This is a genomic window from Methanococcus voltae, from assembly GCF_024807655.1.
GTDB classification, from domain to species: domain Archaea; phylum AGJL01; class Methanococci; order Methanococcales; family Methanococcaceae; genus Methanococcus; species Methanococcus voltae_D.
The window spans coordinates 173,015-230,685 of sequence record NZ_JANUCR010000002.1; the positions used below are offsets into that span (position 1 = coordinate 173,015).

The following is a 57,671-nucleotide window of genomic DNA, read 5'->3' on the forward strand; positions in this document are numbered from 1 at the left end:
AAAAACAACTCTTAGAAGAGCCTATTGAAGAAATTACTGAATAATTTTTATATAATTAACATCTTAAATATTATATAAAATATATTACGACAATTAACTACCATATATCAATAATTTAATAATATATCAATATTTTACTATTTTTACTTTTTAATAATTAAAATCTTATAGTTATGTTTTTATTATTTATAAGTTAATTTAACAAATTTTTTATTCTTTAGGCACTAATTTAGCTTTTTTAATATGGTATGTACCACTTATGCCGTCCCATTCGATTTCTGATTCGATTACTTCGAGTTTTTCCTTAAAGAATGGTGCATCAAAAACAAAAGTTTCTGCTTCTCCCCCTTCAAAAGCCCTATTTATTTCGTATTTTTCCATTATTTTAAGTAATTCTTCGATATTACTATCATCTATTTTCTTTCCAAGCCATTCTTTACCAAGACCGTATGCATAAACGCCTACTATCCTAACATCAAATAATTTAGCCGTATCTCTTAAAATAGTCTCCTGTTCAATGTGCCAAAGGGGTGCTAATGATTCGATGCCTAATTCTCTACAAATTCTGTCCACACGTTCCTTTTGATATTCGCTTGCAAGAGCACCACATACTACTCCGTCAATATCTAATTTAGAAAGAGCTTCTTTTAAGTCTTCTACTTCTTTCTCTTTTTCGCCTTCTGTAAATACTTCTACCAGAGGAATACCTGTAGTTTCAGCTATTAAACTTGTAAGTTCTACATTAGGTATGTGAAACATATAACTTTCTTTGTTTTTTGATTTTACGTTTACTAAATATTTAACATCGTGTCCATTTTGCAATGCCCAATATAACGCATATGTTGAGTCTTTTCCACCAGAATATAAAGATGCAAGTTTCATAATTTTCAAATCCTACTTTTAAATAATATTTTAAGTTTAATACGGAATATTAAAAATATAAAATACATAGTCGTATTATATTTTAAATTTGCGAGTAATAAAATCCTTTTAATTATTTCATTTTTAGGACACATTCTATAAAAAATTAATCCCAATTTTTAAAGCAATTGATTATTAGATGTTATAATATATCACATTGTTGTATAGCTTATTAATTTATCTAATAGATATATTTATAAAATATAAATATTAATATACATATTAATTTACTAAATAATAAATCTATTTCCAATCGGAAACTTAACTCAAAATAACACTGCCATAAAATTTAACAACAAAACCTTTGGTGACAAGATGAATGAATTAAAATCCGTTGCAAAATTAAATGAAGCTTTTGCAAATAGAAAAAACCAATTATATGCAGAAAAAGACGAAGGAAAAAAGGTATTTGGTTTATTCTGTACTTTCGTACCTGTAGAATTAATCCACGCATCAGGTAGTATACCTGTAGGTTTATGTGGTGGAAAAGACTCAACAATTCCCTCCGCTGAAGAAGATTTACCAAGAAATTTATGTCCTTTAATCAAATCCTCATATGGTTTTAAAAAAGATAAAGCTTGTCCATACTTTGAAGCAGCAGATATCGTAATAGGTGAAACAACCTGTGATGGTAAAAAGAAAATGTTCGAAAAAATGGAAGAAATGGTAAAAATGCACGTTATGCACTTACCACACTTTAGAGATGAATCTTCCAGAAAATTATGGGTTGAGGAAGTTATTAAATTTAAGGAATTAATTGAAGAATTTACTGGAAATAAAATCACTGAAGAAAAATTAACTGAAGCTATTGCTTTAGAAAATAAAGAAAGAGAATTATTCTATAAAATTTATGAATTAAGGGCAAACGACCCAACACCTATAACTGGTAAAGATGCTTTATCTTGCTTCCAAAAATCATTTTTATTAAATATACACGATAGAATAGAAATTTTAACCGAATTAGTAGCAGAATTAGAAGAAAGAGTCGCAAAAGGCGAAGGATACACTGGAAAAAGAATTTTAATCGCTGGATGTCCAATGACTGCAGGAAACACTAAAATGGTGGATATCGTTGAAGAACTCGGTGCTGTAGTAGTTGGTGAAGAAACTTGTACGGGTACAAGAAAATTCGAAAATTTCGTGGAAGGAAATACAATCGAAGACATCGCAAACAGATACTTCAATATAACATGTGCTGTAGCTTATAAAAATGATAGAAGAATCGAAAGAATCAAAGAATTAGTAGAAGAGCAAAAAGTAGATGGTGTAGTATACTATACATTACAATTCTGCCACGACTTTAACGTTGAAGGTGTTTTAATTGAAGATGCACTTAAAGAAGCAGGAATCCCAATTATTAGGGTAGAAACTGATTACTCTGAAAGTGATAAGGAACAAATAAAAACCAGATTAGAAGCATTTATCGAAATGATTTAAATTATTTCCAAACAATTTCATTACTATCTTTTTTATATTTTTTATTTGACTTTCTTTTTTTAACGTTATTTTTGGTATTTTTTTTATCAATTCTTTTTTTAACCATCTTTCTAACGAGCTCCGCCCCACATATTTCGCAGGTTTCACTACTATAATTTACATTATAAAGCTTTTTACAGCCCTTACACATCTTACGCCAAATGAATTCTTTTTTAATTCCTTCCATATTAATATTTTTAACAATTATTTCGAATTTTTTTGCAACGTTCTGAATTCCATAGTCGTCAGTATATAATATGCCGAAAAGCTGTATTGAAAGAGCTAAAATTTCCATATCATTGTCGGAAACAGCATCACCTGTTTTTAAAGCAGTTTCTTTAACCATATTTAATATTTCAGCGCTTGGTTCCATAATTTTAACACGATTTGATTCAATTGACAAAAAAACAATGTCTTCTTTTGTTTTTACTTCTTCAACTATATTATTGGTTGTAAAGTGTTCCCCTTCTTCTAACATTGGGTTGTATCCGTGTATAAACGCTGAAGCATCAAGAATTTTTAAATTTTCATTAAAATTTTCCTTGTAATTGTTAATAATTTCTCTCATCTTTAAAGAATAATTGTCCATAATATCCCTAATAAATATCTATAAAATAAATCACTAAATTTTTTGATAATTCGTTCAATATATTTTAATATTAAATAATACTATATCTCATTTAAAACTTAGTATGATATGGTTAAATACTCTATCGAAATTAGCTATTAAAATTAAATTACATATTAAATTACATATTAAATTACATAATAAATATGGGTTAAAATAAGGGTTATTATGGCAAAAAATAATAAAAATAGTAAAAAAGGAAAAGAAAAACTTAATAATAAAGTTGTTGATAAAGAAATCAGTAATAATAAGGATAAACACGGTTTAATACAGAATATGCCTCACATTTTAGATTTTTCAGAATATAAGATGATTACGAATATTGAAGATATCAATAATACTGAAAATTTGGGTACAAATACTACAAAAAATCAAAAAAATAGTAAATTTGAAACCTTAAAAATTGAAATAAACAAGTATTATGAAGTTGAAATACCAAAAAATACCAAAAAATATGGTAATATAATATTACCAAAAAATACAGATAAAAATACAGATAATGAGAAATATAAAAACAAAAAAATAATTTTGGAAGATTTTAAGGACGAAACAAGCAAATACGCTTTAAAGAATATAAACAATATAAAAAGTGATATATTAACAAATATCTCTATGAATTTAGCAACGGGGCTTAAAAATAAAATCACTGGTCGTAAAACAATATATATAACTGATAATGTACCATTAATGGGTCATACGGCTTTTGGCGTAATTGACAGGGGTACAAATATAATACAAGTTCGAGGTCATAGTGGTTGTAATATAAGATGCCCATTCTGTTCCGTAGATGAGGGAACACCTTCTAAATCAAGAATAAATGATTATTATGTGGATATAGACCATTTAATGAATACATTTGAGCAAGTAGTTAATTATAAAGGAAATAATAGGCTCGAAGCACATTTGGACGGTCAGGGTGAACCTACCTTATACCATCCATTACCGGAGTTAGTAGAACGTTTGAATAACGTTGTAGAAAAAGGAAACGGCATCGTTTCTATTCAAACTAATGGGGTAAATCTTTCTTACAAATTAATAGATGAATTAGAGGAAGCTGGTTTGCACAGAATAAATATGTCTATAAACGCAATGGATGAAAAATTTGCAAAGGGAATGTCTGGAAAGAAAACATACGATATTGAAAGAATAAAAGAAATGGCTGAATACGTTAAAAATTCTAAAATCCACTTATTAATTGCACCATTATTATTACCCAATTATAACGACGAAGAATTTAGAAAAGTAATTGATTACGCTGTTGAATTACAAAGTAGGGTGCCTCAAAATACCATAAATCCAATTACCGATAAATTAAACCCAATTTTAGGTGTCCAGTTGTGTTTAACTTATCAATTCGGTAGAAAAGTACCAAATATGAAACTTTGGGATTTTAAAAAGTTTTATGAATTTTTAAATAATCTTGAAAATGAATATACTAAGCAAGGATTAAACGTTCATTTGAAAACGCCTTTAAAATACTATGGTTCAAGACCTGTGAAAAGAATTCCTTGCCCATTTTCATTAAATGAAACTGTTGAGGGTGTAAAAGTAATCGCTGAAGGTAGAATATATGGTGAAGTTATTGGTATGGCTCGAGACAGAGTAATACAAATAATAAACTGCAAAAACACGGAAAAATTGCTCGGAAACACTGTAAACGTAAAAATTCATAGAGTAAAGGATAATATAATTGTTGCTACATTATGTTAATTATATTATTATTATTATTATTATTATTTTTAATTTTTTAGTTTTATTTTTAGTTTTATTTTTAATTTTTTTAGTAATTTTATTCGTTTTTAATCTTAAATTCTCAAATATACACATAATAATATATACAAAAACATAATTTATTATGTATTAAGATTACCAAATTTAAAATTATATTTAACACATAGTACTGCAAAGGTTAAAGGTGTAAAAATGGTCGATACGAACGATTTAAAGTTTATTGAAGAACAATTGGGTAGAAAACCGAATGACGTAGAAATAGCAATGTTTGAAAATTTATGGAGTGAACACTGCGCATATAGAAGCTCCAAAAACCTCTTAAAAATGTTTGGAAGAACCGTAAAAGAAAATCCAGATATGATTGTAGGTCCAGGCGATGATGCAGCAATTATAAGACTTGACAAAGATATTTGCGTATCAATGGCAATGGAAAGCCATAACCACCCTTCATATATAGACCCTTACAATGGTTCAGCAACTGGAGTCGGTGGAATAGTTAGAGACATTATTTCAATGAATTCTAAACCAATAGCTTTGTTAGACGCACTTAGATTTGGGGATATCCAAGGTAAAGAAAAGGATAAAGTAAAATGGCTCGTAGATGGAGTTATGAGCGGTATTGGGGATTATGGAAACAGAATCGGTGTTCCAACCGTTGGCGGCGAATGTGAATTCGATTCATCATACGACTACAATAACCTCGTAAACGTTGTTGCTATTGGTTTAGTAAACGAAAACGAGATTGTTCAAGGTAAGGCAAAAGAAGAAGGTTTATCTATTATTTTAGTAGGGGACACGGGTAAAGATGGTATTGGGGGAGCTTCATTTGCGTCAAAAGATTTGACAAGTGAAAGTGAAGGCGACAGACCGAGCGTACAGATTGGTGATGCCTTTAAGGAAAAAAAATTAATCGATGCAACCTTAGAAGCTTGCAAAACAGGCAATGTAATGGCAATGAAAGATTTAGGGGCAGCAGGTATTACATCATCTTGCTCAGAAATGTGTTTCAGTGGCGGAGTAGGTGCAGAATTACATCTCGAAAACGTATTTTTGAGAGAAGCAGGAATGACACCTTACGAAATAATGATTTCTGAAAGCCAAGAAAGGAATTTATTTGCAGTTAAAGCAGGCTCTGAAGAAGAATTGCTCGCAATTTTTGAAAAATATGAATTACCTTGTGCAGTAATCGGTAAAACAACAGATACTAAGAGATTAATCGCTTACCACAATGAAAAATTAGTGGTTGATTTACCACTTGAGTTATTATGTGAAGCTCCATTATATGATATGCCTGAAAAAGAAGATATCAAGGAAAAGCCAGAAAATAAGGAAAAAATAGAATCCGATGCAAAAACTCCAAATAATAAGGAAGAGCACAACGAAACACTTAAAAAAATGCTTGAAAGTCCGAATATTTGTTCAAAATCAAACATTTACGAAAGATACGACCACGAAGTGCAAGTAAGAACTGTGGTAAAGCCAGGAAAAGACGCAGCAGTTTTAAAAGTACAAGATATTTACCCAATGGGTGTAGCTTTAACAGCTGATTGTAATTCAACATACTCAAAGTTAAACGCATATGAAGCAGCTAAGACTTTAGTATGTGAAAGCGTGAGAAATTTGGCAACTGTAGGGGCAAGACCTATCGGTATGTTAGATAATTTAAACTTTGGAAATCCAGAAAAGCCTGAAAGATACTGGCAACTCAAAAAATCAATTGAAGGATTAACAGACTCCGCAGAGTTTTTAAATATTCCCGTAGTTGGTGGAAACGTAAGTTTGTACAATGAAACTATCATCGAAGGTAAGGATTACCCAATAAACCCAACACCTACAATAAGCATAATCGGAAAAGTTAAAGACGTTGAATTAATACCTAACGTAATGATAAAACCAAAAGAAAACGATGTTTTATTATTAATCGGTGAAACCAAGGAAGAAATGGGCGGTAGTGAGTATTACAAAGTAATTCACAATACTGAAGACGGATTTATCCCAAAAGTAGATTTGAAAAAAGAAATGAACACTTACAACATATTAGTCGATTTAATAGAAAATGGTTTAATTAACGAAGCTATCGATTTGTCAAGAGGCGGTTTAGCTATAGCATTGAGTAAAATGACAATGAACACTAATTTAGGTGTAGACATCGCATTAAATAGTAATTTGTCAGATTGTGTAAGTTTATACTCAGAATCATCTGGAAGAATTTTAATAGCAGTAAATCCTGAAATTATGGAGTATGTAATTTCAAAATTCAGCAGTAATGAGATATTTGCAACAAAATTAGGTGTTTTAACAGCTGAAAAACAATTGAAAGTTGAATTAAACTCAAAAGAAATTATAAATATTTCATCAGAAGACATAAAAGAGAGTTATTATAATGGATTTCCTAAATTAATGGGAGAATTATAATAATACTAATAATAAAAATAATACTAATAATAAGAATAATAAATAAAAAAATACTAAACTAAAATAAAAATAAAATATATATAAATAATTTTTTTTACCACTTATTTTTGTTTTTTAATTAAAAGTCAATTTCAACGTTATAACATTTTTCAACATTATATTTATGAATATTATAACACATATCTTCATTCATTAGCTCATTTTCTAAAAGCTTTCTTGTACGTCTTGGAACAGATTTAATTCCTAATGCAACACCGGGACGTTTTAAATCGTCTATATAGTCTGTTTCCATTAAAAACCGGTCAGATATTTTAATAGCTTCATTGCAAGGTGAAGAAGCCACTATCGAAGGCATAATTCCATATTTAATACCTTCTTTAACTCGATTATCACAATGATGTTTAATAACTTTTTCAGGTTTCAAACCCACGGATTTTGCCATTTCTGAAAATTCCTTAAACTGTGCATCTGAGGCACTTTCAGCATGTACTTGAATGGCACAATCTGCATCTTTTGCAAGTTCCATACCATATACAAATAGTTGATTTGATATATCCCATAGTATTTCTGCATCATCGCCAGTTAATTCAAAATGTGGTCTACCAATTTCCCCAATCCCTACAATATTATCATTTTCCATTACAATCTTTTGACAATATTTTAGGGCTTCAGCTACTCTATTTTTAGCTTTTTCAATATTCATTCCGTTTCTAACGAAATTTATAATCTCTACAGGATGTACACCAACCATACCAAAAGCTTGTATATTAGTTTCTTCTTTAATCTTTTGTAATGATTTATGTAATTCATCGATGGGTTTTTCTAATTCTAAACTAAAAGCAGGTTTATTTGGTATAATCATGGTTTTACCGCCTGCTTTTTCAAATACTTTGGCAACTTTTACAGCACCCATTCCATTTTTTTCGTCAATATGAATATGGTTGTCCGTAATTGGGAGGTTTTTCAAAATTTCCATGTTTTCACAAATTAATAAGGGTAATCATATTAATAATAATTTTATAAGATATTATTTATTCTTTATTAGTTTCATTTTTTTCATATTTCTTAAAATCTACACAATTTTTGCTTATTTTAATGTCAATCAATGGCGTTTCGTTAAAAGCGTCAATTTCTTCTTTTAAATAAATTATACCTTTTTCAAAATCGATATTTGCTATATCAATGTCGTATAATGCTATAGGATTAGGTCTCATAGGTGAACGAGTTGCAAATACTCCTCTTTCAGGTATATTAACATTTCCTCGAGGGTGTACTCTCATAACGCTTCTTTTTTCTTCATTGTCGGATTTATCAAACCAGAAAAGGAGTGTAATTTTATCATCAACTTTTAAACCTTCCATACACGTTAAATAATCTTTATTTATTTCAACATAATCTTTATCGTTGTTATTTTCATTTCCTTTTAAAAATGTCCCAATTTGGTAGATATTATATTTTTTTAAATTAGTATTACTCATAGTTTATACCCCGTTAATTTCTAAATTAATAATTTTTTAAGCAATAGTTGTTTTTAATTTATTTATTCAAAATATGTTATGTAAAAAGTAGATATATGTAATGTAAAATTTAATATTTTGATTTATTCATATTGTTAATTAATTCATATATTTTGAAAGTATTAAAGCACCAAATACGATAACAAATGCACCAAACATTAAAAGCTGGCTTCTTAACATCTTTTTTCTTCTTTTGGCAAACTCTTCCTTACATTTTGTTGAACAAAAGTCTTCTTCTGGAGGTATTGATATCCCGCAATTTATACAATGTTTATGTTGTTCCATTATTACACCCTTGATATATCATATATTACCTATTTCATATATTATAATATTTAATGGTATACTGATATCCTAATAATTTAAATTATTTTTATAATTTATATTGATTTGTATCTATTTTTGTTTTTACAAAGTATGATATTACAATCTACGGTATTATAGATTTATAGATTTATAGATTTGATATTAACTTTTAATAAAATTGTTATTTTTAATCTTTTATAAAATATATATTTAATATAAATTTTTGATAAAATAATATGTGAAAGTAATTGATTATTAATTTATTGTTAACATTTAAAATTATATTATAATTTATATTATAATTTATATTATGGTAATATAATAGTACCATCGTGATTGCCGTTGATTGAACCAATAATCTCAGAAGGTGTTCCTTTGACCACAATTGTTTTTAATTTTGCCCTATCAATTATTTTAGATGCAAGTGGGTCAACAACACTTGAAGAACCTGCAGAAATTGAACAATTACCTGTAATTTCCAATAGTTCTGAAATTGTCATTTCTTTTAATTTTTTAGCATCTGAATCAACACGTGGGTCGTTTGTATATACGCCATCCACGTTTGTAGCTATTACTAATAAATCAGCATCTAAAAACTCAGCCAACGATGCAGAAACCGCATCTGTGGTGTGTGCCGGGTGCGTACCGCCCATTACAACAATTTTATTTAAATTTAAAATAGTTTCAGCTTCTTTAAAGCTTGTAGGAACGTTTTTAACAGCGTAATTACCTAACGCAGATATTAAAAGCATACTATTTAATCGAGTTGACATAATCCCTATTTCATCACAAAAAGCATCGTTTGTAAACTCTCTTGCGATGGAAATGTACTGTCTTGCCGTGTTTCCTCCGCCGATAATAACGGAAATTTCATGACCTTCATCTTTTAGCTTTTTGAAGGTTTCGGCATAAGATGCAATATTTTCTTTTGTAGCCCCTTCTTTGGGCATTAATACAGAACCGCCTAATGCAAATACAACTCTCATTTCAAAACCTCTTTTAACGTTATTTATGTATTTTTTAGCATATTATTTTTTTAGCATATTATTAATTCATTAGTTTAGCATTTTGTAAAATTTAACTTAAATATTATCTTTAAAATATAAAGTTCGTATTTTGTGAAGAACTTGGTATTAACTTTATGAATAAAAATTCCTAAATATTATATTCATTCACTATATAAAAGTATAGCCCGAAATTTTACAAATTAAAAAATAGACTAATATAATTATATTAATTAGGAAACTAATTGTTATATAACCTATAAAACAAAACTTCTAAAAAAATCTTTTATCAAAAAATGGGCTCATATCTACCCGTAATTAAAAATGTAAAAATATTATAAATTAGAAATATATTGTAAATCAATATAGTATTTTATAATATTTTTAAAAGTAATTAACAATATTTAAAACGAAAATAAAGAATAACCGTTAAATTATCTTTTTAAAACCATTTTGATGTCTTCTACTTTAACGGTTTTTCTTCCAGCGTGTCTTGATAATTCTGCTGCTTCTTTTGCAATATCCATTGCGATTGATTCTAATTCTTCTACGAATAATTTTGCTGCACCTTCACTTACTCTTTCAGCGCCTGCTTTTTTTAATATTCTCACTACTGGAGCTACTGGAATTTCTGCCATGAAATCACCTCTGTCTTTTACATTTTTAACTTTGCAATTCAAACTATATAAATCTTTCGGAAATATCGCCGTATATGTATGCTATGGGCCATATAAATTATAGATAATTTTAAAATAATGATTAGAAATATATATGAACTATGAATATAATATTAAAATGTAAGAAGCAATTATATTAAATATTAGTGGAGATGGTATTATTACTAAAAAATCTACTCCCAATAAAACCAACAATAAAGGTAATAATACATTTGAGATATCCGATTCGAATAATAAAGATGATAATAGTACGAAAGCTAATAAAAAAAATAAAGACCTTCGTAAAACCTTATTAGAATTTGGAATTTTTATAGTATTATTTATTTTAATTTGGACGCACGTTAACGTAGTAGTTTCAAATAGTATGTATCCCGAAATGGAACGAGGAGATTTCGTTTTAGTTGAAAATGCAGGTTTGGAATTCCATTTAAACGATTTAAAAACCGGAGACGTCGTTATTTACGATGCACACTGGATACCAGAATTGGGTAATTACCCCAGCCAAGTAATAACTTATGAAAATTATAAATACGGTATTTATTCAGATAGCGAAAACATTAAACCTGTAATACACAGGATTATAGGGAATTATACGAGTAATAAGGGAGACATATACTATATTATTAAAGGAGATAATAACCAAGATAAAGACCCCGAACTCGTTAAACCTGAACAAATTAAAAAGAGAGTTTTAACTATAAGTGGTAATTTGTTGGTTCTTCCTAAAGTGGGTTATTTATCCATTTATGTAAAAGAAAACGTGTTATTAGTAGCTTTATTCATAGGGTTAATGTTCCTTTACGAATATAGAAAAAGTATAATTGGCATATTTAGAAGTTAATAAATATTTTACCATTATTCATTTAGTTATCCATTCTATTTTTTTTATTTATTATTTAAAATTTATATAAATCCCATATAAAATTTGTTGATAATATATTATATGGCAATTAACAAAATAAAAAATAAATAAATAAAATAAATAAATAAATAAATAAAATAAATAAATAAATAAAAAATAGGATAATATTGTAATGTATTATAATAATTCTTTTAAATACTTCAATAATGAAGGGGACTTTTTAACTGCTTTTAATGCTATTTTAGGAACATCTACATCTTCTAAATCGCCATCTATTGAATCACCAATAGCATCTAATTCTTTATCAGTTAATTGTTGAAGAATATTTTTATATTTTAAATCATTTTTAAGCAAATGTAAATATTTTTCATGCCAATTAGTTTCGTATTCACTAATAGCTTCTTCAGAACAATCATTATGCATTATACATTTTCCCGCAACTTCTCCCGCAATTAAACCGCAATCCATAGAAAGAGCTATCCCTCCACCGGTTAAAGGACTAATCTGACCAGCAGCATCTCCTACAATCATAAAACCTTCTTTAAATGTTTTTTCAATAGGTCCGCCTACTGGAGCACCACCACATTTAAATTCAACTGGGGTAGCATTGTCTAACCTACCATTAATCACAGGATTAGATATAAAATCATCTAAATATTCTAAAGCACTCTTTTTAGCACCAATTACGCCCAAACCTACGTTTACAGTATCGCCTTTTGGGAATATCCACGCATAACCTTTTGGTGCAACACTTCCGAAGTATAATTCAAGCATATTATCATCGATACATTTACCGTTGGTCATTTCGTATTCTGCACAAGAGCACACTTCATTAACATTCTTTTTAGATTTTAAACCAACCATTTCCGCCATAGAGCTTTCTACACCATCAGCTGCAATAACTATTTTGGTTTTTATTTTATATTCTTCGCCCATGTGATTAATACTTACTAAGTATCCGCTTCCATCTTGTTCAATGTTTACAACCCTGCTTTTTACGGCAATTTTTGTACCTTGTTTTGCACTTCGAATTGCAAGATATTTATCGAATATTTTTCTTTCAACGACATATCCGTCGGTTTTTCCGCCTTTTACTGCGATTGTTTTTCCGTTTGGTGCTACGATATATCCACCATCTAATTTAGTACGTACAAAACTTGGGTCTGCTGGTATTCCATATATTTCATCTATTTTGGGAACTGCTTCCGCACATCTAACTGGTTCCCCAATTTCTTGTGATTTTTCAACCAATAAAGTTTTTGCCCCCATCTTTGAAGCGTTATATGAAGCCATACTCCCTGCCGGTCCTGCGCCGATAACTACAACGTCATAACTGTTAATTAGTGCCCTCATTATTATTCCTCCAAAGCATTTACTGGACATATTTCTTTACAAAGTTTACAGCCTTTACATTTTTCTGTATCTATTTCAATTTTATTCTCGATAAGTTCAATTGCATTCCTCGGACATATGCCAACGCATGCCCCACAGTAGCCACATTTTAAAGTATTTACTTTCACAATATCCTCTCCCAATGTGAAAACAAAAATAACACATTATATATTAAATTAGATTATTATCGATATTTAAGCTTATTCATATGATTTTAGTTTATTTTTATTATAGAGTAATGTATTTTACTATATCTTCCTATTTATTGCCATTATTTCAAATTTCAATTTTTTTTTGAACTAATGTGATATTATATTAAATGCGCCATTTAACTATAATTTAATAAAATTTGAAGATTTGAATAATTGCATTATGCAAAATAATTATAATAACTATAAGTGATACTATTTTGCTTAAATATAAAATTGTTAAATAATAATCTATTATTTACGATGCTATATAATGTTTTATTTTTAATTTAGGTATTATTAATTTATGTACTTGCAATGTTCTTTAAATACTTTTAACTATTTATCCAACCTATGTTTTTATGCTTTTCTATTTTATTTGATGATTTATTTTATAAACTGTTATAATTTAAAGTTATCACCTTATTTAATTAAGTTAAATATCCAAAATAGTTTATTTAATCTAAGCAATATTTAAAATAACGAAGTAAAAATAAAATAAGAATAAAATAAAATAATAATTTTAATTTCAATATTTAAAAATAGATTATAAGTTATAATTATAATTATAATTATATACCTATATTTTAGAATTTAGTAGTCATATTTTGAGCTAATCGGGGAATTAACGCCATAGTAATTGCTTGCTTGCATAAATCTTTTCTAACAATATTTTCATCAGTTAATTGCCCTATTAACCCCACATTTTTGCCTATTTCAGGATTTCCATATAATTTTCCAGCGATTTCACCACATTCAACGCCTTGCTCAATTCCTGAAAGTATTTCCAAAGGTATTTGAAAGCCTGAAGACGTTCCAACCGTATGCCTGAAGCTATCGTATATCACACAAATATGAATGTCTAACCGTTTCTCTCCAATTTTTACAATACCTGCTTCTAAACCAATACCATACATCGAAGAAGCTTTATCATAAGCTTCTTTTGCCCTATTGTATGCACCTTGAAATGTTTCATCAAATCCAATGGGTTGGTCAGATACTTTACTATCTGCATCTATTGAATTTATTAAAACACTACCTACCGCACGCTCTAAAGCTTCCTGAGCTGCACTAATTTTAACGGGATTAAGTGTTCCAATAGAAGCGACTCTTAACTTATGTCCGGCAGGACCGCCACGTTGATTCATAGCTTTACTAAGACATTCTTCACTTTCGCATAGGATGGTTCCAAATCGATAGGTTTTTGCAGGTTTTCCACATATTTCGCAAATTTTATTTTCAAATGGACTTTTAAAATTATTTTTATTATTTTCATTTTTATTATTTTCAATTTTTTTACTACTCATACAGTATTCCCCTATTTTATTTTATAATTTATTCGATAATTTGATTTACGATACTTATCATTATATAATATTAATTAAAAAGGATATCGATATGAATATATCATAATTTTATTGCCACATACATATTTAATTAAAAGAATCCTTAATATAGTATTAAATAAATTAATAAATAAATTAACTATTTATACTATTAAACAATGTAAAAATACATATAATAAATATATCTTAACATATGATATTAACATAAAATCATAAAACAACAATAAAACAACAATATCCTCGAGGGATTTGATGAAATTGAATACCGAAAAGTTATTAATGATACCTGGACCTACAATGGTTCCAAATGAAGTTTTAAACACAATGGCTTTACCCATCATTGGGCACAGAACCGCAGATTATGGTGCACTTTTGGAAGACACAGTGGACAAAATGAAAAAAGTTTTCCAAACAAAATACGATGCACACTTAATAACAGGTTCAGGAACTGCAGCAATGGATATGGCAATTTCAAACACCGTGGACAAAGGGGATAAAGTACTAAATATAGTAAATGGAAACTTTGGAGACAGGTTTTACAAAATTGCAAATACCTACAAAGCAAACACAATGTTGCTCGACAATGAATGGGGCGATATGGCAGACGTTGAGAAAGTTAAAGAAACACTCGAAGAAAACCCTGATACAAAAGTAGTTACAATCGTTCACAACGAGACATCAACCGGTGTAAAGAACCCTATTGAAGAAATCGGTAAAGTTGTAAAAGACCACGATGCAATTTACATCGTAGATACAGTTTCATCATTAGGTGGCGACTATGTGGACGTTGATAAATTTAACATTGACATTTGTGTGACTGGTTCCCAAAAATGTATCGCTGCACCCCCAGGAATGGCGGCTATTTCAGTAAATGATAAAGCTTGGGAAGTTATAAACAAAACGGAAACTAAATCATTCTATTTAGACATTAAAGCTTACCAGAAAAAATGGGAAAGTAGTAAAGAAACACCTTACACTCCATCTGTATCAATGACCTATGCAATGAACAAGGCATTAGAAATCGTACTCGATGAAGGTTTAGAAACCAGATTCAAAAGACACGATAAATTTGCAGAAGCTACAAGAGCAGGTTTAGAAGCAATGGGTATTGAATTGTTCGCAAAAGAAAGAGCAAGGTCAGTAACAGTTACATCTGCTTTATACCCTGAAGGAATAAGTGATAAAGATTTCAGAGGAACTTTAAACAACGATTACGATGTTTTAGTTGCAGGAGGTCAAGCTCACTTAAAAGGTAAAATCTTCAGAGTAGGGCATATGGGTAGCGTAAAAGAGCACCATATATTAGGTACTTTAGCATTAATAGAAGCAGGTCTTAAAAAACTTGGATATGACGCAGGTTGTGGCGTTGATGTAGCTAAGGATTACTTATTATAATTTTTAAATATGCTGTAATAAAATATAATATAAAAAATAATATTTAATTAAATTAATTAAATTTAGTTATTTTAATTATTTATTTTAATTATTTATTTTTAATCCTTTTTTAATCCTTAAATTAATTCCACAAAGTTTTCAATCATTTTTAAACCAGATTTACCACTTTTTTCAGGGTGGAACTGTGTAGCATAAATATCGTCTTTATTAACGGCACAGGTAAATTCTGTACCATAATCGCAAGTTCCTGCGATTATTTTTTCATCAAAAGTTTTTACATAATAGGAGTGGACAAAATAGAAGTAATCATTATCTTTTATCCCTTCAAATAATGGTATATCCAAAACCTGTTTAACGTTATTCCAACCCATATGTGGTATTTTAGGAGCATTTACAAATTTAACAACTTCTCCGTTGAATACACCTAAACCTTCGCCTTTACTTTCCTCACTTTTTTCAAAAAGTAATTGCATACCCACGCAAACACCTAAAAATGGTACTTTACCAATATTTTGGACAATTAATTCTTTTAAATTTGTACAATCCGTGTTTAATTTATCGCAGACTTTTTCATCAAATTTTACGGCTTCTATATTTTTTACGGAGTCTCCAAAGTTTCCAACGCCCGGTAAAACAAGTTTATCCGCTGATAAAATTACTTCGGGGTTATTTGTAAGTTTAACGTCTTTTTCGTAAATTGAAAACGCTTTTTCGATACTTCTTAAGTTTCCGGCATTGTAATCAATAATTGCAATCATAATTTCACACGCTCTATGTATAATGTTTGATAATGTTTAATTTAATGGTAATTCCAATAAAATGACATATATTCTAATTTACATAAAAATACGTAATTATACTATATATACATATTTTAATATTAATTTGCCAAATTAAAATATCAAGAACTATGTATATTTTTGTAAAAATTATATATGACTAAAAGAGTATATCTCAATGGATTATAACAATACATAACAATAAAATAAAAAATTAATAAAAAATTATGTTAAATAAGTTAATAAAATTCTTCTTCAAGTTCTTTTAACGTTGTTAATATTTTATTAAATGCTGTGTAAGCATCATCAATTTTCTTTAAACCGGTTATTACAACCTTACCGCTACCAAATATTAACACTACAACTTTAGGGTCGCTTAATATGTAAACTAAACCAGGGAACTGCTCTGGTTCATATTCTGTACATTCCAATGTGGAAATATCGTCTAAGTTAGGTTCCATACCTAATTCGGTTGTGGCAACCATATTTTGAATGCTAACTTCAGGATTATCAATTATTTCCATACCAGCTTCTTTAAGTTCTGCAATTATCTTTTTAATTGCTATTTCAGCGTCTGATTTACTTTTAGCACCAGTACAGTTTAATTTACCACTTCTAAATATCAACAATGCAACTTTAGGGTCGCTTAATCTACACACTAAACCAGGAAACTGCTCTGGTTCATATTCTGCGTTGTCTAAAACATCTGCAGCATATTCTAAGTCTATATCTGTTCCTATTTGTGTAGAAACTACCACGTTAACAATCTTTATTTCAGGCTCCATATCTCTCACCTATATTACGTATAATATAAGTTTTATTTATATAGTATATAAATGTATTTATATACTTTTATAAAAATGTTATAATTAAATGTTTCAAAATTCTAACAATTTAAAAATTAATGATAAAAATAATAGTACCAATATTGATAAGGATAATAATACCTAAATATATTTAGATATATCAATTATATGGGTTATAAAAAATAATTCTTATGATTAGTATCATTTCTAATTAATTTGTCAAAATATAACTTGTAAAAAAGCGTTGATTAAATAATTTCTAATTAAATTTTAATAATATATATTGTTAAAAGAAATAAAAATATTCGGATATAATTTAATTATCCGAATAAAGCACCTAAACCAGCTGCTGCTGCAGCACCGGTGTCTTCTTTTTTCTCTTCTTTTTTCTCTTCTGCTGGAGCTTCAGCTGCTGGAGCTGCTGCTGCAACTGCTACTGGAGCTGCTGCTGCTTTTGCGATAGCTTCTGCAATGTCTACTCCTTCTAAAGCAGCAACTAATGCTTTAACTCTTGCATCGTCTGCTTCGATACCAGCTGCGGTTAAAACTGCTTTAACTGCATCTTCTGTAATTTCTTTATCTGCTGAGTTTAATAATAAAGCTGCGTATATGTATTCCATAAAGTACACCTCAAATACTAATAATTTACTTCTTTTTGTGTTTTTATAATTATTAGTTTTCAGATAATCTATTAAAGTATATATAATTTTTCAATACATACTTAGATTTTTTAAATCGTTATTGTTTCCTTTATTAAATTCTATAATTAATTATATTAAATTATATGCTTAGTACAATTTTAATACATTAATTTATTTACTTAATTAAATTAAGTAAGTTAAATAAAAGCTAAGGATTTAGAATAATAAACCCATACCTACTGATGCAGGAGCTTCTTCTTTTTTCTCTTCTTCCGCAGGAGCTTCTTCAGCTGCTGGAGCTTCAGATACTGCTTCTGAACCACTTACCATTGATTGTAATTCCTCATCTAAAGCATCATCACCAGCTAATTTAGCAACTGCTAACATTTGAGCGTTAGCTTTTCCTATAATAGCGTCTGAGGTTTCTGATGTTAAGAATGCACTTTCAACTGATACAGCCTTAGCATTGGAGAATGCTTTTTGAACGATTGTTTCAATTGTTTCTGCAGTAGGAATTGCTGCATTAACTGATAAGTTAAATGCACCTGTGTAAGCATTTTGTAATTTAGCGAGGAATTCATCCTCATCAATTTTTAACACACTGGAGTCGTAAATGATTCCATCTTCATAAACGCCCAATACGTTTAAACCTACTTCCATAGGTTTAATATCTAATTTTGATAATACCACAGCTAATTTAGCGGATACTACATCTCCTTCTTTAGCAACAATTGTATCTTCTTTGATTCCAATTTTACCTTTCTCGATTGCAGCAGGTAAACCTACAGCTTTCAATTCACTTAAAAATGGTCCAGGTGGCATACCTGTTGAACCAGCTTTAATTTCAATATCACAAGGTGCAGTAGCGCCAGCTTTAATTGGTGCAGGGCTTTTGCTCTCGTTAAGAGTCTTGTAAAGTTTGAATGGGTTCATTTCGGTTGCAATGATTGCAGCACCTTTTTCCAAACAATCTACTAATTTTGTAAATGAAGGATTATTTGTTTCCTCAGCGACTTCTTCAATCGCTCTTTTCATCAATGTATTTCTTGACATTCTCAAAGTCATTAAGTCTCTGATGTTGTCTCTAATTTCTTGAAGTTGAACTGAAGGAACTTCCATCATGTCAATAATTGCAACTACGTTACCACTTTTAAGTAAGTCTTTCAATGCGTTAACTTCATCTACTTTCCAAGAGGCAATCTTATGTTCTGATTTTACTTCGCTCATAATCTCAACCCCTCTACTTTTCTATCGGTGCTGAAGCACCCATGGTAAGTTTTGTAAATGCACTTTTAACGTGGTAAAGTCCTTTTTCATACTTCCTAGCAACAGTATTTAATACTGTTTCGATGTTTGCTGCAAGTTCTTCATCACTCATTGATTCTTTACCTACGTAAACCTGGAAAAATGCTTTATCTCTTGTGTTGATGCTAATAGTTTTACCAAATCTTTCAACTAATGGTTTAAGATTTGCATTAGCAGGAACAGGTTGAGGCATTTTACCTCTTGGACCTAAAACGGCACCCAAGGATTTACCTACAATAGGCATCATATCTGCTTGTGCAATAAAGAACTGGTTTGCGTTAGCTAATTTCTTAGCTTGTTTTTTATTTTTTCCTAATTCTTCTAATTCTTCCTGTCTAATTACAGTGAGGCCCATGCTTTCAGCTTGAGCTGCTAAATCTCCCTTAGCAATCACAGCGATGTTGATTTCTTTTCCTAAACCACTTGGGAGTACGATTTGTTGTTTCATCCTGTTTTCAGGTCTTGACAAATCAAGCTCTTTGAGGTTTATGATAAGGTCAACAGACTGTGTGAAGTTTCGCGGCTTTGCTGAATTTCGAGCCTCCTTCACTGCGTTTAATATGTTTACACTATCCATTGTGTAGCCTCCTGTAATTGTCATATGACTTTTCAGTCTTAACATGGAGCAAACATAATATTGATTAACTATTATATAAATATTACTACCTTAAATATATATTTTAAAAATTTAAAAAATAATGATATTATTAAAAATGTTAAGATTATTAAAAATATGTTATCTAAAAAATAAAAATTTAATGTATTATTATGTATTTTTAGGGAATTATTTGAGTTATGGGACAATATAACCTCTATTAATTTTATTTGCGGTGTTATAAGCTTCACAGACTGCATATAACCAAACAATTGGTAACATAATAAACCCAATTAATATGGCTATGGCAAAGAATGATATAACGAATAATACTATAATAATAATTCCTTTTATTATTTCACCATTGTATATTTGACCTAAACCCGGTATAAAAAAGGATAATATTGCAGCAAGCGCTGGACTTTTAATATATCTGTTAAAACCTGCAGGATAGCCCATATTAGTATTTTTATTAATATTTGAACTAATATTTGTATTTTTGGCTTCTGATTCACTATCGCTCTCACTCTCACTCTGGGAATCAGACGCACTTGTAACATTCGTATCATTATTATTTTCATTGTTAATAGTTATTGAAGGAACATTATATGAATTTTTTAAGTCCTGGAGTGTGTCAGAACAAAATTTATTGCATTGAGGACACACATCTTCGTCGTTTTCTAATTTGAAACCACAATGTTGACAATACTTTATTTCTGCCATTATTTCACCGTAAAACAATATAATCTACCACATAATAATATAAGTTAAATTTTTAGGTATGTGGCGTTATTTAATATTTTTTATTATTATAATATTTATAAAGATATATCTAATTTATTTATATCCTAAATTATACTACTTTATTCAATAAATATATTACTATTTATTTTAACGTTTAAATCTAAAAAATAAAAATATTTATTTAAAATATTTAATCTTATAAATGTATTAAAAATTGAAAAAAATAAATATGGAGTATTTAATTTAAATAATGCCTTATTCAATTTCATCCCATGAGATATATTCGTATTTAATATTCAATTTATCCCACGAAATTGGGTCGTATTCGAGTTCGTAGCTGTCGGAACCTTTTGGAATTTCGTATATTAATAAACCGCTGGTTTTACCGCCGTTTCTTAAATCTACACTTTCCAAATGGTTTTCTAAGCTGTATGTATCTGAAGCATATGAATATCCTACGCCATCAACAATTGCATCAAAGTACAATGGGCTTGTTGATATCTCATCATATCCATTATTTTCAATGGAAATATATGTGATAAGGTATGTTTTACCAGATGGGGCTTCTCTTGTGTATTCATAACTTCCAATATTGTAGTTAAATGATTCAGTCACTGTAGCTGCAGTTATGATGTTTACAGAGTCTGAATCTGTATCATCATTTGAAGTAGTAGGTGTTGACTTTTCAGCACCGGTATTTGAACTTGAAGCAGCAGCTTTTTGAGCTTCTTCAATATCTACATCTTCAGGATTGTATATTATATTCAATTTATCCCACGTAATTGGGTTATATTCAATGCTATATGTTGAACTACTATCTTCTGGAATTTCAAATGCTAATGAACCGCTGGTTTTACCACCGTTTCTTAAATTTACACTGTCTAAATCATTTTCTAAGCTATAACTATCAATACTGTAGTCATATTCTACGCCATCAACAATTGCATCAAAGTACAATGGATTTACGCTAATTTCATCATATCCATTGTTATATACTGTAATATCAACAATTAAGTATTTTTTACCATCTGCAGCTTCTTCTTTACCATAACTTCCATCAAAGCTTTTAGTGGAGTATGCTTCATAAAATACTGCGACGTATTCGTCAGGTAGCCCTTCTTCTACGGGTTCCTCAGTTTTAGGTTTTTCATCATCTTTAGTTTCTTCGTTTTCTTTAGGTTCGGTATTATCGTTTGTGCTGGTTTTTTCCACTACTACATCATCAGCACTATCTGATGACGAAGAAGAGACGCAACCGCTACACATTACAACGAGGGATACCATAACACAAAGAAAAATTTTTAATATATTATTATTTTTCATAATATGCCTCCAATTTATACATAATTAGATAATAAAATATTTTATAAATAGGTAGTTATTTAGGATACGAAGGTGCTATTTTATATATGAGTACATTGGTTTGTACGATTTTAAACGTTATTTAGTAATTTTAACAAAAAATTACCCGTATATTTATAAAATAGTTGATTTAATATGTTATTTTTTAAAATAAATAAATTTTTGAATAATTATTTTAAAAATAAAAAAGTAATAATAATAATAATAATAATATTTGATTAATAAAAAATAGATATTTGTAAATTGTATTTTTAGTATTATATATTATATTATTTTTAATTATAAGTCATTTAGTCCTTCATCACATAAAGCTATTAAATCGCTTAAACTTTCTTTTAAAATTTCAACTGCATTGGTTCCCTCTACAGTTTCTAAAACTAAAAGAGGATTTGAAATATATTTACCGCTTTCAGGGTCTAAAACAGGGTGTTCAACATTGTAAGAAGCCATTATAACGTTTTCTTTTGACAATAAAATATCTTTTAGTATATTTGGTAATGAGTGGTCTTCGTTTGTTAATTCAAATTCCAAATAGTTTTCCGCTTGTTTTGTAATTTTAATCATATTTTCACCGATACAGTCAAGTTTTAATTAATTCTAAACTTTTAACTTTTTAAATTTAATAATTTTTAGATATTAGTAATTATATAGTCTATATTTTATTTATATAATTTATTATAATTTATCATACATTACCATAGGTATATTCTTATATTTATATATTTAAATTGACTTCTTTGAATTGCATAGTATATTTTTTACCTTAGTAATATCCATATTAAGCACTATTCTATCATCTTCTTCCCTAAAACATCCTTCTTCGAGACCTAATTCTAATATTTCATCCATTTCCAAGCCTGATATATAAACACCAATTACTATGGCATTTTTAACCGGTTTAGAACCTATTGGGTAATATGACAAATCGACATAGATTTCTTGTAAATCTTTAAGTAAATCATCTAACTCTTGCGCAGTTATTTTTGCAAGCAACTCATTATCTTCTTTAATGTATTCGTGCTTTATTTTGGAATATTTTAATGCATCTATTATTAAATCTTTATTAACTGGTGTTTTTAAATCATTTAATTTATATGTGAACATTCCTTTTTTATTTGCATTGTATTTATTTTTTACATCGGTTATTATTGCTAAAATATCTTTATGGTCTTCTTTTAATTTATTACGGTCATTACCATAAAGCTTTATCATAATACTTGAAATTGAGCCGTCAGTACTTTTTACTTTTGAATCGAAAGAACACTCTAAACTTAATTTAGCAACCTTTTCACATATTTCCACTGTTTCTTCTTCAGAACCACTAACTGATATAACTCTTTTCATAATTCACCTTATATTTGAAAATTTATAAATTCCTAACTTTATAAATTTATAAATTCATAAGTTCGTAATTTCATAATTTTATAACTACATAATAAACTTTACTTATCTTATTACATAACTATTACATACTATATATAAATTATACAAAATTATACAAAATTATAAAAAATTATAAAAAATTACTATAGATTTATATATAGAAGTGGTTAATATATTAAATTCGTAGTATTTAAAATTTTAAGCAATGTTTAAACTTAAATTTTTAGACTTTAAAGTTTTGAGGATTATTTTTTAATAATTAATAGGTAGATATAATGAACGCTGATGAAAAATTTGAACTTATTAAACGAAATACTGTTGAAATAATCGGAGAAGATGACTTAAAAGAAATGTTATCCGACGAAACAAACAAAAGGGAAAAAATAGCATACATAGGTTTTGAACCAAGTGGTAAAATACATATGGGGCACTATTTACAAATTAGAAAAATGATGGATTTGCATAAAGCAGGTTTTAAAGTTGTAATTTTATTAGCAGACTTCCACGCTTACTTAAATCAAAAAGGTACGCTCGAAGACATCGGTAAATTAGGCGAATACAATAAATCAGTATTTGAAGCTATGGGACTTGAAGCAGAATATATTTACGGTTCCGAGTACCAATTAGGTGCAAAATATACCGAAGACGTGTATAAATTAGCTTTAAGAACTACCTTAAAGAGAGCAAGAAGAAGTATGGAAGTTATTGCAAGAGAGGACGATAACCCGAAAGTAGCTGAGGTAGTTTACCCATTGATGCAAGCAAATGATATAAAACACTTAAATGTGGCTGTTGCAGTTGGTGGAATGGAACAAAGAAAAATACACGTTTTAGCAAGAGAATTATTGCCAAATATGGATTTTGAATCGCCAATATGCTTACACAACCCTGTTTTATCCGGTTTAGACGGTGTTGGTAAAATGTCATCTTCTAAAGGCAATTTAATTGCAGCAGATGACGAAGACAAAGATATTAAGAAAAAAATAAAAGAAGCATACTGTCCAATGAAGGAAGTCGATGGAAACCCAATTTTAGAGATTGCACATTATTATTTAGAGTACCCTGCAGAATTAAAAAGACCTGAAAAATACGGTGGCAATGTCGTATTTGAATCTTACGAAGACTTAGAAAAAGCATACGTAGAAGGTTTACACCCAATGGATTTAAAAAATATGGTTGCAGAATCAATGATTAAAATAATAACCCCGATTAGGGAAAAAATGAAAGGAATGAATATTTAAAACCCATATTTTTATTATTTTATTTATTTTTATTATTTTATAGTTATAGTTATATTTTTATTTTTATTTTTATTTTTAGATTTATTTTTAGATTTATTACTTAATTTATTACTTAATTTATTACTTAATTTATTTTTAATTTCAAATAGTATATAATATATAGTAATATTCATTTAAGTTAATATATACTTTAAATAAGGGATAAATATTATCTTATTAAAAATGTTAATTTTAAATATAATTCGAGGGCAATTATGGAATTATTATATGATGTATTTTTTGGAAATCCTCTTTATAAATATTTTGACTGTATAATCTACGTAATTTTGGGGGTAGTAGTTGCAAAATTAATAAAATTGCTTTTAGAATATCACTTAAAAAGGAAATATGCTCGTGGAAAGCGTGGGATAGATGCAATATTTATCGAATCTTTAAGTACTCCTATTGTGATATTTTTATTTACCAGTGCAATCCGTTATGCAGCTCTTTCTTTAGTATTGGAGCCTCATTTTAGGATATTATTGGATGACGCCATAGATATATCTTATATTACTGCAATGCTAATATTTTCATTATCTTTTATAGATAAGATATTCTTAGAATATATTGTGCCACGGATTGAAACGTCCGATAATCGATTACATGGACATATATTACCGCCCGTTAGAAAACTATTAAAAATAATTGTTATATTGGGCGCTATAATATTAGCTCTTGAAAATATGGGTTTTAATATTGCAACAGTTGTAGCAGGTTTAGGTATTGGAGGTTTGGCCGTAGCTTTAGCTTCAAAACCTACTTTAGAAAATTTTATCGCAGGAATTTTAATATATACGGATAATACATTTATAACACATGATTGGATAAAATGGGGTAATGGTCAAGGTTTAGTGGAGGAAATAGGTCTTAGAAGCACGAAAGTACGTTCTTTTGATGACAGTTTGCTAATAATACCAAATACTGATATAATAAGCTCAGAAATTGAAAATAAAAGTGCAAGGCGAAAAAGAAGGACAATTACTACATTAGGTCTTACTTATGACACTACAAAAGAAGAAATTATCAAGGCAACAGATATCGTAAAGAAAATATTAAATGATGAAGATGGTGTCGTGCATCCAATACGTGTAAATTTTACTAATTACGGGGCTTATTCATTAGATATCCGTGTAGAATACTATGTTAATAATTTAAGTTATGAATATTACTTAAATACTTGTGAAAATGTAAATTTAAAAATAAGGGAAAGATTTGAAAAAGAAAATTTAAAATTCGCATTCCCATCACAAACGTTGTATTTATCTAAAGAAGAAGATGAAAATACTTCAGAATCTAATGAAAAAGATAAGAAATAGCATATGGAAAATAAATAAAAAAGAATAAAAAAGAATAAAAAAGAATAAAAAAGAATAAAAAAGAATAAAAAAGAATAAAAAAGAATAAAAAGAATAAATATTAGAAGAATTTGTCCAATGTAATTTGATTTTTAGGTATACCTCCTAAATCCTCATTTTTTTCAAGATTAGCGTCTTTAGTTGTATTATCTTCGAAATTTTGATTTTGGGCATCATTTTCTTCGTTAGTTTCCTTTTTGGGGTTTTTTAAGAATTCTTCTAATGGGTTATCCACTTTAGGGGAGTTTTTAACTTTAGTACTTGTATTAGTTAATTTATTCGATTTATTAAGTTTTTCCAATTCTTTAAGTTCTTTTTTCCGTTCTTTTAATTTTTCTTTCTCATTTTTTTGAATTGTTTTAAATATTTTACTTGCAATCGGTTTTTTACTTAAAAATTCCACTTCGTCTTTTGTTAACTCGAAATATTCAATTAATCCAATTGAAGCGTCCATATCGTTCTCAAAAATAACTGGTAATAATCGCATATATTCCATAGCACGTTTAGATGACAAATGTACTTTTTGACCTATTTTAAGGGCTAATGCTTTGGTTTTTTGACGTTGAACTTTAGACCTACTTAATTTCGTGAATATCGTAGGTGGCGAATATCGTATAAAACCTCTATATTTTTCGTCCTTAGAAAGTGCAACCCCTGCGGTCATTAATGCTGAAGCATATTTCCAAAATCCGAAATGCTGTCTCCTATATACCCTACCTAAGTAAATATCAGATTTAGAAATATAATCATAAGCTTTAGCTATTTCGTGAGGTTTTTGGTATTCTCGAGGTATGTTTTCCGCCAACCATTCTTGAATCGTTCCAATATCTTCGTTTAAATCCCTGGTTGTTGAAACTGCAATGTCGTAATGGGTAGTTTTTAAGGCAATTCTAACTGCATCGAAAATATTTCCTTTGCTATCCCGGTCAGCCAAGTTTCTTACATCTTCTGTTTCCATAGGGGATGTTCTACCAATTAGTAAAGATTCTAAATCGTTGATAGCAGCCCTTAAATCACCGCTAGCGTGTGAAGCAATCATTTTAATAGCTTTAGGGTCAACTTCATACCCTTCTTGTAATGCTATTTTCCTAAGTACGGGAGGTATCGAATTTGTATGTACGGAACTCACATTTACAAGATGAACAGAATTTCGGAGTGTAGAAAGATTTAATTTATACGGGTCGTTTGCAGTAAGTATTATTGGATTTTTGGCGGTTTTTGCAACCTTAATGATTTCAGAAACCCCTCCTCTATCGTCATTACCTGACAAACCGTCTACTTCATCTAATATTATCAAAGAACGTCTACCGCTCAAAGATTTTGAGACTGCAGCAGTACCTACAACTTGCTGTATTACGTTTTTATTCCTTTTATCACTCGCATTTAGCTCAATTACTTCAAAATTGTAATCATTAGCTAAAGCATACGCTAAAGTGGTTTTTCCACAACCTGGAGGTCCTGCAAGTAATAATGGTTTATGATATCCTCCATTTTGAATATACTCTTCAATCCAGGTTATTAATTGTTCTTTGGTTTTATTTTGCCCTGCTACATCATTCATCGATTTAGGTCTATATTTTTCAACCCATTCCATTAAAACACCTTGTAATTAGACATTTGACAATTATTTTTGGTTATAATATTATCATACCTTATGTACTTTTTATACTTTTTATTAAAATAATATCACTTATGTTTATTATATCTTTTGTTAAAATTTAATTGAGCATATACTTAATGATAAAATATATTTGTGAAGAAACTGTAATAATCTAAATTAATCGATATTTATATAAATAAACTTTAATTATATACTTGTACTTATAATTATACAATAATTATACTTGCGTTATGTATAGTTTAATGGATATAATTTTACTCATTAGTTATAACATATAAATAACATATAATAATCATTCGTAATTTTATGAGGGATTTTTTTGGAAAAAACACCTATATCATCTGAAAAACATAATTTAAATACAAATTTAAATACAAAAAAAGAAAAGAAATTTTTAATGGGAAACGAAGCAATAGCTTTAGGGGCTATTCATTCAAAACTCGCTTTAGCGACAGGTTATGCAGGAACACCCTCTACAGAAGTTATGGAAACAATAATAAGGGAAGTTAATCGATTAGATAATATTAATAATAATAACAATAATAATAATAATAATAATAATAACAATAATAATAATAACAATAATAATATCTACGTTGAATGGTCTACCAATGAAAAAGTAGCACTTGAAAATGCAATCGGAGCATCTTATTCAGGCGCCAATACGATTATAACAATGAAACAGGTGGGTTTAAATGTAGCCTCCGACCCTTTAATGAGCTTAACTTATTTGGGGACAAAAGGAGCACTCGTAATTGTTGTAAGTGATGACCCCACTCCCCATTCTTCACAAACAGAGCAAGATACAAGACATTATGGTAGCTTTGCAAATGTTCCGGTATTTGACCCTTGCGATGCACAAGAAGCATACGATTTAACAAAATATGCTTATGAAATCAGTAAAAAATATGAAACACCCGTTATTTTAAGGACTACAACCCGTTTATCTCACGGTTATAACGATGTATTAATTGATAACCTCGCCGATGAGGAAATTGCAAAACGTCTTGAAGATGAAAAGAACAACATAAAATTTGAAAAAAATCCAAAATGGGCAATAATGCCAAAATTGGTAAGTAAAAATCACCCTATACTCGAAGAAAAACAATTAAAAATTTCAGAAGAGTTTTCAAATTCTAATTTTAACAATGTAAAAATTTTTAACAATAACGCTAATAATAATACAAATAATAACAATAATAACAATAATAATCTAAATAAACAAAATATAGGAATTATTACGTCGGGTGTTTCTTATTATTACACATTAGAAGCCTTAGAAATTTTAAAGAAAGATGAAAAGAACGAAGAATTTAAAAATATATTGAATGATTATAATATTGAAATTTTGAAAATAAGTACGCCTTATCCATTCCCTGAATCTAAAGTATTAGATTTTATAACTAATAAAGATTCAAAAAAAGACGTAATAATTACCATCGAAGAACTTGACCCATTTTTAGAGGATAATATCTTAAAATTAATCGGAAAATATAATTTAGATATAAAAATTAATATTAATACAAATAATACAAATAATAATAATAATAATAATAATAATAATTTAAGAAATCTTAAATTTTATGGAAAATGCAATGTATTTCCTAAATGCGGAGAGTACAATGTAGATATTATTAAAAATTTATTAAATGATATATTAAATGGAGAAAAATCCAATGATAATATTGTACTTAAACATAATGAACTGGAAAATAACGAACAAATAACCCTGCCCGTTAGATTACCTACATTATGCGCCGGTTGTATGCACAGAATTGCATTTTATGCTTTTAAAAAAGTTGCAAAAGAGTTTAAAAAGCAGAATATTGAAACAATATTTTCCGGAGACATCGGATGTTATACGCTTGGAGCAACGCCTCCTTTAAGTGCAACAGACACCTGTTTATGTATGGGGGCAGGTATTAGTTTAGCAACTGGTTTAAGCCGAGTAAATCCCAATACTAAGAATGTAGCGTTTATAGGGGATTCAACGTTTTTCCATTCTGGAATACCTGCCGTTATAAACGCAGTTTATAACGAAGCCGATATAACCCTTGTAGTTTTAGATAACGAAACAACCGCAATGACTGGACATCAACCACATCCTGGAACCGGGCAAAAAGCAAGAGGTAATGCTAAAATAATTGATATTGAGAACGTTTTAAGAAGTTGCAACGTAGAAAATGTTCAAACAATTGATATAAGCAAATTTGCAAACGTCGAAGATGAAGAGGTTTTTAAATCCATTCTTCAAAAATGTAAGGATTCTATGGACTATGGTGGAGTTTCCGCAATTATCTTTAAAGGCGATTGCATCACCAAAAAAATCCCTAAACTCGAGAAACCCAAAAATCAAGAAACCCAAAAATCAATGTTAAAAAAATTAGTTATTGACCAAAATTTATGTAATGCTTGTAGGTTATGTATCAATGAAATAGGTTGCCCTGCATTGAGGTATGATTCTTTAAATGATAACGTAGAACTTTTAGATTCTTGCACAAATTGTGGTTTATGCGTAAATATTTGTCCAAAAGATGCATTAACTATAAAAAAATGTTATAAATAGTATTATATGTCGACAATATTTGATATATTCGGGTTTTCGGAATAACTATCAAATATGCGGAGAAAACTAATAAAACTACATATGCAGATTTTAAATATAAATGGAATACTTCAGGTGTAATTATGGAAAACATAGAAAAATGTGATATAATCATATCGGGCGTAGGGGGTCAGGGTATAGTTTTAGCATCACGTTTAATAGCTACTATGGCATTAAAAAAAGATTATAAAATAAGTACTGCTGAAACTATCGGAATGTCGCAACGTGGGGGTAGTGTGGTAAGTAATTTAAGATTAGATTCTCATAGAAAAGGTTCTTTAATCCCAAAAGGGCAGGCAAATGTTATAATAGGTTTTGAGCCAGCTGAAGCTTATCGATACAATGATTATTTAAATAGCAATGCCAATGTATTATTAAATAGTAATCCCATATATTCAAGTTCTAAAACTTTAGAAAATGAGATTTATTCGCAAAACGAAGTCAATAAAATAATTAAAATTTTTAAAATCAATAGTAAATTAACAGTTTGTAATTTTAATAAAATGGCATCTGATTTCGGAAATTTGAAAACAATGAATATAATGATGATAGCAGTCGCATGTTTATGTAATTATTTGCCTTTTTCAATAGATGACTTAAAAAATACTATAAACACTGAAATGCCAAATAAAATTAAAGATATAAATTTAAAAGCCGTAGATTTTGCAATTGAAAATTTTAAACGATATTAATAATATTTAAAGGGATATTATGGATAGAAAAAATAATAATAATAATAATAATAATAAGAATAATAATAATAATAAGAATAATAATAAGAATAATAAAAACGATGATACGAATAATAAAGTTAATTCATTGATAAATTTAATAAATAGGGCTAAAAAGGGAACTTTTTATGGTGAAAAATTAAAAAATGTGAATATTTCGGAAATTAATAAAATTGAAGATATCCAAAAATTGCCATTTACTACCAAAGCTGAATTAAGAAATGCTTATCCGTTGGGTTTGTGTGCAGTAGATGATGAAGAAATCGTTAGAATCCATTCTACCTCTGGAACAACCGGGGAACCTGTAATAATACCATATACGAAAGAGGACGTCGAAGTATTCACAGAAATGATGTCAAGATGTTATAAAGTAGCGGGAGTTAATAACAAGGATAGGGTTCATATAACGCCAGGATATGGATTGTGGACAGCAGGAATCGGTTTTCAATTAGGTGCTGAAAAAATGGGGGCTATGACTATTCCAATGGGTCCCGGAAATACCGAAAAACAATTAAAAATGATGATGGACTTAAAATCAACTGTTTTAACATCTACTTCATCTTATGCTTTACTTTTAGCTGAAGAAATTCATAAAAGAGGGATTTCTAATAAAATACATCTTAGAAAAGGTATAATTGGCTCTGAAAGATGGAGCGAGAAGATGAGAAATAGGATAGAAAAAGAGTTGGGTATAGAAACCTATGATATTTACGGTTTAACGGAAGTTTATGGTCCTGGAATAGCTATAGACTGTGATGAACACGATGGATTACACTATTGGGATGATTATTTATTATTTGAGATAATAGACCCGATAACCGGCGATGTTTTACCTGATGGGACAATCGGGGAGCTTGTAATAACTACACTCGTTAAAGAAGGTGCACCCCTTATAAGATATCGAACTGGTGATTTAACTCAAATAATGACGGGAAAATGTAAATGTGGTGTTGAATATCCAAAAATTGCAAGAATATTAGGACGTTCAGATGATAGGATTAAAATTAAAGGTGTAAACATATTCCCTCAACAAATTGAGAAGGTAATCGAGGGTTTAGATGAATTATGTAGTGAGTATCAGGTAGTCCTTACAAAATGTGATGGTAGGGACAATATGCTTTTAAGGGCTGAATTGAAAAAGAACGTATCACTTGATTCAGAATCTTTATTAAATTTAGAAAATGAAGTCCAAAAGAAATTTAAAAACTTTATTGGTATTAAAATAGATGTAGAATGTGTGAATTCTGGTGAATTACCACGAAGTGAGAAAAAAAGTAAAAGAATTATGGATAATAGATTATAAATAAAATAAATAAAATAATGAATAATTAAAAAATTATTTTTTATCCTTTGATTTATCTTTTGGTTTAGTTTCATTCGCAATTTTTGCGAAAGTATCTATAGAAACCTTTTCAGACTTAGTAATAGCGTTTTCGTACTCTTCCATTACTTTTTTCTTTAATTCTTGAACATTTTCGTAGGTAGATTTTTCAGTTTCATATTCCTCTAATCCTTTAGATATGGTTTTTAAAGCCCGATGTTCAGCTTCAAGCTGGTGAAAACCTTCTCTCGGTCCACCTTTCCTAAATGCTCGGCATCTTCTTTTATCCCATATCGGAAAGCCCCTATCTTTGCAAAATATTTTATTTTTTTCAAATTCTCTAACTTTTTCAGCTATTTTGTCGACCAATTCATCTTCCCCTTCTATAAAAGCACCAAAACAAGTTTCTTTTACGTTGATATCTTCATTTAATGAGTTTAAATATCTAAAAAGTTTAGATGGAGACGTTTCTGCATCATCTGCAAGCATTATAACTTTAGATTTCATATATTCACCAAATAATGTTGTATTATGAAATTTATAATCATATGTGAATAATCATATACGAGATATAATATGTACTTCAATTTTTAAAAATATTTCTTTTTAAAATATTTACAATATTTCGTTATACCATTCGTAATAATATTTTTCAATATATTCTCGTATATCTTCTGGTTTTAAGCCATTTAAATATGCGTAAGTAGCCATAGCTCCAGCACCGACCCCTTCTTTAACAGAACCCGAACAATAAGCTTTTAAACCATCAACAGATGATTTTTCATAATCAAATTTGGATATATACGTAGGTATCTTGCCAATTTGATTTAATATACCTTGTAAGTCAGCATTTGGGTCATTATATACAAATTCGGTTGTACTTATACCGATTAATTCTTTGGTAAGTGTTTCAGGGCTTATTTCTTTTATTATGGAAAGTACACCTGCCATTTGTCCTCCGCCGGCTAACAAAACAGGGATATTCCTTTCAGCTAATGAGATACAAATACCTGCATTAATTGCTATCATATTGTCGCCTACAGCATTCATAATATCATAACTCGAAGCCTTTTCTGTCATAGTTTTTAATTCGCTTAATCCATTTTGAATAACGCTTAATTTTAAATCTTTTGGGTTTGCAACAGAGCCAGAACTTATTTTATCCCTTACATCATACCCTAAACCTATTAAAACGCCCATTGCTGTAGTAGTTCCACCAGGTACACTTTCTCCAAGAATCAATTTATCACAGATTAAATGTTTACCGAGTATTTTTCCAGTTTCTACCAAAAGCTTTGAATTTTTGATACCTTTACCCACATTTATATCCCCCGTAGGCTCTTTTTCGGCAAGTATGTGGGGTATTTTAGGTTTTACATTACAGCCTGCATCAATTGTAATACACGAGGTTTTTAATAAATCTACAACTGCACGTGTAATTGTAGCTGGACTCGGGCAATTTGTAGCATCTATCGGTGGATGAGCCAAAGATACACTTTTTCCAAGAACTACAAGCTCCATATCTGCGGCAGGCGTGTAATCAATCACTTTTGCATTCACTCCGGAGATGGGGATTGTTTTTGTAGTTTCTATTGACGATATGGTGCACGCAAAAAGTGTATTTTTGGTATTTCTAAAGTTTTTAATGAATTTTTCACTATTATTTACTTTTATAATGTATTTGTCCGAATTATCGAAGTCTTCTAATTTTAAATCTTTTTCAATTTCCATAATATCCCATAATTTTAAATTTTATCATACTATTGTAATGATTACAATGTTTATTATAATAATGAATAAATGATTTAATTTAATTCTATATAAAATAGTTGATTTTAAATTATCACTTGTTAAAATACATTAACGCATTAATATAATCTAAAAAGAAAATAATAAAATAAAAGATATGATAATACCAATAAAAATAATACTAATAAAAATAATACTAATAAAAATAATAAAAATAATAAATGGGTTAAATTTTTATTTTAAAACTGCTCCTTCATCTGCAGATGAAACCAACTTTGAATATCTCTTAATGTATCCTTTAACCTTTAATTCCGGCTTTTTCCAGTTTTCCAATCTTCTGTTTAATTCATCTTCAGATACAAGCAAATCGATAGATTTTTCAATCATATCTATTTTTATAAGGTCTCCATTTTCTATTAAAGCAATGGGTCCACCAGCTTGTGCTTCAGGTGAAATATGGCCAATACAAGGTCCTCTACTACCACCACTAAATCTACCGTCGGTAATTAGTGCTACGCTATCATCTAAACCCATTCCACAAATTGCAGAAGTGGGTGAAAGCATTTCTCTCATACCCGGTCCACCAGCAGGACCTTCATATCTTATAACTACAACGTCGCCTTTTACAATCTCCTTATTAAATATTGCATTGATTGCTTCTTCTTCAGAGTTGTAAACTTTTGCCGGACCTTCGTGTTTTTGCATTTTAGGGTCTACCGCACCAATTTTAACAACACAGCCGTTTGGAGCAAGGTTTCCTTTTAGAACTCTTAAACCCGCAGTTTTATGTACTGGAGCTTCTACAGTTCTAATAATTGTATTGTCTACATATTTTACTTTTTCAGCTATTTCGAGAGTTGTAGCTCCACAAACTGTTTTAACATCTCTAATTGAGTCTTTTAACACCTTTAAAACTGCAGGTATACCTCCAGCCTTATGTAAATCTACAATATAGTGGCATCCACCCGGACTAATGGATGTAATATGGGGTACAGCATCTGAAAGTCTGTCAAAATCATTTAATGTAATAAATTTCTCGCTTATTTCGTTCGCAATTGCAGGTATGTGCAAAGTTGTATTTGTTGAACCACCTAATGCAAGGTCGACAAGTATTGCGTTTTCAAAAGCTTCTTTAGTAAGAATATCTGTAGGTTTTACATTTTCTTTTACTAAATCTACAACTTTTATACCACTTTTTTTAGCTAACCTAACTTTTAAAGCATCTATTGCAGGAGTTGTAGCACACATCGGTAAAGAAAGTCCCAAAGCTTCAGTTAAACAAGCCATACTGTTTGCAGTAAATAATCCTGCACAGCTACCTGCACCGGGGCAAGCACAATCTTCAATTTCTAAAAGTTCTTTTTCACTTATTTTTCCAACGTTATACTCTCCTACGCCTTCAAAAACATCGATTAAATCGTAATGTTTACCTTTAAGTTCTCCGGGCATCATTGGACCGCCTGTGACAACGATAAATGGTATATTTAGTCTTAAAGCCCCCATAATCATACCAGGTACTATTTTATCGCAAGTAGGGATTAATACTAAGCCATCAAAACCGTGAGCTTTTGCCATACTCTCAACAGTATCTGCAATTAGTTCTCTTGAAGGTAATGAGTATTTCATACCTTCATGACCCATTGCAATACCATCACAGATTGCCATTGTGTTAAATTCAAATGGTGTACCCCCATTTGCATAAATACCCTTTTTTACAGCTTCCGAAATCTTGTTTAAATCAATATGTCCAGGTACAACTTCAGTAAAACTATTTACAACACCAATGAATGGTTTTTCTATTTCTTCGTCGGTATATCCGCAAGCCTTTAATAAACTTCTATTTGGAGCTCTTGAAACACCTTTTTTAACATTATCGCTTATCATATCCATTATTACACCAATTATTTAGAATATTTTATTTTAGGTATATTTTCTAAACATTATTATATAATTATTAAATATTAATTAATTTACTTAGATATTTATATCTATTGTTTTTGATTTAATATATGACCATAAAATATTATTCTTTTATTCTTTAATTTTTTTAATAATTGCTAACGAAAGGTATTCTTTAACCAAATTAAAGTCTATTTCATCGATTTTTCCACAATCCATTTTTTGATTATCACAGCTTACACGATTAACGATTCCAATGATGTATTTTTCCTTATTATTCATTAATTCATTGCAATTTTTTAGTTTTTCCTCTAAATCATTAGTTTTCATAATGACGACAGTATCAAAATGCTCCAATGTATTTTCTAAATCTTTTCCCTGGGGCAGTATTGCTAATTTTTCATCTCCTTCCACAAGAGGGATATTTAAAGCACTCGCAGCAGCAAAAGGGGAAGATATGCCGTTTAAAATTTCCACGTTAATTTTATTGTCTTTTAATCTGTGCCATACATATGAGAGAGTACTATATAAGGTTACATCGCCAATGGTGATTATGGATACATCTCCTTCTGAATTGATAATCTGTTCTGTTGCTTCGTCCCAATGTTTTTTTAATAGTATTTCGTCCTTACACATGGGGAATAGTAATTCAATAACTTCTGTTTCAGGGTTTAAAAATTCTTTAACTATTTCATAAGCTACTGAGGTTTTACCGTGTTTTGAAATTGGTACAAATAATTTTTTAGTATTTTTTAAGACGTTCTGAGCTTTCAAGGTAATCATATCTTTAGAGCCAGGGCCTACGCCGATTCCATATACTTTGTTAACTACCATAATTATCACATATTTGTTTTATTGAGTTATTGTTGCATTATTTTTAAGTAAGGGATTTAATAAATTTAATAAATTTATTTTGAAGCTATTAAATTCTATTTTAATAATATAACTGTAGTAATCTTTATTTTACATTTAACGTATGAATATACATAGTTTTCTATTTGACTTAAATTTTTGAAGTATACTAATTTAATTAATATTAATATCTTTAAATAGATATATAAATAAAGAATCTAAGATAAATAAAATAATGAATAAATAAACAATAATAAATAAACAATAATAAATAAACAATAATAAATAAACAATAATAAATAAACAATAATATTTAAAAATAAAATATAGCTTAAATAGAAATAACTTTATATCTTTATTAAAATTTTGTGTGATATGATGGATTATTTAAACTATGTATTTTTTGGTAATACGGTATTTGAATACATAATATTGTTAGTATACATTATTTTGGGCGTAATTGCGGGAAAAATATTAAAAAAAGTAGTTGAAAAGTATGTTAAAAAGTTAGCTGGAAAAACAAAAACAATATGGGATGATGTATTAGTTGATGCTTTAGAATTGCCCCTAATGATTGTAGTTTTTGCAGTATTTTTTAGATATGGGATGTTAAACCTTAATTTGTCCCCTTATTTGATAACTTTAGTAAATGAAGGCGTAAATGTAGTTTATATATTAGCGTTGCTGATTTTTACAATAAAATTTGTTGATGATTTATTTGTATATTGGATTATTCCAAGGGCTGAAAAATCAGAAAGCAAGTTGGATGACCAAATCATACCTCCTGTACGAAAATTAGTAAAATTGGTGCTTATTATCGGCGGTTTATTATTAATGCTCGCCAATTTAGAAGTTGATATTTCAGCATTACTTGCAGGGGTAGGTATCGGTGGTTTAGCGGTCGCATTAGCATCTCAGGATACACTTGAAAACTTTTTGGGCGGATTAATTATAATTTCTGACAAGACCTTTTTAATACACGATTGGATAAAATGGAATGGCGGAGAAGGTGTCGTCGAAGAAGTGGGTATTAGGAGTACTAAAGTTAGAACTTTTGGAGATACAATAATTACAGTTCCTAACGGAGATTTAGTTAAAACTGAAGTAGAAAATTACTCTGCAAGACGAAAAAGACAAGTAAAATCTACCGTTGGAGTTACTTATGGTACCTCACCTGAAAAAATGGTCGAAGCAAAAGAGATAATCAAAGACATATTAGATGAACACCACGGTGTAGTTGACCCGATTAGGGTTTCATTCACTGAATTTGGTAATTTTTCACTAAATATCAGAGTTGAATATTTCGTTAGAGAATTTGGTTTCGATTATTTCCTTACCACCGTAGATGAGGTAAATACCAAAATAATGACTAAATTCGGAGAAGCAGGAATCGACTTTGCATTCCCTACGCAAACACTACACTTAAGAAATGATGAAGAAGTGTTAAATATTAACATTCAAGATAAAAATTAATAAATATAATCAATAATTATAATCAATAAATAATTAATTTACTATTTTTTAAATATTTTTAAATATTTTTTAATATATTATCAACTTTACTAATATTCTAATTTATAATAAAATGTAAACATCAAATACTCTAATTTTTTATAATTTTAATACTTATATGATTATATTAACTTTAAAGGGGATAAGGTAAGATGGCATATAATAAATATCGAAAAGGTTCAACATTTGAAAGAGAATTGAAAAAAAATTTAGAAAATAACGGTTTTGCAGTTATTAGGAGTGCAGGCAGTCACGGTGTAGATTTGGTTGCAGGTAAATCTGGTAAACATTTTGTATTCGAGTGTAAATCAACATCTAAAGAAAAGATGTACATACCAAATGAAGATGTTGAGAAATTAGTTGAATTTTCGGAAATTTTTGGGGGGGAGCCTTATCTTGCCGTAAAAATTATGAATAAATGTTTATTTGTCCGTCCAAACGATATAGAATCCGCAGGTAAAAATTACGCTTTAGATTATAATAAATTATGCCCCCTTTCTATCGATATCGATGAATTAATGGGCAACGGTATTCAAAAAAGATTAATTTAAGTTATTTTATTTACATTATTTTTTTATTAATTTATAAATTATTCGAGGTCCGTTTTTGCATTATCTAATAACATTCTTAAAACTGTGAAACTAATAAATGACGCTCTTTTAGGTTTAACAATTAACGCATTGTGCGTATTTTCTTTATGAATTCCAATCAATATTGAAGCAGTTCTTTTTTCGTCCGCAGGTAATATTGCAATCGAAACCCTACAATCATCAGCAAAACAAGTGCCTACATCTTGTATTTTATGCAATCTAATACCATCTTTTTTATATTTTCTATTTATTTCTTCAGATAATACGACACCTTGATTTAGAAGAGTTATGAATAATGTAGCAGTTTCATCGTCCATAATGGCATTATCTAATAATTCACCCTCTTCATTTATCAATTTTAATATGGTATTTTCCCCATATATAATGTCAATTTTTTTACCTTGTGCACCCATTACTACCATATTTTCACCTTTCAGGCTTCTTTCATCTCTCTATCATTATTATATACGATTATGCCCTTATTATATTACATATATTATGAACGTTATTGCAATTAATAACTTTAATTTAGCACTTTTTTAGAGTTTTTTTTAATTAAGTCTCCTTAAATTTACTATAATAAATATATTAGTATCTTATTTAAAAAACTTGTTATTTAATTATAAAAATCTATGACCTATTAAATTTTTAATAATGTTATTAATTAACTTTATAATTCCCTATATTTTTAGGTATTAAAATATAATTATGCTAAATAAAATATAAATTATATATTATTAAAACTGTTTATTATACAAGTTATGAAATTCCCTAAAATATTTAAAAATAGTAAATAGTTAATTTAGGTAGGTAGTTATAATTATTATTTATTTATTATTTAAAGCATTGATATCACAATTCTTTTTCCTTCATTTTCGGGAATGTGGACAAATTCCAACAAATCATCTTCTACGTCTTTTAATTCTAATTCTAATAATCCCATACTGTCGTGATGCGTATCTATTCGATAATGAGTACCACTAATAGATTCTATAGTTCCCTCAACGTGTGCACGTCCAAAGTAGACTTCTATATAATCTCCTTCATCAACATACTCTTCAACGTATTCTGATAAATCATCATAATCCATAGTTCTTTCTATACAATCCATTCCGGTGCAATCCATTCCATAAGTCATAATATCCCCTTATAAGCTGTGATTTTAGTGATTAAACACCCATAATTGTCCTGAATAAATTTCTAAGACCTGGGGCTAATCCCAATGATAATACTGCTATTTTTAAAATATTTCTAAGATTTTTATTTTCAACTTCTCTATTAAATAATTCTAATACAAGCACCACGACGATTAATTTTAATGGTATCATAACATAAGGTCCCATTAAATCCATAAAGAACCGTGGTACGGGGTGCTGTTCCCAATAGCCATAAATTGCAATACCTACTGATGTAGCGGAAGCATCTACAAGCTGTGAGAATATCGTATACTTATCTAATTTTTCAATTTTTGACTTCTTAATTTTTGTCAATATGAATATTGCCAATATGTATGAAATTGCAAGTATTAACGCTACAAGAGTTAAAGCTTCTATGTGCACGATTCTTTGAACAAATTCATATAAAAAATACAATATCGGGATTACTGCCATTACGATTGAGCCAATATAATATTTTTTCTTTAATAAAGCGCCTGAAATAATCAACGAAAGTAAATAATAAGCTCCAATTAATATTACGATTCCGGGCGTTACCGTGAAGAATAATCTTTCGATTACGCCAGCATCTACCAAAGCACGCATAAGTGTAATTAATATAATGTATACGATTGTTACCTTTGCGAATTTCTCATCGATTTCTATCTGAAACTTCTGAGCTATCTTATAGAATAGGTAAACCATTACAAATAATAATATCCCATACGTAAATTCTTGAACTAAATTATATCCAGTACCTGCTTCTATCGGATAGATGTAGTGTTCATATATAAAATTGTCGATAATTTGAATTATATCCATTTTTACACCGAATTAAATTATTATGACACATTATGTATATACCTTATAAAATACTTTTGAAATATTTAAAATTACATAGTTGCAAATGTTTTATATATTATATTTTAAAAAAAGTACTATTTATTTATTGTATTATTTTTAAGTTATTAAATGACTATATATAATTAAAAATAATTAAAAATAATTAAAAAAATAAAATTAATTAAAATTTACTTACTTTTTTGATAATCATACCTTCTACATTAACGGGATAAATACGTCTTGCCAATTTAATCGCATTGTTAAGCATTTCTTCAGAGTTTGAGTATATGGTATACAGTACGTCGCCTTTTTTTACATTGTTTCCAATTTTAACGTTTAACATAATCCCTGCTTTTTTGTCAAAAGGAGCGCCAGCTTCTTTTACAACGTCAATTAATCCTTTGTTTGATACTTTAGTAATGTATCCACGTGTAGGTGAAACTATATCGTAGCTATATTGACCTGTTTTTATGTCTTCAGATTTTAAATTATTTAATTTTTCCAAATATATTTTTTCAATATCTTTTTTCAATATCTTTTTATTATTACCTTTATCTTTACTTTTGGACTTACTTTTTTTATCTTTATTATTTTTATTATCTTTATCCTTTTCTTTTCCGTCTGTAATGTTAGATTCATTATTTTCTAAATTTTCATCCGAATTGATTTCAGAATCAATTTCAGAATTTAAATTTAAGTTTAAATTATCGAATAAATTTTCACTTACGTTATAGTTTTCATCATAACTTAAATTTACACCTCCCTTATTTTTTGCAGATATTATTTTTAATTTATTTTCATACTGTTTATAGACTATTTCTCTAAATTTATCAAGAGCTTTGCCAGAATACAATATTTCTTTTGCTACATCCATACCTTCCCCTTTCATGGAAGCCCCGCTTATTTCTAAAAGTATGCCTGCAATAGATAATGATTTTTCGATTAAACTTTCTGGTGCATCATTAGGATTTTCAAGAGCTTCTAACGCTTCTTTCATTTCTAACGCTGGACCAATTGCTCTACCCAATGGCTGACCACCGTAAGTAATAATACATTCGACTTTTATTTTTAACAATTCTCCAAGTTCTATAAAGCTACTTGCTAATTTCCTTGCTTCAGCTTCTGTTTTAACTTTAGCACTTTCTCCTATGGGTATATCGATTACTAAACATTTAATACCCATAGCTACCTTTTTGGACATTACGCTCGATAACATTAAACATTTGGGGTTTATTGATAGCCTACTTTCCACATTTATAAACATATCGTCAACAGGTGCTAAGCTCATACCACCAGCCCAAATTAAGCAACCGTTAGTATCTCTAATTAAGTCCATTATCTCATTTTTAGTTAACGTGACGTTTGTAATCACTTCAAGAACATCTGCAGTACCTGCACCGCTTGTAATGGCACGAGATGAAGTTTTAGGTATTTTTACACCGGCAGCGGCTACAATGGGGACAACAAGCAAAGCGTATTTATTACCTGCAATACCTCCGATACTGTGAACGTCTACAATTGTATCCCTACCCCAATCAAGTAAATCACCGGTTGAAGCCATACTTTTAGTCATATCCACAATTTCGTTCATATTCATATCATTGATATAGCTACCAGCTACAAAAGAGGATACTTCCGTATTTGAGAGCCTACTGATTTTTAATTCTGAAATAAGTGTATTTATTTCAGCAGTAGTAAGAATTTCCCCGTTAAGCTTCTTTTTAATAATTTTTATTGATTTTGGTATAATGGCCTGTTTTAATTCTATATCGTGCCCTTCATCTAATTTTAAAGAAATGTGTTTCGTTATTCCAACTTCTCCGGGTTTTATGATGGAATTTGTAGAATGTATTATAACAACTAAAGAAATACCTTGTACTTCCAAAAATAGCCTATCTCCTACTTTATAGCCACTTTTCTTTAAATCTTCTTCATTTATTACAACAGAGTTTTTTTCGATGTCTAAATCAATATATTTTACTTTTAGAATCATTAAATCGCCTTTTAATTAGATAATGATATTACATAATATGTTAGTTATGAATATTTTATAATGAAAATATTTATTAAAAATTATAGAAATTATAGAAATTATAGAAATTATTATATATATTTATGAATATCGTATTATATTCAGTTTTCTATTGAGTTTTAACTAATAATAGCAATATGTGTAAAATATAATCTAAAAATAAAGAAAATAAAGAAAATAAACTAAAATAAAATATAAAAGTTAAATAATTAATAATTAATAATCAATAATTAAAAAATAATAAAATAGGTTTAATTAACAAAATTAATGAATTTTTGAACCTATTTCAATGTCTCTGTCCAAGGTTAATAAACTTACAATACTGTCATCTTCAGCAGCTAATAACATACCTTGTGATTCAACACCGCACAATTTTGCAGGTTGTAAGTTGCAGATTACAATAATCTTTTTACCAACTAATTCGTCGATTTCGTAGTCTCCTTTTAAGCCGGAAACGATTTGTCTTGTTTCTGTTCCAATATCAACCATAATTTTGTATAATTTTTTTGACCTTTTAACTTCTTCAACTTCAACGATTTTACCAACTCTAAGGTCGATTTTTGCAAAGTCGTCAATACTAACGAGGGTATTCTCTTCGCACATGTTTTCACCATTTTTATTTTTATTATCTTTTCCTTGACTACTTTTATTTTCATCTTTTTTATTATTATTGTTTTTACCAATTTTTTTATTTTTCTTTTCTTCCGCTTTTATCAATTTTTCAAGTTTTTTCTTCATCATTTCAATTGATTCATCGCTAATTTTTGGGAATAAAATTTTTGGTTTTTTAAGTTCATTTCCTCGAAGTTTTAAATCATTTTCTTCATTCATTAATCCCAAAAGTGCAGAAGTTTTCTCAGGCATAAATGGCGATAACAAGTAAGTAAGACTTTTTACAACTTTACAGCACGTGTAAATAACTTGTTTAAGCCTTTCTTCATCTTCAATTGCCCATGGTTCATTTGATTGGAAATATCCGTTTCCTTCTTTTCCCAAAAGGATTATTTCCATAAGTGCATCTTTAAAGTTAAATTCTCTTATTAATTCATCTACTTTTAAAACTGTTTCTTCACTTTTTGAGAGTAATGCCTTATCAACGTCAAGCAACTGATTTTCATCAACTAATGGCACTTTTTCAAATTTTCTATTTGCAAAGACTAATGAACGGTGTGTGAAATTACCGATATTGTCAATTAATTCTGTATTAACTCTTTTTTGGAATTCGTCCCAGGAAAAGTCTGTATCCCTATAAAGTGGAGCATTTGCAAGTAAGAAGTATCTTAAATAGTCCGTATTGAAGTTTTTAACAAAGTCGGCAACCCAAACAACCCAATTTTTACTGGTGCTCATTTTTTTACCTTCTAAGGTAAGGTATCCCCCACTTACAACCGCAGTAGGCATTTTATAACCATTTACTTTGTTGACACCTTCTAACATTCCAGGCCAAAATACAGCGTGATGTACTGTAATATCTTTCCCAATAAAATGAATTATTTCATTATTGTTTTCATTATTGTTGTTAGTTTTTTTATTTTCTTTATTTTCTTTATTTTCTTTCCAAAGGATTTCCCATTTATCGCCCAAAGCTTTAGAAAATGAGATATATCCGATAGGGGCTTCTAACCATACGTACATTACCTGGTCATCACAGTCAGGGATAGGTACACCCCATTTTAAATTTCTTGAAACATCCCAGTCGTGTAATTCATTAACCCAATTTAAAGCAAGGTTTTTAACGTGTTCAGGCATTTTTTCAGCTGAATTAAGGTATTCAATTAATTCGCCTTTTAAAGCACTTAATTTAAAGAAATAATGTGTCGATTTTTTTAATTCTGGCGTAGTATTGCAATGTACGCAATAAGGTTCTTTTAATTCTGTAGGTTCAAGGTGTCTACCACAAACTTCACAATGGTCTCCTCTTGCTTCACCGCCACAAAACGGACATAAACCTTCTACATACCTGTCTGCAAGATATTTATCACATTTAGGACAGTAAAATTGTTCGATTTCTTTTTCATATATATAGCCAGCTTTTCTTAATTCTCTGTAAAATTCTTGAGAAGTTTCAATATGTACATCGCTGTGCGTTTGTCCAAAATTATCAAATTCCACGTTTAAAGTATCTAAGTCAGCTTTAATTGCATTGTGGTATCTTTCAACAATATCTATCGGTTTAACACCTTCTTTTTCAGCCGTAAGTGTAATAGGCACACCGTGGTTATCCGTACCGCCCACGTGGTAAACTTCTTCACCTTTTAATTTTAAAAATCGTCTATATACGTCCGCAGGAATATAAGTGCTTCTTGCATGACCCAAATGTAAAGGTCCATTCGTATATGCTAACGCAGTAGTCAATAAATTAGCTTTTTTTTGCATATTTTCCATAATATCACCATATAAGCCTTAATAATAATTACTATACAATCTATTACTATTTTTAATATATATAATTATTATCTTATAAAATTTAAAAAATTAACTTTGAAATATATATTATTAAGAAGTACCGGATATAACAATAAAAAAATTACGAATAAACATAATAACCTAATAAAAATAATAAAATAATAAAGATGAAATAAAAATAAAAAATAACATATTAAATGGAATTATATCACATTTGCACTATTTTTATATCCGTGTTCCGTAATGACACTTATTTTATCTGTAGATATGGCTTTAATATCATAAATAGTTATTAACTCAGTTTCTTGTGGGGCAATATATCCGCTACCCATACTTACAATATAATGCTCACCATTTTTTAAAACAGATAGTTTACTAATATCTATTATTGTATTACCCGTATTTGTGATATTAAGTATGGTATTATTGATATTTCCAGTATCTACTGTTGCAATATTAATTAATATCTTTTCGTTATTTTTTGTAATTATGTTTTCATAATGCTCGTCTTGTGAAGTGAGAACTTTTTCAAAATTATGGTCTGTTGCTATATAAACCATAGATAAAGATGCTAACAATATAATAACAAGGCTGGAAATGCCTACGACTTGTGAAAATCCCATATTATCCTCTTTTATAGTAATATATGATACTTATATATGGTATTTATATGCAATATCATATTACGCATATGCTAACAATATATAAACAATATTATATAATTATAAAGTAGCTTTTAAAATATAAAAATTTTTTTAAAAAATTCTATTAAATATAAAAATATTAAATATAGACTAAAATAAAAGTGAGATAAAGTGAGTCTGGAGAGATTTGAACTCCCGATCCTCGCCGAGTCAAGGCGATGTCATAGCCAACTAGACCACAGACTCTATATACAAATAATTTTTAAAAATAACAATTTTACTCTTAATATAATATATATAAAATTTGACCTGATATATAAACTTTTCTATATTATAAAATGAAACCAAAGATACTATAAAAAATAAAAATAAATTTTAGTTAGTTTTAGTTAGTTTTAATTAATTTTATTTTTTAATCATTTTTAATCATTTTCTTTAGGGCAGTATTGTTTTTTATCTTTATTCTTAAGATTTGTAATATATGCATTTAAACCGCCTACAATAGCCACAGTCTTTTTATCGTCCCTGAACACTTTTTCAATGAATCTTTTTTCTTCATATGCAATTTCAACAGCATAATCCAAAGTTTTTTGATGAAGTACTTGTTCATGTTCTGCGATATAGTGGGTAGACAATTCCCCACTTAAAAAATCCTGTTCTTCCAAAACTGATTTATGGAATGGTATATTTGAGATAATTCCAAATATCATATATTCAGAGAGTGCTCTTTTCATTCTAACGATTGCTTCGTCCCTATTTTTACCAAAAGTTATTAATTTGGCAATCATTGAATCATAATATGGGGGTATTTCGGCCCCTCCGTAAACACCACTATCTATTCTAATACCTGGCCCTCCAGGAGACCTGTAATGTTTAATTTTACCAGGAGATGGAATGAAGTCGTTTACTGAGTCCTCAGCATTAATTCTGCATTCTATAGCGTGCCCTTTAAATGTAATGTCCTTTTGTTCATATGGCAGTTTGTTTCCATATGCTATTTTAATCTGTTCTTTGACAATGTCCACACCAGTAATAATTTCAGTGATAGGGTGCTCAACTTGTACACGTGTATTCATCTCTAAGAAATAGAATTCTCCACCATTGTACAAAAATTCGACTGTACCTGCACTATAGTAATCAATACATTTAGCAGCAATTTTTGCAGCTTCCCCCATTTTTTCCCTTAATTCTGGGGTCATAATTGGAGATGGGGCTTCTTCGATAACTTTTTGATGTCTTCTTTGTATGGAACATTCCCTATCCCCTAAATGGATAACATTGCCGTGTTTATCTGCTAAAATCTGTATTTCAATGTGTCTTGGTTTTTCAAGGTATTTCTCAATGAATATCGTTGAATCACCAAAAGCACTTTGAGCAATAGATTTTGTAGATTGAATTGTGTCAATTAATTCGCTTTCGTCATTAGCGACACTCATTCCAATACCACCACCACCAGCAGAGGCTTTTATGATTACTGGGTATCCAATTTCTTTAGCAATTTTAGCTGCTTCCCCCTCATCTTCGATAGGTTCTTCCCTACCTGGCAATACGGGAACACCCGCCTTTTTCATGGTTTTTTTAGCATTAATTTTGCTACCCATAAGTTCAATAGCTCGTATAGGTGGGCCTATAAATTCAATATTTCTTTTATTACATTCATCTGCAAATTTTGAGTTTTCAGATAAAAATCCATATCCTGGATGTATACCATCAGCACCAGTTTTTTCAGCAATTTTAAGGATTTTTTCGTAATTTAAATAACTTTTGGAAGCTGGAGCTTCACCTATACTATAACATTCGTCAGCAAGGGCAGTATATAACGAATGTTCATCGGCTTCAGAATAAACTGCAACAGTTTTAATACCCAATTCTTTACAAGCACGGATAATTCTAACTGCTATTTCTCCCCTATTTGCAATAAGAATTTTTTTAAACATGATTTCACACAATTATAATATTATAAAATTATACAATTATCGGATTATATTATCGGATTACATAATTATAGACTTATATTATTTCAAAAATAAAATAGATTTAAATCAGACGATTATGGTTTATTATAATTATTTTATATTTTTTAGTCATATTTATCTAATTTAAATCTATTAATTTTTATTTTTTAATATATACTTTTTAATTTTAATTAGTTTTAATTAGTTTTAATTAATTTTAATTATTTTACAATCATTAAAATATCGCCAACGCTAACAGATTGACCTTCGTGAACGATAATTTTTTCAACTTTTCCATCGACAGGGCATTCCACAGGGTTTTCCATTTTCATAGCTTCTAAAGTTATGATAGTATCGCCTGCTTTTACTTCAGCCCCTTCTTTAACATTAACCTTCGTGACCATTCCTCTAAATGGTGAATTTACAGCCCCTTCGGTTTCCGAATCTATTTTTTCCGTTTTAGGTTTCTTATATTCACTGCCGTAAACAGGTTCAACTTTAACCTCGTAAGCTTCACCGTCTACTTCAACAACGTATTTTGTAGGTATTTCTGAGAATTTTGAAACTTCTTTTTCTTCAGGGATAGGCTCTTCTTCAGCTTCCCCTCTTAAGAATTTAACCGCAACTTGTGGATATAACGTGTAAGTTAATATGTCTTCCACTTCGTACTTTTCGTTTCTAATGAGACCTTTTTCTTTTGCTTCTTTTGCTCTTTTTTCGTATTCTGGTTCGAGTAAATCTGCAGGTCTACATTCAATTCGTTTTTCGCCAGTTTTTAATACTCTTTTAATAAGGTCTCTGTCTATACTTGCAGGAGCTTTTCCGTAGTATCCTCTTACGTAGTTAGAAACTTCATTCGTGATAATTCTGTACCTTTCGCCAGTTAAAACGTTCATTACAGCTTGAGTACCCACAATCTGAGATGTAGGTGTTACCAATGGCGGGTATCCTAAATCTTTTCTTACATTTGGAATTTCGTTTAAAACTTCTTCAAACTTGTCTATAGCACCCTGTTCTTTTAACTGGGATACTAAATTAGACAACATTCCTCCTGGAACTTGGTATCTTAAAATTCTTGCGTCAACTCTTTCAGATATCGGGTTTATCAAATATTTATACTTGTTTCTAATCTCGTCAAAATAGTCTCTAATTTCTGTTAAAGCAACTAAATTTAAACCGGTATCGTATTCTGTGTCTTTTAACGATGCCACCATACTTTCAATAGGGGGCTGTGAAGTACCCATTGATAAAGGTGAAATTGCACAGTTTAATATGTCGATTCCTGCTTCAACTGATGTAATGTAAGTCATTGGTGCAATACCTGCCGTACAATGGCTGTGTAAATCAATAGGTATTGAAACTTCTTCTTTAAGTCTTTTGATTAATTCTTTTGCATCAAATGGAGTTAATAATCCCGCCATATCTTTAATACATATCGAATCACATTTATGTTCCTCAAAATTCCTTGCAAGTTCGATATATTGGTCTATTGTATGAACTGGGCTTGTAGTATATGATATAGCACCTTGAACGTGAGCACCGCATTCAACTGCAACTTTTATAGGGTACTCTAAGTTTCTTACGTCATTAAGTGCATCGAATATACGTATAATGTCGATACCATTTTCTACAGATTTTTTTACAAATTTTTCAACAACGTCATCTGAATAATGTCTATATCCGACTAAATTCTGACCTCTCAATAACATTTGTAATGGTGTTTCAGTTATTTTCTTTTTTAATTCCCTTAATCTTTCCCACGGGTCTTCATTTAAAAACCGGATACAGGAGTCAAATGTAGCCCCTCCCCAAACTTCCATCGAGTAAAAGCCTACTTCGTCCATTTTTTCAGCTATTGGCAACATATCTGAAAGCCTTAATCGGGTAGCCATTAAAGATTGGTGGGCATCTCTAAAAGTAGTGTCTGTTATTTTTACGGATTTAACCATTTTATCCCTCTAATCATAATATCTCTATTAGTAATAGGATTTAGTCGTCATTAATACAGATAATTAAGTACAAATCTAATTGAAATATGATATAATATGATATAATAAAAATATAATAATTAATAATGATATACTTATTTTTGATATTAATAATATTTTTACTATTTATTTTATTATTTCATAATTTCTTATCATTTGATTTATAATTATCTATGATATAAAATTTACATAAAATTTAAAGATTAAAATTAGTAGACTGTCGATTTACAATATCATATTTATGAGTAATGATAATAACATTATCAAAGTATTATCTAAATATTTAGATTTAATATGTTTCTCAATGGAATATGTTAAATTTTATATTTATACATTATTGTAAAATCATAAAAATTTTTTAGAAAAATGTCTTAATCTTGCTAATTTTTGATTTATTGCCAAAATACACATTACTCATCAAATGAAAATTAGTTCAAATATTGTGTATAATGTCCTGTGTAATATTACAAATTACTGTATGTAATATACCGTATGCAATATACAATAGTAAATATATTCAAATATACGAATTTAAAAATCGTGTATAAAAAAAGTGCTCCAGCCGGGATTTGAACCCGAGTCGCGGGCTCGAAAGGCCCGCATGATTGGCCGGACTACACCACTGGAGCAACGCCATAGCATTAGCTAAAAGTCCTTATGCGGTAATTTACAATCATTATAATAGAATAATAATTATCATATGTTTAAAGAGCGGACCCGGAGGGATTCGAACCCCCGATCCCCGGCTTAGAAGGCCGGTGCCGTATCCAGACTAGGCCACGGGCCCATTTTAAAAAATCGAACTAACATTATATTTAATTCGTTTGTATGTCTTGTTTTCTGTTTTACTTCACTAACTCACAAGAGCATACTATAGGATAGTACACATAATATATAAATGTTTCGTTGATTTATTTTACTAAATATTTGAATTATTTAATATTTTTATTTTTTAAACCTAAGTATGTAAACTTTGATAAATTTTACATACATATTACATTTTTTTACATTTTTTTGATAGATTTATTTGAATGAGAATATCTTTTTAATCATATTTTTAGGTATGGTATTTATATATTATAAAATTAGTATATAGTTATGATATTACTAATATAGTGTTATCGATACTGTTTTATATTTAATTAATTAAATTAATTAAAGTTTATTGAATAATTTTATTAACTATTAATGTTTAATCTTACATCTTATTATAAAATTATATGAATCTTAAAAAAATATATGCTCTTTATTTTATGCCCCGGCTTTTAAAAGAGAGAGGTGTTTACATGTACAAAATATTAACTATTGAAGATACAATAAGAATTCCTCCAAAAATGTTTGGAAATCCTTTAAAAGACAATGTTCAAAAGGTTTTGATGGAAAAATACGAAGGAATATTGGACAAAGACCTTGGTTTCATCTTAGCAATTGAAGATATCGACCAAATATCTGAAGGGGACATAATCTATGGTGATGGTGCAGCATACCACGATACCACATTTAATATCCTTACTTATGAACCGGAAGTTCATGAAATGATTGAGGGTGAAATTGTTGATATTGTTGAGTTTGGTGCTTTTATAAGACTTGGACCTTTAGATGGTTTAATACACATTTCGCAAGTAATGGATGATTATGTTGCATTTGACCCTCAGAGAGAAGCTATTATCGGAAAAGAGACTGGAAAAGTTCTTGAGAAAGGAGACAAAGTAAGAGCAAGAATTGTTGCAGTTAGTTTGAAAGAAGATAGAAAAAGAGGAAGTAAAATAGCTTTAACTATGAGGCAACCAGCACTCGGTAAATTAGAATGGCTAGAAGATGAAAAATTAGAAACAATGGAAAATGCAGAATTTTAATTAATTTGGTTAATTTATCATATTTTATCACATATTTAAATAATTTAAATAATTAATTTAAATTTAAGATATTGGATAAAAATGAAAATAATAGGGACAAAAATAATAAAAATATCACTAATACGAATATGTATCGTAATAAAGGAAATATGATGCAAATGACATATTATAAAATAAATTTTTAAGTTGAATATTAATTTTATGTTATTATCATTATATTATTATAATATTTTAAAAATTATTTAATTTTTTATTATTTTCGTTTTTAATGCTAAGACTATTATACTTATACTAATACTTTAAAAAATAAACAGAGGATGATTATGGCAAGAAAAGGATTAAAAGCCTGCACAAAATGTAATTATATTACGCATGATGATTTTTGCCCAATATGTCAACACGAAACATCTGAAAACATTAGAGGTTTATTAATTATATTAGACCCCGTAAATTCAGAAGTTGCAAAAATAGCTCAAAAGGATATTAAGGGTAAATACGCATTATCTGTAAAATAATTTGTAAATTCGTGATTATATGAACAATTACATTATGACGAAGGAATTACAATCAATTTTAAAAACACCTTTAGGAAAAATTTACAAAGATATTCCCGAAGTTTTTAAAATTGTTAAGGACATATCTATATCAAATAATTTAATTATTTCTATAGGAGATATTACTACTAAAAATTTAATTGAATATGGCATAATTCCAAAAATATCAATTTTAGATTTTAAAACTAAAAGAGATATTCCCGTGGATATTTCATATAACTTTAAAAAAGTATATACTGTAGATAACCCTGCAGGTACTATATCACAAACATCAATGGAAATAATTAAATACTTATCTGACATAGATGATAGAGAAGTAGCTTTAATAGTTGCAGGAGAAGAGGATTTATTAACAATTCCTGTAATAATATACTTTCCAATAGGTTGCTATATTTTTTATGGTCAACCTGACGAAGGAGTAGTAGTTGTTAAGATAACGGAAGAATTAAAACACTATGCTAATGAAATTATTGATAAATTTGAAAAAAAGAATATTTAATAAAAAGAATATTTAATATTATCAATATTATCAATATTATCAATATTATCATTATGTATGACAATTATGTAAATATATGATATTCCAATAAATAACTATAAATAATCGTATATTGTTATGGAATATGGATTACAATAAATTATAATTATAATAATTATTATGTTTATTATATTTATTCAACTATTCATCTATTCGACTATTACGACTTAATATTTAAATATCTTAACGTAGTATGTAGTATGTATCGTATGATATTGTTTATATTATAATGCTATTTGATTGAGATATTTTAAAATTTTAGTATGTTAAAATAATAAGAAATATCGTATATCATTAAAATTTCGAAAAAAAATAATATATGAAAATAATATGGTGAAATCATGGACATAAAAGTAGTTTCAGAAAAAAACAACCCTTTATTAGGTAGAAAAGAAGTAAAATTCGCATTAAAATACGAAGGTGCTACACCTGCAGTAAAAGATGTTAAAATGAAATTAGTAGCTATTTTAAATGCTAACAAAGAATTATTAGTAATCGATGAATTAGCACAAGAATTCGGTAAAATGGAAGCAAACGGATATGCAAAAATTTACGAAAGCGAAGAAGCTATGAATTCAATTGAAAAAAAATCAATCATCGAAAAAAATAAAATTGTTGAAGAAGCAGAAGAAGCTCAAGAATAATTACATTAGTAATAATTAAATTAATAAAAATAAAAATAGTAAAGATACTAAAAATACTAAAGATAATAACTACACCTAATTATAAGGAGGAATAAATTATGGCACAAAAAACAAAAAAGTCAGATTACTACAAAATTGATGGCGATAAAGTAGAAAGATTAAAAAAATCATGCCCTAAATGTGGAGAAGGCGTATTTATGGCAGAACACTTAAACAGATTCGCATGCGGTAAATGTGGATACATGGAATACAAGAAAAACGAAAAAGCAGAAAAAGAAGAATAATTAATTAAATAATTATTCAATTATAATTTCTAAATTATAATTTATACTATTCTATTTTAGTTTTATTTAAAATTTAAATTAACGTTTAATTAACGTTTAATTAGCTTTTTTATACTTATTTGATAATTTACTAATTTTATTTATTGGATACGCAATGTACTTTTTTAATCCTTTTTATCCTCGGATTTTACATAGATTATTATTTTATTAAGAATTTCAAGAGCATTCTCCATATCTTCGTTATTTATGTAAATATCGAGTTCTAAGAAAAGGCTTTCAACATAAGAACCATAACGTTCTTGCATTATAAGTAATTCTTTATATTCATATATCATTTTTCTAAACTTTTCAATTTTTATCTCATTCATACAATCTTTAATATTTTCCCAAACCGTAGTTTTTTTCATATCCATTATTTCGGCAGTTTTACGCACACTTTTACCATCGACAAGAAGCTCTTTTATCTTGTCTTTATCATATTTTGTAATTTTTTTAGGTCGACCAACATTATCGGTAGTCTTTACAATGATTCCACATAGTCTTAGCTTTTCCATTGAACTTTTATTTTTTTCATTAAGTAATTTATAAATTGATTGAGGCATAATTATTTCATCATAATCCTTTTCAATAATATTATTAATATCTTTCTTTGTAAGGTATTTTGAAGTTTTATAAACTTTATATTTTGATTTTAAAGTTTTAATATCTTCTAATACACATAAATCGCTTAAATTGTCCTGTGTTTCATTATCGGCTTTTATAATCTCGGTTATACTATTTTCTGTATTACTATCTTTATTATTATTATTATTATTATTTTTTGTATTATTATTTTTACCATCTATTTTGTCCGGATTTTTTAATTCGTTTAATTCGTTCATATTATCCTTTATATTATTTTAAATCTTTTATTTATGTTTTATACCATTTATTATTTGGGGTATAATTTATTATAATTCGTACCAATCATCAATTTTGTCTAATTCTTGTTTCAAATCTACGACAGTAATTCTAATATAACTCATAGTAGTCCCGATAGATTTATGCCGTAAATATTTACTAACTTTTTCAAGTGGTACGCCATCATTTAAAAGATGTAAAGCTCTACTTCTCCTAAATGTGTGAGTTGATATATCTTTATCTAATTCTGCCATTTTAGAGTATTTTTTAGCAAGTTCCCATACATATTTACGATTGTTAAATTTGAATAATTCCTGAGAACTATCAAGACTTTTAAGTGCAATGTATTCCTTGATATCATTAATAAGCCAGTCGGGTATTAAACAGACTTGAAAGTAATCGGTTTTAGTATCCCATAGCTTACAAACTCCTTCTTTAAGTTGTAAATCTTGTACTTTTATTTTTAACAACTCTGAAACCCGTAAGGCCATACCATATAACATTTTAAAGAATAATTTATGTTCGCTGTACTCTATAGTTTCTATGAACACTTTAAGTTCTTCTTTGGTTAACCATTCCTTGCAATAATGCTTTTTTACACGATATTGCTTATTTTTTGAATTGATATTTTGATTTCTTTGAGTATTAATTACATCTGTCCGCATAGTTTCCCATTTACTTTTTTGGTTATTGTTTATTCTTTTATTTTTCATTTAATTTATAATTAATCGTTTATTTTTTCAACCTTGTAAATATTTATATATAATTATATAAAAATATATATTTATTTAAATATTTTTATATTGAAATATATGTATAATTGAATACTCAAATAATTAAATAATTAAATAAATACATACTCAAATATTTGGATACATAATTTAGATAATATCAATAATACAATATCCAAATATTTAAATCTTTAAATTACATAATGGTGCTTTTTTGTCCGGAAATTTTTAACTGACAATTTATACATTTTGTCTGCTTTATATACTAACGTCAAATAACTGTAAAATGTGCTTTTTTTAAAATTAATGGTTAAAATAGCGAGTTCAAAGTTTTGTATGGTTTTGGTTAAACACAACTCTCAAACGGTGATACTATGAACACACAAAACGCTATTAAAAAGACATTAAAAACATCAAAAGTAAATAAAAACATTTCTAATGTTATTATTGGATATTCTGCTATTTTATTAGATACTTACAGCAATAATAAAAATTTGTTGCTTGTGAAATATGATAAGCTCTTTAAAGGTTTTTTAAATTCGTCATCAATCACAGAAAAACAATACAATAAATTGTACGATACTGTGCTAAACTCATTATTTTAGATTTTTTGAGTATTACTCTCACATATGTGAATTATTACTCATTTTTTCATATTTTTAAATTGGTTGTAAAATTGGTTAAAATCTCAAATGGTGGTTATGTGTCGAGCTTAGAGCTTAAACGGATTAATGATATTATATTATCACAATTAACAAATGAATTCACTATAAAAGACATAGTTAATATGTACTCTAATAAATACGACGATTGCAATAATAATGCAATTGCACAGAAGACAAGAAGATTATTAAATAATCATATTGAAAGTGGCGTATTTACTGTAAGGAACGCCCTAAAGAATAAAAAAATCTACAAATTTAAGGATGTTTTTGTACCTGCTTCTGCGGGTGATACTAATACCAGTCTATTATTTTATTCTACGTCAATGAAAAACTCAAACCACATTGAAAAACAGAAAAAAAATAATAACAAATACAATACAAATGTTAATAAACCCACAATAACGCCCGACCAGATAAGGGTAATGGCGGGTATTGTTAATAATCCACAAATTAAATCATTAAAAAAGGAAAGATTTAAGAGTATACTACATTTAAATTGTAAACATATGCTAAATGAAGAGGATAGGACTGAACTATTAGAAAATTTTAAAGAATATATTATAAAAGCCTCATCTCAAAATTTAGTTTTAGAACGTACAAGATATCATAAAAATAAACCTAAATATATCACTTTTCCATATCTTACACGTTTTACGAACTCAAAACAGTTAAAAAGACAATTGGCACAATATAATTGTATATTCGAACAAAAAGCAATAAAATATAATCGAGGTGTACATTTAACACTTACCACAGACCCGAAATTATTTAGAAATATTTACGAAGCAAATAAACATTTTAGTAAAGCATTCAATAGGTTTATGTCATTTTTATCAAAAAGAAATAAAGATGTAAATGGTAAATCCAGAAGACCTGTATATTTGGCAGCTTATGAATATACTAAAAGTGGATTGTGCCACGCCCACATTTTAATCTTTGGAAAAAAATATTTATTAGACCAAAGAGTTATAACTCAAGAATGGTCAAGATGTGGACAGGGACAAATAGCCCACATTTACAGTATTAGGCGAGATGGTATAAATTGGATATATGGAAGAGCAAGACCTGAGGAAATCCAAACAGGCGAATACAAAAACGCTAATGAATATTTAAAAAAATATTTGGTTAAATCGTTGTATTCAGAACTTGACGGTTCTATGTATTGGGCAATGAATAAAAGATTTTTTACATTTTCAAAATCTTTAAAACCTGCAATGATGAAGAGACCTAAACCTGAAAAATATTATAAATTTGTTGGAATATGGACTGATGAGGAATTTACTGACGAAATAAATCAAGCGTTTAAAACGGGCATCCCTTATGATGAAATTAAAAAAATCCATTGGAAAAACCTAAATAATGGACTATCCTGTGGATAGTCTAATAAACAGGTGATAAAATGGTAAGAGGAAGATACCCAGTATTTTCAGGGTTTAAAAAATTTAATAAAATTAATTTAGGTAAAGAAAAACGGAACGAAGGAGTTTAT

Annotated in this window: 55 protein-coding genes and 2 tRNA genes (2 of these 57 running past the window's edge); 21 read left to right on the forward strand and 36 right to left on the reverse strand. The window is 28.7% G+C overall.

Features of this window, described 5'->3' with window-relative positions:
* Positions 1 to 44, forward strand: partial view of a hypothetical protein gene (locus tag J3E06_RS03375; protein WP_013181060.1) — the 3' end only. It extends 220 nt beyond the left edge of the window; 44 of the gene's 264 nt are visible here — the last part of the coding sequence; its start codon lies beyond the left edge, outside the window; its stop codon occupies positions 42 to 44.
* A 166-nt stretch (positions 45 to 210) separates the two neighbouring features.
* Here J3E06_RS03375 and J3E06_RS03380 read toward each other — a convergent pair whose 3' ends face one another.
* Positions 211 to 882 (reverse strand): TIGR00289 family protein, encoded by a 672-nt coding sequence (locus J3E06_RS03380; RefSeq protein ID WP_013181061.1) that lies wholly within the window; start codon positions 880 to 882, stop codon positions 211 to 213.
* A gap of 354 nt (positions 883 to 1,236) precedes the next feature.
* Between J3E06_RS03380 and J3E06_RS03385 the strand changes: the two genes are divergently transcribed.
* The gene (locus J3E06_RS03385; protein WP_013181062.1) at positions 1,237 to 2,358 is read left to right on the forward strand and encodes a double-cubane-cluster-containing anaerobic reductase; all 1,122 of its coding nucleotides are present in this window, start codon (positions 1,237 to 1,239) and stop codon (positions 2,356 to 2,358) included.
* A gap of 1 nt (position 2,359) precedes the next feature.
* Here the strand turns inward: J3E06_RS03385 and J3E06_RS03390 are convergent, their stop codons facing one another.
* Positions 2,360 to 2,986 (reverse strand): ribonuclease VapC5, encoded by a 627-nt coding sequence (locus J3E06_RS03390; protein WP_013181063.1) that lies wholly within the window; start codon positions 2,984 to 2,986, stop codon positions 2,360 to 2,362.
* A 207-nt stretch (positions 2,987 to 3,193) separates the two neighbouring features.
* Here J3E06_RS03390 and J3E06_RS03395 point away from each other — a divergent pair, with 207 nt between their 5' ends.
* Both J3E06_RS03395 and purL read left to right on the forward strand, forming a co-directional pair.
* Positions 3,194 to 4,735, forward strand: a complete 1,542-nt coding sequence (locus tag J3E06_RS03395) for a radical SAM protein (RefSeq protein WP_013181064.1) — start codon at positions 3,194 to 3,196, stop codon at positions 4,733 to 4,735.
* 213 nt (positions 4,736 to 4,948) lie between these two features.
* Positions 4,949 to 7,171, forward strand: coding sequence for a phosphoribosylformylglycinamidine synthase subunit PurL (gene purL, locus J3E06_RS03400; protein WP_013181065.1), 2,223 nt, complete (start codon positions 4,949 to 4,951; stop codon positions 7,169 to 7,171).
* Positions 7,172 to 7,289: 118 nt separating this feature from the next.
* On the opposite strand, the gene J3E06_RS03405 is transcribed toward purL, so the two are convergent.
* From J3E06_RS03405 to J3E06_RS03425, 5 genes are all read right to left on the reverse strand, one after another.
* Complete coding sequence (locus J3E06_RS03405; protein WP_013181066.1) at positions 7,290 to 8,147, reverse strand: TatD family hydrolase; 858 nt, start codon at positions 8,145 to 8,147, stop codon at positions 7,290 to 7,292.
* A 55-nt stretch (positions 8,148 to 8,202) separates the two neighbouring features.
* Positions 8,203 to 8,649 (reverse strand): tRNA (N6-threonylcarbamoyladenosine(37)-N6)-methyltransferase TrmO, encoded by a 447-nt coding sequence (gene tsaA / locus J3E06_RS03410; RefSeq protein ID WP_013181067.1) that lies wholly within the window; start codon positions 8,647 to 8,649, stop codon positions 8,203 to 8,205.
* Positions 8,650 to 8,787: 138 nt separating this feature from the next.
* The gene (locus J3E06_RS03415; RefSeq protein ID WP_013181068.1) at positions 8,788 to 8,973 is read right to left on the reverse strand and encodes a DUF2116 family Zn-ribbon domain-containing protein; all 186 of its coding nucleotides are present in this window, start codon (positions 8,971 to 8,973) and stop codon (positions 8,788 to 8,790) included.
* A gap of 329 nt (positions 8,974 to 9,302) precedes the next feature.
* Entirely contained in the window at positions 9,303 to 9,980 is a 678-nt protein-coding gene (gene pyrH, locus J3E06_RS03420; RefSeq protein ID WP_013181069.1) for a UMP kinase, read from the reverse strand.
* A gap of 452 nt (positions 9,981 to 10,432) precedes the next feature.
* Positions 10,433 to 10,636 carry a histone family protein gene (locus J3E06_RS03425; RefSeq protein ID WP_013181070.1) on the reverse strand — a complete coding sequence of 68 codons (204 nt, stop codon included), beginning with the start codon at positions 10,634 to 10,636 and terminating at the stop codon, positions 10,433 to 10,435.
* 415 nt (positions 10,637 to 11,051) lie between these two features.
* On the opposite strand from J3E06_RS03425, the gene J3E06_RS03430 reads away from it, so the two are divergent.
* Complete coding sequence (locus tag J3E06_RS03430; protein WP_259164027.1) at positions 11,052 to 11,516, forward strand: S26 family signal peptidase; 465 nt, start codon at positions 11,052 to 11,054, stop codon at positions 11,514 to 11,516.
* A 198-nt stretch (positions 11,517 to 11,714) separates the two neighbouring features.
* On the opposite strand, the gene J3E06_RS03435 is transcribed toward J3E06_RS03430, so the two are convergent.
* The 3 genes from J3E06_RS03435 to yjjX all read right to left on the reverse strand — a co-directional run bounded on the left by J3E06_RS03435 (position 11,715) and on the right by yjjX (position 14,424).
* The gene (locus J3E06_RS03435; protein WP_013181072.1) at positions 11,715 to 12,890 is read right to left on the reverse strand and encodes a geranylgeranyl reductase family protein; all 1,176 of its coding nucleotides are present in this window, start codon (positions 12,888 to 12,890) and stop codon (positions 11,715 to 11,717) included.
* A 2-nt stretch (positions 12,891 to 12,892) separates the two neighbouring features.
* The gene (locus tag J3E06_RS03440) at positions 12,893 to 13,057 is read right to left on the reverse strand and encodes a 4Fe-4S binding protein (RefSeq protein WP_013181073.1); all 165 of its coding nucleotides are present in this window, start codon (positions 13,055 to 13,057) and stop codon (positions 12,893 to 12,895) included.
* 647 nt (positions 13,058 to 13,704) lie between these two features.
* Positions 13,705 to 14,424, reverse strand: a complete 720-nt coding sequence (yjjX, locus tag J3E06_RS03445; RefSeq protein ID WP_013181074.1) for an inosine/xanthosine triphosphatase — start codon at positions 14,422 to 14,424, stop codon at positions 13,705 to 13,707.
* Positions 14,425 to 14,715: 291 nt separating this feature from the next.
* Between yjjX and J3E06_RS03450 the strand changes: the two genes are divergently transcribed.
* Entirely contained in the window at positions 14,716 to 15,858 is a 1,143-nt protein-coding gene (locus J3E06_RS03450) for a pyridoxal-phosphate-dependent aminotransferase family protein (protein WP_013181075.1), read from the forward strand.
* A 116-nt stretch (positions 15,859 to 15,974) separates the two neighbouring features.
* On the opposite strand, the gene hisH is transcribed toward J3E06_RS03450, so the two are convergent.
* From hisH to J3E06_RS03495, 9 genes are all read right to left on the reverse strand, one after another.
* Complete coding sequence (gene hisH / locus J3E06_RS03455) at positions 15,975 to 16,616, reverse strand: imidazole glycerol phosphate synthase subunit HisH (protein WP_013181076.1); 642 nt, start codon at positions 16,614 to 16,616, stop codon at positions 15,975 to 15,977.
* Between the two features lie 260 nt (positions 16,617 to 16,876).
* Complete coding sequence (locus tag J3E06_RS03460) at positions 16,877 to 17,422, reverse strand: TATA-box-binding protein (RefSeq protein WP_259164035.1); 546 nt, start codon at positions 17,420 to 17,422, stop codon at positions 16,877 to 16,879.
* Positions 17,423 to 17,763: 341 nt separating this feature from the next.
* The gene (rpl12p, locus tag J3E06_RS03465) at positions 17,764 to 18,063 is read right to left on the reverse strand and encodes a 50S ribosomal protein P1 (protein ID WP_013181078.1); all 300 of its coding nucleotides are present in this window, start codon (positions 18,061 to 18,063) and stop codon (positions 17,764 to 17,766) included.
* A 237-nt stretch (positions 18,064 to 18,300) separates the two neighbouring features.
* Positions 18,301 to 19,311 (reverse strand): 50S ribosomal protein L10, encoded by a 1,011-nt coding sequence (locus J3E06_RS03470; RefSeq protein WP_013181079.1) that lies wholly within the window; start codon positions 19,309 to 19,311, stop codon positions 18,301 to 18,303.
* A 13-nt stretch (positions 19,312 to 19,324) separates the two neighbouring features.
* On the reverse strand, positions 19,325 to 19,966 hold the full coding sequence (locus J3E06_RS03475) for a 50S ribosomal protein L1 (protein ID WP_013181080.1): 642 nt from the start codon (positions 19,964 to 19,966) through the stop codon (positions 19,325 to 19,327).
* Between the two features lie 216 nt (positions 19,967 to 20,182).
* Positions 20,183 to 20,707: a DUF5683 domain-containing protein gene (locus tag J3E06_RS03480; protein WP_013181081.1), complete on the reverse strand. Its 525-nt coding sequence runs from the start codon at positions 20,705 to 20,707 to the stop codon at positions 20,183 to 20,185.
* Between the two features lie 276 nt (positions 20,708 to 20,983).
* Positions 20,984 to 22,051: a DUF4352 domain-containing protein gene (locus J3E06_RS03485; RefSeq protein WP_013181082.1), complete on the reverse strand. Its 1,068-nt coding sequence runs from the start codon at positions 22,049 to 22,051 to the stop codon at positions 20,984 to 20,986.
* Positions 22,052 to 22,369: 318 nt separating this feature from the next.
* The gene (locus J3E06_RS03490) at positions 22,370 to 22,654 is read right to left on the reverse strand and encodes a DNA-directed RNA polymerase subunit L (protein ID WP_013181083.1); all 285 of its coding nucleotides are present in this window, start codon (positions 22,652 to 22,654) and stop codon (positions 22,370 to 22,372) included.
* A 159-nt stretch (positions 22,655 to 22,813) separates the two neighbouring features.
* Positions 22,814 to 23,434, reverse strand: a complete 621-nt coding sequence (locus tag J3E06_RS03495; RefSeq protein ID WP_013181084.1) for a DUF2067 domain-containing protein — start codon at positions 23,432 to 23,434, stop codon at positions 22,814 to 22,816.
* A 314-nt stretch (positions 23,435 to 23,748) separates the two neighbouring features.
* Here J3E06_RS03495 and J3E06_RS03500 point away from each other — a divergent pair, with 314 nt between their 5' ends.
* Entirely contained in the window at positions 23,749 to 24,714 is a 966-nt protein-coding gene (locus J3E06_RS03500; RefSeq protein WP_013181085.1) for a tyrosine--tRNA ligase, read from the forward strand.
* Positions 24,715 to 24,968: 254 nt separating this feature from the next.
* Positions 24,969 to 26,069: a mechanosensitive ion channel family protein gene (locus tag J3E06_RS03505; protein ID WP_013181087.1), complete on the forward strand. Its 1,101-nt coding sequence runs from the start codon at positions 24,969 to 24,971 to the stop codon at positions 26,067 to 26,069.
* A 100-nt stretch (positions 26,070 to 26,169) separates the two neighbouring features.
* On the opposite strand, the gene J3E06_RS03510 is transcribed toward J3E06_RS03505, so the two are convergent.
* The gene (locus J3E06_RS03510; protein ID WP_013181088.1) at positions 26,170 to 27,702 is read right to left on the reverse strand and encodes a replication factor C large subunit; all 1,533 of its coding nucleotides are present in this window, start codon (positions 27,700 to 27,702) and stop codon (positions 26,170 to 26,172) included.
* Between the two features lie 424 nt (positions 27,703 to 28,126).
* Here J3E06_RS03510 and J3E06_RS03515 point away from each other — a divergent pair, with 424 nt between their 5' ends.
* From J3E06_RS03515 to J3E06_RS03525, 3 genes are all read left to right on the forward strand, one after another.
* Positions 28,127 to 30,295 carry a thiamine pyrophosphate-dependent enzyme gene (locus J3E06_RS03515; protein ID WP_048187665.1) on the forward strand — a complete coding sequence of 723 codons (2,169 nt, stop codon included), beginning with the start codon at positions 28,127 to 28,129 and terminating at the stop codon, positions 30,293 to 30,295.
* A 122-nt stretch (positions 30,296 to 30,417) separates the two neighbouring features.
* Positions 30,418 to 31,026: a 2-oxoacid:acceptor oxidoreductase family protein gene (locus J3E06_RS03520; protein ID WP_013181090.1), complete on the forward strand. Its 609-nt coding sequence runs from the start codon at positions 30,418 to 30,420 to the stop codon at positions 31,024 to 31,026.
* A 19-nt stretch (positions 31,027 to 31,045) separates the two neighbouring features.
* Positions 31,046 to 32,368 carry a phenylacetate--CoA ligase family protein gene (locus J3E06_RS03525; RefSeq protein ID WP_013181091.1) on the forward strand — a complete coding sequence of 441 codons (1,323 nt, stop codon included), beginning with the start codon at positions 31,046 to 31,048 and terminating at the stop codon, positions 32,366 to 32,368.
* 33 nt (positions 32,369 to 32,401) lie between these two features.
* On the opposite strand, the gene J3E06_RS03530 is transcribed toward J3E06_RS03525, so the two are convergent.
* The 4 genes from J3E06_RS03530 to cobI form a co-directional block, all read right to left on the reverse strand.
* Positions 32,402 to 32,893, reverse strand: coding sequence for a methanogenesis marker 6 protein (locus tag J3E06_RS03530; RefSeq protein WP_013181092.1), 492 nt, complete (start codon positions 32,891 to 32,893; stop codon positions 32,402 to 32,404).
* Between the two features lie 108 nt (positions 32,894 to 33,001).
* Positions 33,002 to 34,117 (reverse strand): nicotinate mononucleotide-dependent phosphoribosyltransferase CobT, encoded by a 1,116-nt coding sequence (cobT, locus tag J3E06_RS03535; protein WP_013181093.1) that lies wholly within the window; start codon positions 34,115 to 34,117, stop codon positions 33,002 to 33,004.
* Between the two features lie 252 nt (positions 34,118 to 34,369).
* Entirely contained in the window at positions 34,370 to 36,019 is a 1,650-nt protein-coding gene (gene ilvD / locus J3E06_RS03540) for a dihydroxy-acid dehydratase (protein WP_048187667.1), read from the reverse strand.
* 147 nt (positions 36,020 to 36,166) lie between these two features.
* The gene (cobI, locus tag J3E06_RS03545; protein WP_013181095.1) at positions 36,167 to 36,868 is read right to left on the reverse strand and encodes a precorrin-2 C(20)-methyltransferase; all 702 of its coding nucleotides are present in this window, start codon (positions 36,866 to 36,868) and stop codon (positions 36,167 to 36,169) included.
* A gap of 396 nt (positions 36,869 to 37,264) precedes the next feature.
* Here cobI and J3E06_RS03550 point away from each other — a divergent pair, with 396 nt between their 5' ends.
* Positions 37,265 to 38,359, forward strand: coding sequence for a mechanosensitive ion channel family protein (locus J3E06_RS03550; RefSeq protein WP_048187263.1), 1,095 nt, complete (start codon positions 37,265 to 37,267; stop codon positions 38,357 to 38,359).
* A gap of 191 nt (positions 38,360 to 38,550) precedes the next feature.
* The gene (hjc, locus tag J3E06_RS03555; protein WP_013181097.1) at positions 38,551 to 38,949 is read left to right on the forward strand and encodes a Holliday junction resolvase Hjc; all 399 of its coding nucleotides are present in this window, start codon (positions 38,551 to 38,553) and stop codon (positions 38,947 to 38,949) included.
* Between the two features lie 38 nt (positions 38,950 to 38,987).
* Here hjc and J3E06_RS03560 read toward each other — a convergent pair whose 3' ends face one another.
* The 10 genes from J3E06_RS03560 to J3E06_RS03605 form a co-directional block, all read right to left on the reverse strand.
* Positions 38,988 to 39,410, reverse strand: a complete 423-nt coding sequence (locus tag J3E06_RS03560) for a hypothetical protein (RefSeq protein ID WP_013181098.1) — start codon at positions 39,408 to 39,410, stop codon at positions 38,988 to 38,990.
* A gap of 416 nt (positions 39,411 to 39,826) precedes the next feature.
* Positions 39,827 to 40,126, reverse strand: coding sequence for a DUF2097 domain-containing protein (locus J3E06_RS03565; RefSeq protein ID WP_013181099.1), 300 nt, complete (start codon positions 40,124 to 40,126; stop codon positions 39,827 to 39,829).
* Between the two features lie 31 nt (positions 40,127 to 40,157).
* On the reverse strand, positions 40,158 to 40,964 hold the full coding sequence (locus J3E06_RS03570) for a DUF63 family protein (RefSeq protein WP_013181100.1): 807 nt from the start codon (positions 40,962 to 40,964) through the stop codon (positions 40,158 to 40,160).
* A 202-nt stretch (positions 40,965 to 41,166) separates the two neighbouring features.
* Positions 41,167 to 42,978, reverse strand: a complete 1,812-nt coding sequence (locus J3E06_RS03575) for a thymidine phosphorylase (protein ID WP_013181101.1) — start codon at positions 42,976 to 42,978, stop codon at positions 41,167 to 41,169.
* 303 nt (positions 42,979 to 43,281) lie between these two features.
* Positions 43,282 to 45,393 carry a methionine--tRNA ligase gene (gene metG, locus J3E06_RS03580; protein WP_013181102.1) on the reverse strand — a complete coding sequence of 704 codons (2,112 nt, stop codon included), beginning with the start codon at positions 45,391 to 45,393 and terminating at the stop codon, positions 43,282 to 43,284.
* Positions 45,394 to 45,626: 233 nt separating this feature from the next.
* Positions 45,627 to 46,046, reverse strand: coding sequence for a flagellin (locus J3E06_RS03585; RefSeq protein WP_013181103.1), 420 nt, complete (start codon positions 46,044 to 46,046; stop codon positions 45,627 to 45,629).
* A 443-nt stretch (positions 46,047 to 46,489) separates the two neighbouring features.
* Entirely contained in the window at positions 46,490 to 48,004 is a 1,515-nt protein-coding gene (locus tag J3E06_RS03590; protein WP_013181104.1) for an acetyl-CoA carboxylase biotin carboxylase subunit, read from the reverse strand.
* A 239-nt stretch (positions 48,005 to 48,243) separates the two neighbouring features.
* Positions 48,244 to 49,971 (reverse strand): sodium-extruding oxaloacetate decarboxylase subunit alpha, encoded by a 1,728-nt coding sequence (gene oadA, locus J3E06_RS03595; RefSeq protein ID WP_013181105.1) that lies wholly within the window; start codon positions 49,969 to 49,971, stop codon positions 48,244 to 48,246.
* A gap of 593 nt (positions 49,972 to 50,564) precedes the next feature.
* A tRNA-Glu gene (locus tag J3E06_RS03600) sits at positions 50,565 to 50,639 on the reverse strand.
* An 83-nt stretch (positions 50,640 to 50,722) separates the two neighbouring features.
* Positions 50,723 to 50,797, reverse strand: a tRNA-Arg gene (locus tag J3E06_RS03605).
* Positions 50,798 to 51,296: 499 nt separating this feature from the next.
* On the opposite strand from J3E06_RS03605, the gene J3E06_RS03610 reads away from it, so the two are divergent.
* From J3E06_RS03610 to J3E06_RS03630, 5 genes are all read left to right on the forward strand, one after another.
* Positions 51,297 to 51,866: a DNA-directed RNA polymerase gene (locus J3E06_RS03610; RefSeq protein WP_013179448.1), complete on the forward strand. Its 570-nt coding sequence runs from the start codon at positions 51,297 to 51,299 to the stop codon at positions 51,864 to 51,866.
* Between the two features lie 323 nt (positions 51,867 to 52,189).
* Positions 52,190 to 52,381, forward strand: coding sequence for a transcription elongation factor subunit Spt4 (gene spt4, locus J3E06_RS03615; RefSeq protein WP_013179449.1), 192 nt, complete (start codon positions 52,190 to 52,192; stop codon positions 52,379 to 52,381).
* Between the two features lie 19 nt (positions 52,382 to 52,400).
* The gene (locus J3E06_RS03620) at positions 52,401 to 52,919 is read left to right on the forward strand and encodes a GTP-dependent dephospho-CoA kinase family protein (RefSeq protein WP_013179450.1); all 519 of its coding nucleotides are present in this window, start codon (positions 52,401 to 52,403) and stop codon (positions 52,917 to 52,919) included.
* A gap of 380 nt (positions 52,920 to 53,299) precedes the next feature.
* Positions 53,300 to 53,602, forward strand: a complete 303-nt coding sequence (locus J3E06_RS03625) for a 30S ribosomal protein S24e (RefSeq protein ID WP_013179451.1) — start codon at positions 53,300 to 53,302, stop codon at positions 53,600 to 53,602.
* Between the two features lie 98 nt (positions 53,603 to 53,700).
* Positions 53,701 to 53,886 (forward strand): 30S ribosomal protein S27ae, encoded by a 186-nt coding sequence (locus J3E06_RS03630; protein ID WP_013179452.1) that lies wholly within the window; start codon positions 53,701 to 53,703, stop codon positions 53,884 to 53,886.
* A gap of 164 nt (positions 53,887 to 54,050) precedes the next feature.
* On the opposite strand, the gene J3E06_RS03635 is transcribed toward J3E06_RS03630, so the two are convergent.
* Both J3E06_RS03635 and J3E06_RS03640 read right to left on the reverse strand, forming a co-directional pair.
* The gene (locus J3E06_RS03635) at positions 54,051 to 54,767 is read right to left on the reverse strand and encodes a hypothetical protein (protein WP_013179453.1); all 717 of its coding nucleotides are present in this window, start codon (positions 54,765 to 54,767) and stop codon (positions 54,051 to 54,053) included.
* 69 nt (positions 54,768 to 54,836) lie between these two features.
* Positions 54,837 to 55,451 (reverse strand): tyrosine-type recombinase/integrase, encoded by a 615-nt coding sequence (locus J3E06_RS03640; RefSeq protein WP_157209386.1) that lies wholly within the window; start codon positions 55,449 to 55,451, stop codon positions 54,837 to 54,839.
* A gap of 440 nt (positions 55,452 to 55,891) precedes the next feature.
* Between J3E06_RS03640 and J3E06_RS03645 the strand changes: the two genes are divergently transcribed.
* The 3 genes from J3E06_RS03645 to J3E06_RS03655 all read left to right on the forward strand — a co-directional run.
* Complete coding sequence (locus tag J3E06_RS03645; RefSeq protein WP_013179455.1) at positions 55,892 to 56,122, forward strand: hypothetical protein; 231 nt, start codon at positions 55,892 to 55,894, stop codon at positions 56,120 to 56,122.
* Positions 56,123 to 56,193: 71 nt separating this feature from the next.
* The gene (locus tag J3E06_RS03650; RefSeq protein WP_157209387.1) at positions 56,194 to 57,561 is read left to right on the forward strand and encodes a rolling circle replication-associated protein; all 1,368 of its coding nucleotides are present in this window, start codon (positions 56,194 to 56,196) and stop codon (positions 57,559 to 57,561) included.
* A 20-nt stretch (positions 57,562 to 57,581) separates the two neighbouring features.
* Positions 57,582 to 57,671 carry the start of a hypothetical protein gene (locus J3E06_RS03655; RefSeq protein WP_013179457.1) on the forward strand. Its footprint extends 225 nt past the window's final position, so only the first 90 of its 315 coding nucleotides appear in the window; it begins with the start codon at positions 57,582 to 57,584; its stop codon lies beyond the right edge, outside the window.

Coding starts and splice junctions, on each gene's coding strand:
- J3E06_RS03380 (WP_013181061.1), bottom strand. CDS start 882: ATGAAACTTGCATCTTTATATTCTGGTGGAAAAGACTCAACATATGCG.
- J3E06_RS03385 (WP_013181062.1), top strand. CDS start 1,237: ATGAATGAATTAAAATCCGTTGCAAAATTAAATGAAGCTTTTGCAAAT.
- J3E06_RS03390 (WP_013181063.1), bottom strand. CDS start 2,986: ATGGACAATTATTCTTTAAAGATGAGAGAAATTATTAACAATTACAAG.
- J3E06_RS03395 (WP_013181064.1), top strand. CDS start 3,194: ATGGCAAAAAATAATAAAAATAGTAAAAAAGGAAAAGAAAAACTTAAT.
- purL (WP_013181065.1), top strand. CDS start 4,949: ATGGTCGATACGAACGATTTAAAGTTTATTGAAGAACAATTGGGTAGA.
- J3E06_RS03405 (WP_013181066.1), bottom strand. CDS start 8,147: ATGGAAATTTTGAAAAACCTCCCAATTACGGACAACCATATTCATATT.
- tsaA (WP_013181067.1), bottom strand. CDS start 8,649: ATGAGTAATACTAATTTAAAAAAATATAATATCTACCAAATTGGGACA.
- J3E06_RS03415 (WP_013181068.1), bottom strand. CDS start 8,973: ATGGAACAACATAAACATTGTATAAATTGCGGGATATCAATACCTCCA.
- pyrH (WP_013181069.1), bottom strand. CDS start 9,980: ATGAGAGTTGTATTTGCATTAGGCGGTTCTGTATTAATGCCCAAAGAA.
- J3E06_RS03425 (WP_013181070.1), bottom strand. CDS start 10,636: ATGGCAGAAATTCCAGTAGCTCCAGTAGTGAGAATATTAAAAAAAGCA.
- J3E06_RS03430 (WP_259164027.1), top strand. CDS start 11,052: ATGGAACGAGGAGATTTCGTTTTAGTTGAAAATGCAGGTTTGGAATTC.
- J3E06_RS03435 (WP_013181072.1), bottom strand. CDS start 12,890: ATGAGGGCACTAATTAACAGTTATGACGTTGTAGTTATCGGCGCAGGA.
- yjjX (WP_013181074.1), bottom strand. CDS start 14,424: ATGAGTAGTAAAAAAATTGAAAATAATAAAAATGAAAATAATAAAAAT.
- J3E06_RS03450 (WP_013181075.1), top strand. CDS start 14,716: ATGAAATTGAATACCGAAAAGTTATTAATGATACCTGGACCTACAATG.
- hisH (WP_013181076.1), bottom strand. CDS start 16,616: ATGATTGCAATTATTGATTACAATGCCGGAAACTTAAGAAGTATCGAA.
- J3E06_RS03460 (WP_259164035.1), bottom strand. CDS start 17,422: ATGGAGCCTGAAATAAAGATTGTTAACGTGGTAGTTTCTACACAAATA.
- rpl12p (WP_013181078.1), bottom strand. CDS start 18,063: ATGGAATACATATACGCAGCTTTATTATTAAACTCAGCAGATAAAGAA.
- J3E06_RS03470 (WP_013181079.1), bottom strand. CDS start 19,311: ATGAGCGAAGTAAAATCAGAACATAAGATTGCCTCTTGGAAAGTAGAT.
- J3E06_RS03475 (WP_013181080.1), bottom strand. CDS start 19,966: ATGGATAGTGTAAACATATTAAACGCAGTGAAGGAGGCTCGAAATTCA.
- J3E06_RS03480 (WP_013181081.1), bottom strand. CDS start 20,707: ATGGCAGAAATAAAGTATTGTCAACATTGTGGTTTCAAATTAGAAAAC.
- J3E06_RS03485 (WP_013181082.1), bottom strand. CDS start 22,051: ATGAAAAATAATAATATATTAAAAATTTTTCTTTGTGTTATGGTATCC.
- J3E06_RS03490 (WP_013181083.1), bottom strand. CDS start 22,654: ATGATTAAAATTACAAAACAAGCGGAAAACTATTTGGAATTTGAATTA.
- J3E06_RS03495 (WP_013181084.1), bottom strand. CDS start 23,434: ATGAAAAGAGTTATATCAGTTAGTGGTTCTGAAGAAGAAACAGTGGAA.
- J3E06_RS03500 (WP_013181085.1), top strand. CDS start 23,749: ATGAACGCTGATGAAAAATTTGAACTTATTAAACGAAATACTGTTGAA.
- J3E06_RS03505 (WP_013181087.1), top strand. CDS start 24,969: ATGGAATTATTATATGATGTATTTTTTGGAAATCCTCTTTATAAATAT.
- J3E06_RS03510 (WP_013181088.1), bottom strand. CDS start 27,702: ATGGAATGGGTTGAAAAATATAGACCTAAATCGATGAATGATGTAGCA.
- J3E06_RS03515 (WP_048187665.1), top strand. CDS start 28,127: ATGGGAAACGAAGCAATAGCTTTAGGGGCTATTCATTCAAAACTCGCT.
- J3E06_RS03520 (WP_013181090.1), top strand. CDS start 30,418: ATGGAAAACATAGAAAAATGTGATATAATCATATCGGGCGTAGGGGGT.
- J3E06_RS03525 (WP_013181091.1), top strand. CDS start 31,046: ATGGATAGAAAAAATAATAATAATAATAATAATAATAAGAATAATAAT.
- J3E06_RS03530 (WP_013181092.1), bottom strand. CDS start 32,893: ATGAAATCTAAAGTTATAATGCTTGCAGATGATGCAGAAACGTCTCCA.
- cobT (WP_013181093.1), bottom strand. CDS start 34,117: ATGGAAATTGAAAAAGATTTAAAATTAGAAGACTTCGATAATTCGGAC.
- ilvD (WP_048187667.1), bottom strand. CDS start 36,019: ATGATAAGCGATAATGTTAAAAAAGGTGTTTCAAGAGCTCCAAATAGA.
- cobI (WP_013181095.1), bottom strand. CDS start 36,868: ATGGTAGTTAACAAAGTATATGGAATCGGCGTAGGCCCTGGCTCTAAA.
- J3E06_RS03550 (WP_048187263.1), top strand. CDS start 37,265: ATGGATTATTTAAACTATGTATTTTTTGGTAATACGGTATTTGAATAC.
- hjc (WP_013181097.1), top strand. CDS start 38,551: ATGGCATATAATAAATATCGAAAAGGTTCAACATTTGAAAGAGAATTG.
- J3E06_RS03560 (WP_013181098.1), bottom strand. CDS start 39,410: ATGGTAGTAATGGGTGCACAAGGTAAAAAAATTGACATTATATATGGG.
- J3E06_RS03565 (WP_013181099.1), bottom strand. CDS start 40,126: ATGACTTATGGAATGGATTGCACCGGAATGGATTGTATAGAAAGAACT.
- J3E06_RS03570 (WP_013181100.1), bottom strand. CDS start 40,964: ATGGATATAATTCAAATTATCGACAATTTTATATATGAACACTACATC.
- J3E06_RS03575 (WP_013181101.1), bottom strand. CDS start 42,978: ATGATTCTAAAAGTAAAATATATTGATTTAGACATCGAAAAAAACTCT.
- metG (WP_013181102.1), bottom strand. CDS start 45,393: ATGCAAAAAAAAGCTAATTTATTGACTACTGCGTTAGCATATACGAAT.
- J3E06_RS03585 (WP_013181103.1), bottom strand. CDS start 46,046: ATGGGATTTTCACAAGTCGTAGGCATTTCCAGCCTTGTTATTATATTG.
- J3E06_RS03590 (WP_013181104.1), bottom strand. CDS start 48,004: ATGTTTAAAAAAATTCTTATTGCAAATAGGGGAGAAATAGCAGTTAGA.
- oadA (WP_013181105.1), bottom strand. CDS start 49,971: ATGGTTAAATCCGTAAAAATAACAGACACTACTTTTAGAGATGCCCAC.
- J3E06_RS03610 (WP_013179448.1), top strand. CDS start 51,297: ATGTACAAAATATTAACTATTGAAGATACAATAAGAATTCCTCCAAAA.
- spt4 (WP_013179449.1), top strand. CDS start 52,190: ATGGCAAGAAAAGGATTAAAAGCCTGCACAAAATGTAATTATATTACG.
- J3E06_RS03620 (WP_013179450.1), top strand. CDS start 52,401: ATGAACAATTACATTATGACGAAGGAATTACAATCAATTTTAAAAACA.
- J3E06_RS03625 (WP_013179451.1), top strand. CDS start 53,300: ATGGACATAAAAGTAGTTTCAGAAAAAAACAACCCTTTATTAGGTAGA.
- J3E06_RS03630 (WP_013179452.1), top strand. CDS start 53,701: ATGGCACAAAAAACAAAAAAGTCAGATTACTACAAAATTGATGGCGAT.
- J3E06_RS03635 (WP_013179453.1), bottom strand. CDS start 54,767: ATGAACGAATTAAACGAATTAAAAAATCCGGACAAAATAGATGGTAAA.
- J3E06_RS03640 (WP_157209386.1), bottom strand. CDS start 55,451: ATGCGGACAGATGTAATTAATACTCAAAGAAATCAAAATATCAATTCA.
- J3E06_RS03645 (WP_013179455.1), top strand. CDS start 55,892: ATGAACACACAAAACGCTATTAAAAAGACATTAAAAACATCAAAAGTA.